Origin of the sequence: Pseudomonas sp. EL_65y_Pfl2_R95, from assembly GCF_963971045.1 — a bacterium.
In the GTDB taxonomy this organism is placed as follows: Bacteria; Pseudomonadota; Gammaproteobacteria; order Pseudomonadales; family Pseudomonadaceae; genus Aquipseudomonas.
In genome coordinates this window covers 1-50,866 of record NZ_CAXAOV010000009.1, presented here as the reverse complement: position 1 = coordinate 50,866, position 50,866 = coordinate 1, and the positions used below count along the sequence as shown (strand labels likewise).

Genomic DNA, 50,866 nt, shown 5'->3' with positions numbered 1-50,866 from the left:
TGGCCGGGGTGATTCCGGGTCTGCTGCTGGGCTTTGCCTTGATGCTGGCGATCTACATCGTCGCACGCAAGATGAACCTGCCAGCCCAACCACGCGCTACCTTCCGCGAATTTCTGACCGCTGCACGTAAAGCCGTTTGGGGCTTGCTGCTGATGGTGGTGATTCTGGGCGGTATTTACTCGGGCATGTTTACCCCGACTGAAGCAGCAGCCGTGGCGGCGGTCTATGCAGGTTTTGTCGCGCTGTTCGTCTACAAAGACCTGACGTTCCGCGATTGCCCGCAGGTGCTGCTCGACTCCGGCAAGCTGACCATCATGCTGATGTTCATCATTGCCAACGCCATGTTGTTCGCCCACGTGCTGACCACCGAGCAGATCCCGCAGACCATCACCGCCTGGGTGATCGAAGCGGGTTTGCAGCCTTGGCAGTTCTTGTTGGTAGTCAATATCGTGCTGCTGGTCGCCGGCGCCTTTATGGAGCCGTCGGCAATCATCCTGATTCTGGCACCGATCCTGTTCCCGATTGCCGTGCAACTGGGCATCGACCCGATCCACCTGGGCATCATCATGGTGGTCAACATGGAAATCGGCTTGATAACCCCGCCAGTGGGCCTGAACCTGTTCGTGACCTCGGCGGTCACCGGCATGCCACTGACGCAGGTTATTCGCGCAGCATGGCCTTGGCTGATGCTGCTACTGGGCTTCCTGATGGTGATTACCTACATCCCTGCGGTGTCCATGACCCTGCCAAACTGGCTGGGCATGAGCTAAGTAGCCTGCAGGCGAGGAGGGGATAGCTGCATCTGCTATGTTGGGTTAAGCAATGCAACTATCTCTTTTAAGTAGGCCACCTATGAAGTTGAGTCGGGTTTTAGCGGCCACTGCAGTGCTTATGACCATTAACCCCTGCGCCCACGCAGCCATGCGCTGCGCCAATGGCATTATCAGTGAGGGCGATAGCACCTCCATGGTGTCGGAAAAGTGCGGCGAACCTGATTCAAACCAACGAATATCCCCAGTGATCGGCGCCAATGGACGGCCACCAGATGGTTCAGTAACTGTCGAAAACTGGGTCTACGGCCCTGACAACGGCGCCTCCAGATACCTCAAGTTTATAGATGGAAAGCTAGTTAAAATCGAAACGCGTCGATGAGCAAGGTAGGAAGACTAAGGCCCACCCGATGCGATCTACCGTGCTTTGCGCGCCTCGCATTTTGAGGTGGGGACCTCAAAAATGCAGCTCGATGAAATTCGTCGAGCTAGCCGCTACCCCAAGCTTAAAGCCATTCTCCAGCCTGCCAGAGTAGGAGCAATGATCAACAACCTGCAGCGGGCTATAGTACTGGAGCGCCTGAACATCACGATCGAAGAGGATGATCCGGATGACTCGTTTCTGCTGGCCATAGTCTTGGCCAGCGACGCGGACTATCTGGTAACGGGTGATCGCCGCGCAGGCTTGTTGCAACGGGGACATATCGAATGCACGCGGATAGTCACGCCCGCCGTGTTCTGCGCCGAAGTGCAGGCTTGAACAGGCGGACCGAATAGTTGCCACCGCGACCGCATTTGTCCATAAAGGCTAGTCGAACATTTCTCGCTGATTTCAAAAACCATGCTCTCTCTTAGCCGCTCTGGCCAAATAACAGTGTTTGGCCAGCAAGTCGTTTTGTGTCAAAAACGCACGCCAACATAAAAGACTGGCGGACTCGCTAACGGATGGCGTAAAAAGCGTTCCTTACCAAGAGCGACTCATCGGTCACTTCTATTTTGCTGCTGTTGATAAAGCTTTAAGACAAGTACCTGTGCCTGCAGGCGCTTGAACTGGGTTATCTAAACCGAGCTTTATCAAAGCCCGCGGCAACTTCAGACCCGATGACATACAAACATAAGAACATGTGGTTGCCCGATGAAAATTAATCCATTGCCACCGTTGAACAGTCTGGTTGCGTTTGAAAGTGCTGCGCGCAATTTAAGCTTCACCCTCGCGGCACATGAACTGAATGTGACCCAGGGGGCCGTTAGCCGCCAAGTGCGACTGCTTGAGGATTATCTGGGTAAAGCCCTGTTTGAGCGTACAACCCGGGCCATGAACCTTACCCCGACGGGCAATCAGTATTACGAAGTCGTGCGTGAGACCTTGCTTGGGCTGGCCAGTGCTACCGGTGAAATTCGCCACTGGCGAGGTGCGCAGCAGGTAACTGTGGCGACCAGTACAGCGATGGCTTCGCTTTGGTTACTGCCGAAAGTGGCTGAGTTTCAGCGCGATAACGAAGACATCGACCTGCGCATCATCGCCTACGATCACGTTAAGGACTACTCACGGTTGGATTGCGATTTAGCGCTCTACTATTGCCGAACCTTGCCAAAAAACATGCAGGTAACGCCCTTGTTTGCCGAGGAAGTATTCCCCGTTTGCAGTCCGGGTTATCTGGCCAAGCACCCTGAACTTGAGACAGTTGAGCAGTTTTCATCCTCCACCTTGCTGTGGTTGGAAGATCCTCAACGCGACTGGATAGGGTGGTCGGAGTGGTTTACCCGGTTGGGCACCAAGATGGTTGAGCCACGGCATCGCATCAATATCAACAGCTACTCGATGTTGTTGCAGTCAGCCATTGGCGGGCAGGGCATCGCACTTGCCTGGTCGAATCTGGTCGACAATTATTTACAAACAGGGGCACTGGTCCGTCCTGTTGAATCGACCTTAATGACAGATGGCCAGTTTTGTTTGCTAGAACCGACTAATCGTAGCGCCACACGTCAGAGCGTTAAACAATTTCGCGCTTGGTTAATGTCGCAACTGCCAGTCGCGGTAACACCCACCGAAGCGGCAACATAGACCCAAGTGAGTAGCGTGCGCACAGGCTGCGTTCGCTCCGCTACCAAGTGGGTGTCGAGTTATAAGTTTTTCTCGCTAATTAATGATTTTTAATCATATATAAATACAGAGCCCTCTAATTGCTCTTATTACAGGACAGTAATAAGAGCATTGATGATAAAAAATCATAAAGCTCGCTGTAAAAAATCGTTTGTCGCTAATCCCTGTTTTTCTCGAAACTCGCGGTCAACGGAGTGGGGCTGATACGCCCGCCGAACATGACCTAACCGTGCCCAGCAGGGGAGAAAAACAATGAACAATTCCATCTCTCAACGTATTCCCGTCCAGCAATTGGAAAACGTCCTCAATCCAATTCATCAAGCCACCGGTCTCGGTAACGAGTTCTATACCGACCAGCGTTATTTCGAGCTGGAACGCGATGAGGTGATGGGCAAAACCTGGGCGTGTATTGGCTTCGCCAGCGACTTGGCGCAAAAAGGTTCGGTCAAGCCAATTGATTTCATGGGTTTGCCGCTGCTGCTGATGCGCAACCGTGAAAACGTTGTGCAGGTGTTTCATAACGTATGCAGTCACCGCGGCATGAAGTTGGTGCAGGAAGAAGGCGTGGTGCAGGGGGTTATCCGCTGCCCGTACCATTCCTGGACCTACGATCTGAACGGTGCGCTGCGTGGCACACCGCATGTCGGCGGCATCGACAAGCACAAGGATGATCGTTTTGCCTGCGAGAAGCATGGCCTCAAAGCGCTGCGCAGCTCAGTTTGGATGGACATGGTGTTTATCAACCTGTCGGGTGATGCACAGCCGCTTGAGGAAATGCTCGCGCCGCTGACCGAGCGTTGGACTCAGTTTATTGGTGACGACGGCATGAGCTTGCTGCGTCGTCGCCCAGGTTTTGATGCCACGACACTGGATATCAACTGCAACTGGAAACTGGCGGTTGAAAACTACTGCGAGGCGTACCACCTGCCCTGGGTTCACCCAAGCCTGAACACCTATTCGCGCCTTGAAGATCACTACAACATCATGTTCGGCGACAACTTCGCCGGGCAAGGCAGTTATGCCTACAACCTGTCTGATGTGGCAGGTACGCACATGCCGAAGTTTCCGAGCTGGCCGCAGGACCGTCTGCGCAACGCCGAATATGTTGCGTTTTTCCCTAACGTGCTGCTTGGCATTCAAGCCGACCATGCCTTTGCCATGCAATTGGAACCTATTGCTCCGGGCCGGACGGTGGAACATTTGCGGGTGTTTTATGTAGGCGATGAGGCGTTGAACGATGAGTACGCCGCGTGCCGCAACGCAGTGCTGGAATCATGGAAAGTGGTCTTTGCTGAAGACATCAGCTCGGTAGAAGGCATGCAGAAAGGTCGTCATTCGCCGGGTTACAAAGGCGGTGCGTTCTCCCCTGAAATGGATGTTCCGACCCACTTTTTCCATACCTGGGCCGCGCGCCAATTCCTAAACACCGACACGCCAGCCTGAGGAGACGGACATGACCAATATTGCAGCTCACTGGCTTAACTATATCGACGGTGAATGGGTCGACAGTTCGAATGCCTTGACCGTCAACCAACCGGCCAACGGCGAGCCCTTGGCTACCATCGCCCAGGCTTCGATTGCCGATGCTCAGCGCGCACTTGATGCGGCCAGGCGTTGCGCGGACAGCAATGAAATGAGTCGGGTTCGTCCCGCTCAACGGGTGACTTGGTTGTTGCAAATCGCTGCAGAAATTCGTGCGGTGGCCGAGGAGGGCGCCTGGGTGTTGTGTCAGGAAAACGGCAAAAGCCTTAACGATGCCCGCGACGAGTTCACTGAATCGGCCCGTTATTTTGAGTACTACGCCGGCATGGCCGACAAGATCGAAGGCACCTCGATCCCGTTGGGCGACGGCTATATGGATTTCACCCAGTACGACCCAATGGGCGTATCGGCGCAGATCGTCCCGTGGAACTTCCCGGTTTCGATCTGCGCGCGTTCATTGGCACCGGCGCTGGCAGCAGGCAATGCAGTGGTTATCAAATCGCCAGAACTGTCGCCACTGGGCATGTGTGTATTGATCCGTGCGATTGCCAAAGTCGGTTTGCCTAAAGGCGCGGTTAACCTGATCTGCGGCCGTGGACGTGAAGTGGGCTCATATCTGGTAAGCAGCAAGCAGGTGGATCAGATCGTGTTCACCGGTTCAGTGCCAACAGGCCAGTCAATTCTCCGTGCGGCGGCAGAAAACGCCATCCCGAGTGTGATGGAACTGGGCGGTAAATCAGCTGCGCTGGTGTTTGCCGATGCGGACCGTGAGCAAGTATTGGCCAGCGTCAAAAGCGGAATTTTCTTCAACGCCGGTCAAGTCTGCTCGGCGCTGTCGCGTCTGCTCGTGCAGCGTGAAATCTACGATGAAATCGTTGAGTCGGTGGTCAAACTGGCGGAAGGCATGAGTGTCGGGGTTGGCGAACACAATCCAGACCTGACGCCGGTTATCAGCGCCGGTCAACTTTCGGGTATCGAACAGCTATGTCGCCAAGCCACTGAAGAAGGGGCGGTGATTGCTACCGGCGGCGAGTCTTTTAGTGATCGTGCCGGGCACTTTATGCGCCCAACCGTGCTCCGTGATGTCACCCCGCAAATGAGCATTGCTCAGACCGAAGTGTTCGGCCCGGTATTGGCGGTTATCCCGTTTGACACTGAAGAAGAGGCTTTACGCATTGCCAATGGCACCGAATTTGGGCTGGTTGCCGGTGTATTCACTCAAGATATAAGCCGCGCCATGCGTTGTACACGGCGGCTGAAAGCCGGCCAGGTTTTCGTCAACGAATGGTACGCCGGCGGTATCGAAACACCCTTTGGTGGTGTTGGTCTCTCGGGCTTCGGTCGCGAGAAAGGTCAGGAAGCCTTGTACAGCTATGTGCGGACCAAAAACATAGCCATTCGTGTAGCGGGCGAGTAAGCGGAGACAATTATGAAAAAGTGGCTATGTGTGGTGTGCGGCCTGATCTACGACGAAGCTGAAGGCTGGCCCAAAGACGGTATTGCAGCAGGAACGCGCTGGGAAGATGTCCCTGAAGACTGGATATGCCCGGACTGTGGCGTGGGCAAAGGTGATTTTGAGATGCTCGAGATCGATGAGCCGATTATTGCGGTAGCAGCACCGGTGGCAGCACCGAAACCAGTGGTTAAACCAGGGGTCAATCAGCCCATCGTAATCATTGGCAGCGGTTATGCCGGTTATGGTTTGGCTCAAGCGCTGCGCCGTGCTGACGCCAAGGTTGAAATTCGCGTGCTCACGCAAGAGTCCGGGCATTTGTATTCAAAGCCTGGGCTGTCGATTGGTTTAGCCCAAGGTAAAACCGCTGAAGGGCTTGCAGGTGAAACGCCCATGGCGTTGGAAAAACGTCTGAATGTACGCATTTACCCCCATTGCCGGGTTGAGCGAATTGACAGTGCAAAACGCGTACTGCACACCAGCTTTGGGGAGATGGAGTACGGCCAATTAGTCTTGGCCAGTGGTGCTGCGCCCATTCGTTTGCCGATTGCCGGCGACAGCGATGAGTTGCTCAGCGTTAACAACCTGCAGGACTATCAAGCGTTTCGCCAGCGGCTCGAGGGTGTCAAGCGTGTGGCCATTGTTGGCGACGGTTTGATTGGCTGTGAGTTCGCCAATGATCTGGCGAGCAGTGGTTATGAAGTGAGTGTTATCGGGCTTGGACAGTGGCCCATGGAGCGTTTGTTACCCGCTGAAGCGGGGAAGCATCTGCAATCTGCCTTGAGTGAACACGGCGTCACGTGGTTTTTGAACAACTCACTGGCACAGGTAGAACGTCTTGAGCAGGGCTATCACCTGCAGCTAACCGATGGGCAAGTGGTGCAAACCGATTTAGTGTTATCAGCTGTCGGTCTACGCCCCAATTTAAGCCTGGCGCAAAGCGCGGGTATTGCCACAGATCGTGGCATTCAGGTCGATGCTCATCTGCAGACCTCGGTGCCGGGTATTTTTGCCTTGGGCGACTGCATCGAAATCGACGGCCAACTACGGCCCTATCTGGCGCCAATCAATCAGGGCATTCAAGCGCTGAGCAAAACCTTGCTCGGCCAACAATCCCCGGTTGATTACCCACTGATGCCCGTCATGGTGAAAACACCGGCAGCGCCGCTTTGTTTGCTACCTCCCGCAGTCGGTGCACAGGGTGAATGGCGCTGCACAGCAACGGAGGATGGCATCAGCGCGGGTTTTTATTGTGCCGCTGGGAAATTAAACGGCTTTGTCCTGCTTGGCCGCCAGGCACAGGTGCAACGCAACAGCTGGCTGCAATCCTGCCAAACCGCGCAACAAGCCGTAGCCTGAGGGCCGCTTTATGACTAACAATAAAATTAACTTGCCGTTGGACGACTCATCTTGCGGTTGGTACAGCGCTTTGCGGGATGTGCCTGCGGCCAAGCGATTGTCCGGTGAGCAGCGCGCTGACTACGCCATAATCGGCGCTGGCTTTGCTGGCTTGGCTGCCGCAAGGCGACTGGCAGAGCAACTGCCGGAGGCGCGCATTGTATTGGTGGATGCGCAGCGTGTCGGTTATGGCGCTTCCGGGCGCAACTCGGGTTTTGTGATTGACCTGCCGCACAAGTTCGCCCTTGAACATCCAGACCCCGCGCACAAACAACGTTTGTTGGCGCTCAATCGCGCCGCGATCAGCCAATTGCTGGGCTTGGTCAACCAGCATGGAATTGATTGCCAATGGTCCCACGCGGGTAAGTATCAAGGTGCCGTAGGCGCCCGTGGCCAAGCGTACCTTGAGCATTTCGCATCGCTTATGAAGGACCTCGGCGAGCCTTTTGAGTGGGTCAATCGTGAGTCCTTGGCCAAGGTGATTGGCAGCCAACATTACAGTCAGGCCATTTTCACACCGGGTTGCTACTTGATGCAGCCCGCTGCGTTGGTCAATGGACTGGCGCGTAGCCTGCCTGAGAATGTTGAGTTACTTGAAGAGTCACCGATTCAACGCCTGGAACGTGATGCTAATGGCGGCTGGATTCTGCACGGCACCCAAGGGCGCGTCAGCACGCCAAAGCTGCTGCTGGGCACCAGTATATTTACTCAGGAGTTCGGCTTTCTGCGCAATCGTTTGCTGCCGGTAATGACATTTGCCAGCTGGACGCGGCCACTCAGTGACGCAGAACTTGCAGCCTATGGCGGACAACTGGATTGGGGGCTGACCCCGGCTGATCATGCGGGCACTACAGTGCGCATGACCCAAGACCGCCGGTTGATTATCCGCAACACTTACAAACACGTCCCTAAATATGGTCGCAGCACCAGCGATGCAATGCGCCAGCAGGTCGCCGCGGACCACCGCAAGGCGTTTTTGGCCCGCTTCCCGCAGTTGGCCAGCGTCCCATTCACCCACACATGGGGCGGGGTCTACGCCATTTCACGCAACTTCACCAATTTCTTTGGCGAGTTGCAGGACGGTGTATTTGCCTCGGCCTGTGACAATGGTGTTGGGGCTGCCTGGGGCACTATTTCCGGGACCTTGCTCGCCGATCTGGCCATAGGCGCAGAGTCGAGTCAGCTGCGTGATATTCAAGCCGTGACCGGCATGCCATCACTCAACCCTCCAGAACCCTTTCTGGGGATCGGGGTGCGCTCACGCATTCGATTGGCTGCGTTCAACAGCCGGAGTGAAATATGAGCGATGCCAAGAACACATCGGGCAAAGGCCCAGTGCTGCTGGTTGATCACCACGACCTCGACTTTACCTTGCGCAGCAGTGCAGATAGCAACGGACAAGCCTTTGTCGCACGGGCAATCAGCAATGAAATCTCACCCAATATTGGTATCGGTTTCGCCCGCTGGGAAGGGGCTGAGGTGGCATGGACGCTGCTCTACGACGAAGTGGTTTTTGTCATCGAAGGCTGCTTCGAACTGCAAGCCAATAGCCAGCTGTATCGCGTCAGTCCAGGGCAAATGCTCTGGATTCCCGAAGGAACCGAGTTGGTGTATGGCGGCCATGCATTATTTGGCTATGTGGTGCATCCGGGCGATTGGAAACAGCGTCACGGCCTTGTCTGAGCCCTTGTCAAATAGCGTTGTTAAGGGCTCGATTATTAGATGCTTTCACAGGCCAAATCTGGCCTGTGAACAGGCGCTATGGATAGCAAAAGCATCAGTGATAAAAAGTCATAAATCAATGCAATAAAATGGTTTGTCGCGTTGTTTCAGGTGACTGAATATCGCAGCCAGCCGCAATTCTGGAAACCTGCCTTGTAGCGATTTCGCATTGACGAAACGCCCCCCGGAATTGACCTAACTACAAAAACAATAGCGAGGCCTGATATGAAAGACATAGCTGCTGAAGCTGGCCAGCCCGCCGCATTTAATATGCGCATCATGGGGCTTAACTTCCACCGGGTGATCTTTCCCGCATCATTTTTTATCGTTCTCGCGCTGGTTCTGGCCGCGCTGTATGACCCCGTTGCGTTTGGCCAAACCCTTGAAGCAACCAAGGGCTGGATTATCAAGAATTGTGACTGGTTCATTATGATCATGGGCAACCTGGCCGTACTGTTCTGTGCCGGGGTTGCCATATCGCCTTACGGCAAAATTCGCCTGGGTGGCGCGGATGCCAAACCTGAGTTCGGCATGCTGTCCTGGTTCTCCATGATGTTTGCCGCCGGCATGGGCGTTGGCTTGCTGTACTGGGGGGTTGCCGAACCGGTCGCGCAATACACTGAATGGTGGAAGACACCGCTAAATGTGATTAAAAACACACCTGAAGCGGCGCACGCTGCAATGGGCGCCACCATGTTCCATTGGGGGCTTCACCCTTGGGCGATCTACCTGACCAGCGCATTGGTAATTGGCTATTTTGCCTTTAATAAAGGCATGCCTTTCTCACTCAGCTCGGGATTGAAGCCGCTGATTGGCGATGCCTATAAAGGCTTGCCCGGTCAAATCGTCGATGTCTTCACTGTGGTGCTGACTGTCTTTGGCCTGGCAACATCCCTCGGCTTGGGCGCCATGCAAGCGACCGCGGGGATTACCCATGTACTGGGTATTGCCAACTCCTTCAGCTTTCAATTGCTGTTTATCTTCACCGTAACAGCACTCGCAGCACTGTCATTGTGGCGAGGCATGCATGCCGGAGTGAAGCTGCTCAGCAACATCAACATGCTTTTGGCGCTGGCCCTGTTCGTGCTGGTGGCGATTGCGGTTGGCGTTGGCACCTTCTTTACATCAGTAGCCACCACGGCAGTGGATTACGTCGAATATTTTGGACCGCTGGCGAACTGGATCGATCGTCCTGACCCGGACTGGTTTCAAGGTTGGACCGTGTTCTATTGGGCGTGGTGGTGCACCTGGGGACCGATTGTAGGGGTGTTTATCGCACGGGTTTCCCGGGGACGCACGCTGCGCCAATTGGTTTGTGTGGCGATGGTATTTCCCACCATTGCCACGGTTTTCTGGTTCGCCGCTTTTGGCCTAAGCGCGATTAATCAGGTCACAGCCGGGCAGGGCGCTTTGGCGGCGGGCTTGGCAGATATCAACATGGCGCTGTTCCAATTCCTTGAAGTGCTGCCAATGTCGACTATTACTTCGATGCTTGTCGTGGTGCTTCTGGTGATCTTTATGGTCACCTCAATGGACTCCGGCGCCTTGGTGGTGGATAACCTGGCGGCTGGAGGAGAGCCTGACACCCATGCAGGGCAGCGCATCCTGTGGCTGTTGATGGTTGCTCTGGTCACCATCACCTTGTTCGTGATCGGCGGTGATACAGCGCTCAAAGGCATTCAAGCCGGCGCTGTCGCGATGGGCTTGCCCTTTATGGCGATCATGTTGTTGTTGATGATCGGGTTTGTTAAATCGCTGGCAACCGAGGGCAGCAGCCAGGTCTTAGTGCCAAGTGAATAACGACCGCTGAATAAAGCCGCTGATGAGCAATCTTCAGCGGCTTTATTTTGTATTGGATTTGACCCGGATTGCCGAGCGCTACAGGTTCATCGGGCTGCAAGGCAATGATGTGGCCGCCAGCTGCGGGCGTATGGGCACTGCAAGGCAGGCAAGTACTGCGAAGGCGACCAGCGCCCAAACGGTGCCCAGTGCATCCAGTGTTGCGCCGAACAGGGGTGTGCCCACCGATTGGCCAAGTGCAATGACCAGAAAAGGTATTCCCAAACCTAGGTCCGGGCGATCGGGCAGAAGGTCGATCCCCTGGATCAGATAGGCCCCAGTCGAAATGATATAGGCGGTGCCGAAAATGATCATGGTGGCAAAGCCAATGATTGCTGAGTACGAGGTCGCAGCCAGTCCGATCATGGCCAATGCCATGCCCAATAGTGCGCTGCCATGGACCCAGCCGCTGCCGAACCGCGTGGTCAGCATGCCGGTAAGCGATCCGCTGATACCGGCGATTCCCAGAGCGACCCACGCCCACGCAATTTCGCTATCGTTGAAAGCAAAATCCTCGCGCAAAATGCTCGCGCCAAAAGTCCAGATAGCCGTGCTGGATGCCCCAGCAATAAAGGCGCTGATGCAAAGCGTGAGCAGGCCGGGGCGTTTGAGGATTGCCACGGACAATTTCTGCCTGTCGCTGCCATGATCGGTAGCGGGCACTGCATAGAAAATCCACAGGGTTACGCCAAAGCCAATCAGGGCAAACACCCCATAAAGCTCGCGCCACGCGCCGACGACTGCCAATGCGGCTAAGCCTGAAAATACAATCCCCGCTGCCGTGCCCGAATTGATGGTTGCATTTGCCTTAGGCCGATCCTGAGTCTCGAACATTTTCGCTACGGCTGTGGCCAGCGGAGGTGAGGTCAACCCTGTGCTCAAGCCCGCTAAGGCAATGCCAATGCCCATTGACCAAGCCGAGGAGGCGAAGGCAACCAGGGTCATACCCAATGTCGCCGCCGCTCCGGCACACAAAGCTATTGCTCTGGGGCCAAGTTTGCCACTGGCGATAAAGGTGAACAGGATACCCAGGCAGTAGGCCGCAAAAGCGCAGCCACCAATCCAGCCTGCAGCGATCACATCAAGCGCAAGATCCTCGCTGATCTGTGGCAAAAAAAGGCCGTAGGCAAATCGCGCCAGTCCGTAGGACACGGCTGTTAAGGCAAATGCTGCGGCAACTAGATTGATACTACCCTTCATTTTTTGCCTGCCTGTGCGCTGGCAATAAGAGACAGCGCTGCCTCCTTGGCGTCCTCGATCACGGAGACACCAACAACACTCGCCGATGCTGTGGCACCTTCAAACAGCAACCATACCTGTGTGGAAAGCTTTGCATCATGACGACCGAGTGCAGCCAAAATGCGTCTTTGTACTTCAGCAACAAACTCGCTTTTCTGCCGGCGGACAAGCTCGACGATTTCTTCGCTGGCCCCGGCATATTCACTGCGTGCTCGGAGCAACATGCAGCCCCTTGCGCCGTGGCTTGTCAGCCAAAGCTGCAAGCTGTCGAACATTGAACCCACGGGATCATCCTGCCAGGGCTCTGCTTCGAGCTGCTGCATAAATCCATGGTGCCGTGCTTCAAGCACCGCAGTGACCAAGCCGTCACGCGAGCCAAAATGTTTATAGAGGGTGCGTGTGGAGGCGCCGGAAGGCGCGATTACCCGATCAATGCCAATACCGCGAAAGCCTTCGGCCTCGAAAACGGGGGTGGCGCCAATGATTATTTCAGTACGTTTATCCATGCAATGCAGTGTAAAGCGATCGCTTTACATGTCAAGCTGAGTTAACGGGAACAAGGGGAGACGGGGCATTAGCGCCTGCACAAGCCTTTGTGTTGAACAACGTAGCGCAGGAACTGGCTCTGAACTCACATCGTCCCAAGGTCACTCAGAATGCGATGCGCCGCCTTGACGCGGGCGTCGTTGGGGTAGTTCTTGTTAGCCAGCATCACCAGTGCCGTTTGTTGCCCTGGCAGCATCACCAGATAGCCGCCAAAGCCATTGGTGGAGCCGGTTTTATTGATCCAGACATCATTGCGCGGCTCCTGCATCGGCTCGATCGCTTCGACGCGGTTCGGTTTGAGGATCATGTCATAGCCGTTTCCAGCCAAAAGCGTATCCACCCCGACCGGCAGCGAATACTGTTCCCAGATCATGTCTTGAGTCATTTGCCCGACTTGATAGCGGCCTTCACGTGTCGCGTCCAAGGCTGTTTTTAAAGCGTCATCGATCTCCAGCAGTCCGAGGTTGGCCTGAGCAAAGCTCGCCAGGTCGCCTGCCGTGGTTTTAATGCCGTAGGCTTCGTCGTCCAGAACACCTGGGGTCACGCGCGTGGGCTTGTCTTGCTTGTCCTCGCCCATGGCGTAATTCGCCATCTGCGCTTTGGGCACGTCGTACCATGTTTGAGTCAGGCCCAGCGGCGTAAGCACGTCTTGCTGCATCGCCGGAATGAAATCGCGGCCAAGGCTGGCAGCCGTCTCCAGGCCAAGCAGGCCAATACTCAAGTTAGAGTAAGTGCGAACCTCGCCAATGGCTTCAGTGGGCTGCCACTGGCGATACCACTTCATCAGCTGTTGTCGATTGGTGACCGCATCCGGTACGAAAAGTGGCAGGCCCCCGGAGGTATGCGTCGCAAGGTTGGCTCCAGTAATTTTGTCGAACGCAGTGCCTTTAAGCTCGGGCAGGTAATGGCTGACTTCAGTATCCAGATCGAGCTTGTCGTTGACCACAGCAAGCGAAGCCAAGGCAACAGTAAAGGTTTTACTCAGCGAACCAATCTCGAACAGGGTTTGATCATCAACCGGGGTATTCGCGTTGCGGTCGGCTGAACCATAGTTCAAAATCAGGGTGCCTTGCGGGCGCACCAAAGCCACCGCCATACCGGGGATTTTCTGCTGCTGCATTAACGCTGTGATGACCGGATCGATCACCTCTTTGGCGTCGCTGGCCTGCGCTAGCGCAACATTTGCGGTAGACAGCCACCCCAGTAATACCCCAGCGATCAATGATTTCATTGCAGTTCCTGTTTACCGATTTAAATTAATCCCACGGTAAGCATTGTCCTGCAAGTCACGTCCTTCGCCAATGGCGCGCGTTGCAGTAGGCGCCCTGCAATAGCTGCAGCGTAACGCTAGCCAGATTCATGCGGGTTGTTTCTCGCGTGAGTCCACACAGCAAAAACTGTTCGAACCTCAGTCTCGGTCTCAATGTCGAAATCTCTACATCTTCCCTGCACGGCTGCTGATGCAGCGGTATAGGGAGGCCATGCGCAATGGAAAAAGCGAGATTTCACATGACGGTAACAGTAGGAGACTTTCTGATTGAACGCCTCAGTGAATGGGGTGTAACGCGAATATTTGGTTATCCCGGTGACGGTATAAACGGCGTCTTCGGTGCTTTAAGCCGCGCTAAGGGCAAGATCGAATTCGTACAAGCCCGGCACGAGGAAATGGCCGCATTCATGGCCTCGGCGCATGCCAAATTCACTGGCGAGCTTGGTGTCTGTATCGCTACCTCCGGCCCCGGCGCGTCACATTTGATCACGGGGCTATACGATGCGCGACTTGATCATATGCCGGTGCTGGCGATTGTCGGGCAACAGGCTCGAACGGCATTGGGCAGTCATTATCAGCAAGAGCTGGATCTGGTCTCGATGTTCAAGGACGTAGCCGGTGCGTTTGTTCAGCAAGCGTCAGCACCGTCCCAAGTTCGCCATCTACTGGATCGCGCCGTGCGTACCGCCATCGGCGAAAGGCAAGTGACGGCGTTGATTCTGCCAAACGACCTGCAGGATGTTGAGTACAAGGCTCCTGCCAGAGCCCATGGCACGGCGCATTCCGGTGTGGGTTACAGCAAGCCAAAAGTGTTGCCTTACGAGGCGGATCTGCAACGGGCGGCCGATGTGCTGAACGCCGGCAAAAAAGTGGCAATTCTGGTCGGCGCTGGGGCACTGGGCGCAAGTGAGCATGTATTTGCCACGGCCGAAAAACTCGGGGCAGGGGTCGCTAAGGCGTTGCTCGGCAAAGCCGTCTTGCCAGACGAATTGCCTTGGGTTACAGGCAGTATCGGACTGCTTGGCACCGAGCCAAGCTACAAACTGATGAGCGAATGCGACACCTTATTGATGATCGGTTCTGGCTTCCCCTATGCCGAGTTCCTGCCCAAGGAAGGCCAGGCGCGTGGGGTGCAGATCGACCTGCAGGCGGATATGCTCGGTCTTCGCTACCCAATGGAAGTGAACCTGCAAGGTGATGCGGCCGAGACGTTGACTGCACTGCTGCCATTGTTGGCGCACAAGAAGAGTCGCAGCTGGCGCAAAAAAATTGAAGGTTGGCGCGGAACCTGGGAGAACACCCTGGAAAAACGCGCCATGGCCAAGGCCACTCCAATCAATCCCCAGCGCGTGGTCTTCGAGTTATCACCGCAGTTACCGGACCGCGCGATTATTACTTGCGACTCCGGCTCGTGCGCTAACTGGTACGCTCGCGACCTGAAAATCCGCCACGGCATGAAATGTTCATTGTCTGGCGGGTTGGCATCCATGGGGGCCGCCGTACCTTACGCAATAGCGGCTAAATTCGCCTTCCCTGACCGGTCAGTGATTGCCTTGGTGGGCGATGGTGCCATGCAAATGAACAACATGGCTGAGTTGATCACGATTGCTAAATACTGGCGGCAGTGGGAAAGCCCACACCTTATCTGCGCGGTCTTCAATAACGAGGATCTCAATCAGGTGACGTGGGAACAACGGGTGATGGAAGGTGATCCGAAATTCGAAGCGTCACAGAACATCCCTGATGTGCCGTATCACCAGTTCGCCAATTCTATCGGCTTGAAGGGTATCTATGTCGACCGGGAGGATGAAGTCGCCAACGCCTGGGAACAGGCATTAGCTTCGGATATACCGGTGGTCATCGAGTTCAAGACCGACCCGAATGTGCCGCCGCTACCACCCCACATCAAACTCGACCAAGCGAAGAAGTTCGCGACTACCTTGCTCAAGGGCGATCCTAATGAAGCCGGTGTTATTGTGCAAACGGCCAAGCAGGTGCTGGGCGCAGTGTTGCCGGGTGACTCGAAAAAGTGACTGCAGGGGCTAAGGGGCCAGCTCGAAGCAGTAGCCGGTCACTTACGGAGAGATAAGTCGCAGCTAATGGCTTAGGGCGGTTTATCTCTGCGCCACCGCGTGCATTGGCATATAGCCACAATTGCAGCGCAGCCCCCCAGCTGAATAATGCCAAAAAACGCATGCTACGCTTAGCCAGATGGCAGCGTTAGGTGTGACGATGTTTCTCGATACTACCTTGGGATCAACATGGAAGCATTTGAGTCGGCACTGATCGCGGCGCGGGTACAGTTTGCGATCACCATCAGTTTTCATATCGTGCTGGCCGCGTTCACCATGGGACTGGCTAATTTTCTGTTGGTGCTTGAGGCGCTTTGGCTGTACAGCGGTCGCCAGATCTACCTCGATGTCTACCGTTATTGGTTAAAGGTCTTTGCCCTCAACATCGCGATCGGCACGGCCACCGGCTTGATAATGGAATATCAGTTCGGACTCAATTGGTCACGCCTGTCCACGCAAGCAGGGGACATTCTTGGTCCCCTGATGTTCTACGAGGTGCTGGCGGCGTTTTTTCTCGAGGCGGGATTCATCGGCATCATGCTGTTTGGCATGAATAAGGTCGGTCCGCGCCTGCATTTCTTTGCCACTGCGGCGGTGGCTGTCGGCTCGTTGATCAGTGCGTTCTGGATCCTTTCGGCTAACTCCTGGATGCAAACTCCAGCCGGTTATGCGGTTGCTGGCGACGGACGTTTTATCGCACAAGACTGGTGGGCGATCATCTTTAACCCATCGTTTCCCTATCGATTTGTGCACATGACCTTGGCCACTATGTTAGGCAGTGCGACGCTTATCGCTGGCGCAAGCGCGTGGCAATTGCTACGCGCACCGGGCAACCCACGCGCGCGCCTGCAATACAGCATGGCGCTCTGGGTGATCGTGCTGCTGATGCCTGTGCAAATTATTGTGGGTGACCTGCATGGCGTGAACACCCTCGAGCACCAACCTCAAAAAGTGGCTGCCATTGAAGGTTCATGGACGCGGCCTGAGCCGGGTGCCGGGGAGCCGATGCGGCTGTTTGCATTGCCCGACAGTGATCAGCGGCGAAACCACTGGGAATTAGCAATACCGCGAATGGGGTCGTTATACCTGCGTCATGATTTGACCAGCACAATTGCCGCGTTAGACGAGTTTGCCGAGCGGGATATTCCTCCCGTCGCACCGGTGTTCTTTGCGTTTCGCATAATGGTCGGGCTCGGCTTGCTGATGCTTGCGCAGGGGGTGATTTGCGCATGGCTGCGTTGGCGGGGGCAGCTTTATAAGACACGTTGGATGCTGCGTATCAGTCTGTTCATGGCGCCGGCGGGGTTCTTAGCCATGCTAAGTGGTTGGATTGTGACTGAGATGGGCCGTCAACCCTTTACAGTCTATGGTTTGTTGCGCACAGCCGACAGCCTATCCTCGGTTTCGCGGGAACAGGTGGCCGGCGCTACTTGGGGAATTCTATGCTTCTACGTGCTGGTGTTCGGCATTGGCTTTTGGGTACTTAAACGCATTCTGCGTAAACCTCCCAGAGAGGGCGAGTTAGGCCCGCAGCCAACGCTGGCCGATGAAACGGGGCATTCATGAGGACGGCTGTTTATGTTCGATGAAAACTGGATTGTCCTGCTCTCAGCCGTGGCCGTGGCATTTTCAGTGTTGAGTTATGTGCTGCTCGACGGTACAGACCTGGGCGTCGGGATGCTGATGGGATTGACGCGAGACAGTGATCACCGCCGTGCCATGGCAGTCACTATTCTGCCGATATGGGATGCCAACGAAACCTGGCTGGTCTTGGGAGGAGGGGGCTTGCTGGCGTTGTTTCCACTGGCGTACGCCCTGATCCTACCGGCGCTTTATCTTCCTTTTATCGTCATGTTCCTGGCACTGATTCTACGCGCGCTTGCGCTGGAGTTTCGTGATTATTCAGCCAGTGTGAGCATCAAGCAGGGGGTGGATGCGGCACTGTTGTGCGGTTCATTGCTCGCGGCTGCCTGTCAGGGAATAGTGTTGGGCACGTTGGTCGCAGGCATTCCAGATAGCGCCGGCCAATATGTCGGCGATGGTTCGGAATGGCGAAGTACCTTCCCACTATTTTGTGGTGGGGTATTGGTGTTCGGTTATATCTGGCTTGGCGCCTGCTGGCTTTACTGGCGCACGGTCGATGAGCTGCAACGACGATCGGCGTGCCAGGCCCGAGTGTTCGCCATTATCACCATGATATTGCTGCTGATTCTGCTGAAATGGACCACGACCTTGAGCCCCCATTATGCGGCTCGGCTGTCTCAGCCTTTGCTCTGGGTGCCTCTGCTTTCAGCACTTGTCATCTTGCTGACGGTGTTTACATTCGGCTTTCGTCGCCAATTCTCGTACCTGCCATTGTTCGCCGCATTAGGCATCTTCGTATTGGCTTTCGCGACGATGGTCGTGGCGCTGTACCCGCTGATTGTTCCACCTAAGCTTACGCTCCAGGATGCAGCCTCCAGTCCCACCAGCCAAGTGTTCATGCTTGTCGGTTTTGCCGTGCTGATCCCAGTCACGCTGCTCTATAACACCTATGGATTTCGGGTATTCAGTGGCAAGGTCCGCACCTGAGGCAGTGCTGGCGAATATCTCGTCGCTGTTAGTGTGCAGAAGCCGTCCGGGCTTGCAGACTGTAGGCAAGGTTATCAAGCGCAAAGTCTCGTTGCAGCTGATCTACCCCTTTAGCTGGCATTCGTGCTCCACATCGCGCGATAGTGAAGTCCAGTCAAAAAAAGAAGCCCCAGACACCAGGTGTCGGGGGCTTCTTTAATCGGCGTCCCTAATGAGGGGAGGGCGATTACATTTTAGGACTTGGCACGGGCCGCGTCGCGCAGCGCCTTGATTTGGTCGTGGTTGCGCAAAACACCCTGTTGTTGGCGTAGCACTACTTCACGTACCGGCGCTGGCAAGTCCTCTTCAAGCGCTTCTTTATATTGTTTCTTGGCGACATCTTCGCCACGCTCGCATTCATTGAGGATAGCTGTTTCATCTTTTCCAGAGACGAGCGATTTGAGGTCAACCCAACGGCGATGAAGGTCGCCACTTACACTGGTGCTGTCTTCAGGATCACCACCCAGTTGCAGAACCAGAGCTTGTAGCTCTGCAGCTGCTTGACCGCACTCTTGAGCACGTTTCAGAAACATGCTTTTCAGATCATCTCGCTTGATGTCTTCGGCACAAACCTTGAAGCCCGCTTCGCCATCCTTGCTGGTTTCGATCAGGTTATTCAGAGTTTTAATGGTTTGCTTGTTATCCATTGGTCACGCTCCATTTCGGTAGGAATGCTCAAGGCACATAATCGTGCCGCTCCTAAAATCCGATGCGCTGGCCGTTAAATCGTTCAAGGTTTTTTCGCCTAGTCGTTTTGCCGAAGGTGTAATTCAGCCGCCCATTTCAGGCCGTAGCATTGGGCGCAGGGCGCGCCCCTGGGGCGAGAAATTGACTTCGACGAGCAAGTACTGGCGCAGGTTTGGAGTCAGTGAAAATTATATTGTCGGAGTCACTTCACTCAATTGGCTGTCAACTGGCAAGCTGTCAAATCCATTTAAAGAGGAAAGTTCATGCCTACTTTAAACAAGACCATCGCCCAGTTAAACCATCTGATCAGCGCGTGTTCCGAGGGTGAAATGATTTACCGCGACTGCGCACAACGGACTCAATCGGCAACTCATCGCTTCGTATTTGAGTCGCTTGCACTGCAATTGGCCGGCTTGGCCACTCAAGCAACCGAGCAGGTCAGCGAGTACGGCGGACGTGCGCACCCGCAAGCCAGTGTAGCGGGCAGTTTGCATTGTGGATGGCAACAGCTGAAGTCAAGCTTGGTTCAGATAAACGACAGCGATTTAGTTGATGCAGGGCTTAAGGTAGAGCCTTTGATTAGCAATCGGTTTCAGGCGCTTGTCGATGAGGACCTGGACCCCTTGTTCCGCCAGCAGCTAATCGACCTCTATGAAGCCTGGGCCATTGAGCAAAAACAGCTCTGTGCATTGGTCAATGGATGATCAGGGTCAGTGCTGTGTCTCGCGGACAAGGCGGCATACCCTGAAAAAATGGTCGAACTATTTTTAGCGCTGTTTGCTCATATTTTTTAGGCGCCATTGCCTGAGGCAGCCAATAAAAATGAGGAATGAACCATGAATGCAATCGAACTACTCAAGCGTGATCACGAGAAAGTTAAAAAGCTTCTAGCGCAACTCGAAAGCACCACTGAGCGCGGTGTGAAGACCCGCGAGGAACTCCTGCACAAGATCGAACAGGAGTTGCTGGTACACACCCAACTGGAAGAGAAAGTCTTCTACCCCGCGTACAAGGCGGCGGGAGGCAAAGAGGAAGCCACCATGGATGCCGAAGCACGTGAAGAGCACCGCACGGTTGAAGCCTTGGTTCTTCCTGACCTCAAGGCCACTGATCCTTCTAAAATCACCTTCTCCGGTCGAGCCAAGGTGCTTAAAGAGTTGCTTGAGCATCATATTGAAGAAGAGGAGACCGAGCTGTTTCCACAGGCCAAAAAATTGCTCGGAGCTAAAGCCTTGGAGGAGCTGGCGGTCGCGATGGAGCAACTGCGAAGTGAACTGAAGAAAGACTCGGTCAAAAATAAAGCAGCTTAATTTTACCAGCGTGCTTCAAACGCGGAGCACGCTGTCTTAACCTTTCCCCATTGCCAGCCACAATATGCAGACCCGCTACATTACCTAAGCGCCCAGCCTCCCGAGCAATCGCACCCTGGCAGTCCCACCGCACCATTCCCCGCTATGACTCGTGCATTTTGCAGCGCTTGAATAAGCCCGCCGTGCATTTTGCAACGCCTGGTTTTGCTTGTCGAAAATTAAGCCTTTAAAAACAACAGATTTTTTTATGAACAGGCTGATAAAGAGTTGGCATAAAGCGTGCTGATTGATCTCTGCGCAAGCGATAAAGACATTACCCATAAAAAGGAGGTTGCTCATGAATGCTATCAAGGAAACTCTCCATGCTTTGCCTGAATATTCAATCGTCATGGCCACACGCCCGGATGCAAGCATACTGCTGACTATCGAGTTTGAAGAGCAAGTCGTGACACGCAGGGTTATTGATAAAGACAATGTAAATTCGCTGCGTCACCTTGAGATGATCCTCTATGAAATTAAAAGGGAAATCGTGCTTAGCAAAGGTGAGGTAACGTGGAAGGGCAAGGGCAGCAAGTGGTTGGACGGCAACTTGCCGACTTATACCGGTTGCCCTGTGCAACGGACAGCTGCAAAAACCTTGTTCGAACGGCGCCGCGTAGGCCGCTAATAACACCGCTAGTGCAGTCACCTATCGCGCAGCATCTGACGGAATCCGTTAATTAGATTATTGGAACTTATGACGCACGGCAGGCTGTCTAACCCACGCAGAGCATTGGCTCAGAGGTCCCCTAGGTGTCAGGGGCCCAGATAGTCGAACTATCAGGCGTTGGGTTTTCTGTTATTTCGTCACACTGATGAGGAGCAAATAGCATGACCTCAACCTATCAAAATGTATTCGGTCTTGAACGTTTCGTTTCCATCGCCGCAGGGCTTATTACGGTGGCCCGTGGGGTGCATCAGGGCGGTAGCGCGGGTGTACTCAGAGCACTCGGAGGCGCAGCGATCCTGCAACGTGGCCTAAGTGGTCACTGTGTAATAAAAGGTCTGAGCTCGGATGCATATGCAGAACTTCACTACCTACGTGAACGCGTTGCAGAGCTACGCCTGAAATTGTCAGAGTTTGAGGCGCAAGCTGCGGCGTTACCGCGGGCGCTGCCAAAAGCACTGCCAGCGGCCAAGTCAACTCGCGCTACCAAGCCTTACGAACCGACAAGCGAGTGAGGGGTAACTGCGAACTGCCTCCGCCAAGGGAAGGGCGCTTAACGGCAGTGATTGGCACTTGCTTGAACGTGCTCTTGAAGGGCTGCTAAAAGAAGAGCGCAGCCCTGGCAGATGCAGATGGCTCCAACCTAGGCTTGAGGATTCAAGCTACGCCTGTAGCGCCTCTGCAAGCTCAGCTTTGCGCATGGTTGAACGGCCTTTGATTTCGCGTTTTCGCGCGAGACCCAGCAACTCCGTCTTTGTTAGATCATTGAAAGACTGACCGGGCCTGAGTTTTCCTTTGCGGGTGTTTGCGGCATTTTTTGCAGAGGATTTGCGTGCCGATTTCTTGGTCTCGTCACCGGTCTTTTGACCCGATCCACCCGCTTTGTTACCCCCACCGGACTGCTTATTAACCGTGGCCCATGCGCGGGCTTCGGCCTCACTTTCGCTTAAGCCCTTATCCATGTAACTGCTCTCGATATGTTCGGCTTTGCGTTTCTGTTTGTCGGTGTATTTAGCTTTGCTGCCAGCCGTCATGTTCTTGCTCCTCTGATCTTTACGCCCCGGCAACCGATCCTTGTGCTGCATGAGGCGTAGAACTGATCTCGAGGCAATCCCTCGCGCCTTCTCGTTGTTTACCACTAACCCTAAGGCGTTCGCGGATCTGCCCCGTCGGGGTTGGCGGGCATCATAGGCTTGTGGATCTCAGTGTCATGCTCAGGGCTGAGATCCTCGGAGTCTCTTTCATGATCCATATCATCGCTGTCGCTATTGGAGTCATGATCCTGATCTTTAATTTTCGGGTTGATCTCTGAAGGGGGCGTTTGACTCTGCTCACCCGGCTTCGGCGCCGGAACGGTGCCTTCGGTCTGATCACCCACCACAGCAGCGCTCGCTGGAACACTGGCTAGGAGCGCAACGGAAAACAACGCTGAGCTTAAAACTTTGATCTTGGTGTTCATGGTCTTCTCCTTGTGAATCGGGGTGCAACTAATAGTGTAGAACGACCGCGCGGACCGATAGTTCAAGGAGTTTCATCGACGCCCACAGGGCATATTCACGTGACTTAGATCACCGACGCCGGTGGATGGCTTCAACATCTCTTGAGCCGAACGACACCGAATATTGAGCGCCGCTCGCGCTAAAATACATTCTAAAACCATGTCTAAACCGGCTTGTTATGCCTTAAAGCTATTAGATCAACCGGGGCAAAAACTGCTTGAACTAGATTTGATCACCCTCAGTCAACTCCACTGTACTCAACGTAAATAGGAGATGGCTATGACGACCAAAACGCTTCCCGCACAGCATCAGAATCATCAACCTGGATCGGAACAAGAGATGCATCCGCATCCGATTTACTTGAGTGACAGTTATCGTCCCGCGGGAAAGCTGGAAGGCAAGGTGGCCATTGTGACGGGGGGCGACAGCGGCATCGGTCGTGCAGTGGCACTTCACTTTGCTGTGGAAGGTGCCAAGGTCGCCGTGCTCTATTTAAATGAACATGAAGACGCCGAGCTGACGCTGGATGAAATTAACAAACATAAGGGCCAAGCGCTCAGTTTTGCTGGCGATGTGGCTGATGAAGGTTTTTGTCGCGAGGTTGTGACTAAGCTGCTGGAACAGTGGGGCAGCATCGATATATTGGTGAACAATGCGGGCGAGCAGCACCCGCAAAAAAGCTTGGAAGACATCCCGCAGGCGCAGTGGGAAAAAACCTTCCAGACCAATATCTTTGGCATGTTTCAGCTCAGCAAGGCCGTGCTGCCTCATCTTAAAGACGGCGCTGCGATCATCAATACCACCTCCATTACCGCCTATAAGGGCAATCCCGAGCTAATTGATTACTCCTCTACAAAGGGTGCCATTACCTCATTTACCCGATCCCTTGCCATGAATCTTGCCGAGCGTGGCATTCGGGTTAATGGCGTGGCCCCTGGTCCAATCTGGACCCCGTTGATTCCCTCCACATTTTCTGCAGATACGGTAGAACATTTTGGCGCCAGCACGCCGATGGGCAGACCCGGTCAACCGGCGGAAGTTGCGCCTGCCTATGTCTATCTCGGTTCTACAGACTCCAGCTATGTCTCAGGTCAGATTATTCATGTTAACGGCGGCAGCATCGTTAACGGTTGAGCCGCCGTGCCTATCTCAGGCATGTAGCGTGAGCAGCGGATTGAGGATCAGCAAATGTCTACTGAAGCCGTTACATACCCACCTACAGTGGAGCAGGCGATAGCAGCCCCGCGCGTGGCAATTGAAGCTGTCGAGCCCACGGTAGAACAGGGCCGGTTTGCTGCGAAAGGCTTGGTGGGCAAGCCCTGTGTTGTCAGTGCCAACTTGTTTACCGATGGTCATGAACAACTGGCGGCGAATCTGCTGTGGCGTGCTCAGGGCGATACCCAGTGGCAGTGCGTACCGATGCAGTCTTTACCCAATGATCAATGGCGAGCGGAGTTCACCCCTCTAAGCGCAGGTCGGGCCGAGTTTGTGATTGAAGCATGGCGTGATGATGCTGCGACTTTTTGCGCGGAATTGGCCAAAAAAAATGAGGCCGGCCAACAGGTTAGCCTGGAGCTCGCAGAGGGTGAATTATTACTGTCGAAAGCGATCGACCTATGCGTCGGTGAAAGTCAAAAGCAGTTGCAGGGGCTTTTCCAGCAGCTTCAAGAGATGGACAGTGCGGAGCAGCGACTTGCTTTCTTTCTGGCACCGCCGACCCGGCAATTGCTGCGCGAGCATGGGCCTCAAGCGCATCTGCTTCGCAGTGTGACCTATCCCTTGGACGTTGAACGGATGCTGGCAAATTTTGCCAGCTGGTATGAGCTTTTTCCCCGTTCGGCGAGTAACTCACTGGAGCACGGCAGCTTCGCTGACGTCATTAGCCAGTTACCGCGCATACAAGCCTTGGGCTTTGATGTGCTGTATTTTCCACCTATCCATCCCATTGGAACGACCCATCGCAAAGGGCGCAATAATTCGCTGCAGCCAAGCCCGGATGACCCAGGCAGCCCCTATGCTATCGGCAATGCAGATGGCGGACACGAGGCAGTAAACCCGCAGTTAGGCACGCTGGAAGACTTCCGCCATTTGGTCACTGAAGCCAAACACTTTGGTATGGAGGTGGCACTTGATTTTGCTATCCAGTGCTCGCCTGATCACCCTTGGCTCAAGCAACATCCTGGCTGGTTTGAGTGGCGGCCCAATGGCAGCATTCGCCACGCCGAAAACCCGCCAAAAAAATATGAAGACATCGTCAATGTGGCGTTCTATAACGACGATGCCATGCCAGATTTGTGGCTTGCCCTTCGTGGTGTTGTGGCTTTCTGGATCGAGCAGGGCGTCACCTTGTTCCGCGTGGATAACCCGCATACCAAGCCATTGCCTTTCTGGGAATGGCTGATAGCAACTATCCGTCATACCTATCCCGACACCATTTTCTTGTCGGAGGCCTTTACCCGGCCGGCAATGATGGCACGGTTGGGCAAGATAGGCTTCAGCCAGAGCTACACCTATTTTACCTGGCGCAATACCAAGCCCGAGCTTGAACGCTTTTTCACTGAGCTCAATGAACCGCAATGGCGCGACTGTTACCGGCCTAACTTTTTCGTCAACACCCCGGATATCAACCCCTATTTCGTGCATAACTCCGGCCGGGCCGGCTTCCTTATTCGAACGGCTTTGGCTGCCACGGGGTCTGGCCTGTGGGGCATGTATTCTGGGTTTGAGATATGCGAATCCGAGCCTATTGAAGGCAAGGAAGAGTATTTGAACTCGGAGAAATATGAACTGCGCCCGCGGGACTATCAGCAGCCGGGCAACATCAACGCGGAAATAGCCCAGCTCAATCGGATCCGCCGGGAAAACCCGGCGCTGCAAACACACTTGGGCTATCAAAGCTTGGTGTGCTGGAACGAAAACATCTTTTATTTCGTTAAGCACACCGCCGATATGTCCAACGTAGTTCTGGTGGCAATCAGTCTGGATCCGCATCAAGCCCAAGAAGCACACTTCGAACTGCCGTTGTGGCTGTTCGGACTTTCTGACAATGAAAGTCTTCAAGGTGAGGACCTGATGACTGGCCACTCATGGTTGTGGCACGGCAAGGTTCAGTGGATGCGTATGGAGCCTTGGAACCGTCCATTTGGCATCTGGCGAGCACGTCGAATCAATGGAGATATCCAGCATGACTGAACCAGAATCTGGCTTTATGCGCGACCCTCAGTGGTACAAGGACGCGGTGATTTACCAGCTTCATGTTAAGTCGTTCTTTGACTCAAATGGCGATGGCGTGGGTGACTTTCCCGGGTTGATTCAAAAGCTCGACTACATTGCCAACCTTGGCGTGAATACCATCTGGCTGCTTCCGTTTTATCCGTCGCCTCGGCGCGATGACGGCTACGATATTGCCGCTTACCGTGGGGTGCACAGCGATTACGGTTCGTTGGCCGACGTCCGCCGCTTTATCAAGGCGGCGCACCAGCGTGGGCTTCGTGTCATCACCGAGCTGGTCATCAACCATACCTCCGACCAACACCCATGGTTCCAGCGCGCTCGGAACAGCCCTAAAGGATCGAAAGCCCGAGACTTCTATGTGTGGTCCGATACAGATGAGCGGTATCAGGGCACGCGCATCATCTTTCTTGACACAGAAACCTCCAACTGGACCTGGGATCCGGTCGCAAAGCAGTATTTCTGGCACCGCTTTTACTCCCATCAGCCCGACCTGAACTTTGATAACCCGCAAGTGCTCAAGGCTGTGTTGGGCGTAATGCGCTACTGGCTCGATATGGGCGTGGATGGTTTACGTTTAGACGCCATTCCTTATCTGGTTGAGCGCGAAGGCACCAACAACGAAAACCTGCCCGAAACCCATGAGGTGCTCAAGGCGATTCGTGCCGAGTTGGACGCGCATTATTCCGACCGCTTGTTATTGGCCGAAGCCAATCAATGGCCGGAAGACACCCAAATGTACTTTGGTGATGGCGATGAGTGCCATATGGCATTTCACTTCCCGCTAATGCCGCGGATGTATATGGCGCTGGCCCAGGAAGATCGTTTTCCCATCACCGATATTCTGCGTCAAACCCCGGAGATTCCTGAAGGGTGTCAGTGGGCGATTTTTCTGCGTAATCATGATGAGCTGACTCTGGAAATGGTCAGCGATCGCGAGCGCGACTATCTGTGGGATTACTACGCAGCGGACCGCAGGGCGCGTATCAACCTAGGCATAAGGCGACGCTTGGCGCCTTTGCTTGAACGTGATCGGCGGCGAATTGAACTGCTCAATAGCCTCCTATTATCCATGCCTGGCACCCCGACCCTGTACTACGGTGACGAAATCGGTATGGGCGATAACATCATTCTGGGTGACCGCGATGGCGTAAGAACGCCAATGCAATGGTCGATTGACCGCAACGGTGGTTTCTCAACCGCAGACCCTGAACGCATGGTACTGCCGCCCATCGTCAATCCACTCTACGGATTTCAGGCGGTCAACGTTGAAACCCAGGCCCGAGACCCCCATTCGCTACTCAACTGGACGCGGCGGATGCTCACCGTGCGCAGTGAGCAAAAAGCGTTTGGCCGCGGCACCTTGCGCATGCTTGCCCCGGCGAATCGGCGAATCCTGGCCTATCTGCGCCAATACACCGACGCCAGCGGCCATGAGGAGACAATTCTCTGCGTGGCCAACCTTTCCCGAGCGGCTCAAGCAGTCGAACTTGATTTAAGCGAGTTCAGCAGCAAAGTGCCGGTCGAAATGCTTGGCGGTAGCTCGTTTGCCCCTGTAGGTGATCAGGACTACACCCTGACGTTGCCCCCTTATGGCTTCTTTTGGTTTGTCTTGGCAGATGATAACCGGCTGCCAAGCTGGCATATTCCTGCGCCACAACCTATGCCTGAGTTGCGCACACTGGTGATAAAAAAGGATTTAGCAGAAATCGCTCAAGGCGCACTGCGTGACACCCTGACCCGGGAATTACTGCCAACCTACCTTGCACGGCGCCGCTGGTTTGCCGGCGACGGTCAGCCGTCGGCTACTGAGTTACGCCACCTCACTGTGTTTGGCGGTGATAAAGCCCGGCAATTGCTGGTTGAAATATCGGTAGACGACGGCTCGCAAACACCGGCCTGTTATCAACTGCCCCTGGCATTTCTCGCAGAGCAGAAACTCGAAGCAGAAACGGGGCGCTTGGCCACACTCCAGTCTGCCTTGGCGTTAGCGCGGGTACGCAAGGTTCGCGATGTGGGTTTACTAACCGACGCCACCACCGTGGTGCAATTTAGCCAGTTCGTGTTGCAACAGCTGCGCGCCTCCAAAGTGGATATAAGCGGTGGTGAGGTGTTGCACTATCTGCCTGCGGCGCGGCTTGCCCAATGGCCCGATGAGGACGGATCGACTATTGAAGTCAGCGCCACTGAGCAGAGCAATACCTCAATCCGCATTGGCCAAAGCATGATTTTGAAGGTGTTGCGGCGTGTGCAGCCGGGCATCCACCCGGAGGCGGAAATGAGCGCAATGCTCTGCGGTTCTGGCTTTACCCAAGTGGCGCCGTTTTTGGGGGAAATTCGACGCGAAGGTGCGGATGGATCAATCACCACGCTGATGATCTTGCAGGGCTTTATTGAGAACCAGGGCGATGCCTGGCAATGGACGCTGGACACTTTGCAGCGGGCGATTCGTGACGAGCTGATGGGCGGCATCTCTGCACTGGAGAACCAATTTACCGCGCTGGCTGAACTGCAGACGTTTTCCGGTTTACTGGGCGAGCATTTGGCCAAGATGCATGTGATTCTGTCGCAGCAAAGTAGAGATCCGGCGTTCGCGGTGCGTCAGATGACACCCGACGACGCAAATGACTGGGGCGCACGCATTGCCGCCGAGCTGGCGCAGCTGGTGAACGAGTTGCAGCAACAGCGGGGGCAACTGATCGAGCCGGCGTTAACCCTGTGCGACAGGTTGATCGATGCGCAAGAGGCGTTGCTTACACAGATCCAGACGTTGAGCAAAGACTCTGTGGGCGGTTTGCTCATGCGGGTTCATGGCGACTTGCATCTGGGTCAGGTGCTGGTTGCCCACGGCGATGCTGTATTTGTCGACTTTGAAGGCGAACCCAGCCGTACACTTGCCGAGAGACGTGACAAGCACAGCCCTTACAAAGACGTTGCCGGGCTGTTGCGATCGTTTTCCTACGCAGCCGCCATGGCAGCGCGACCGATCGACCCAAAGGAGCAATCGGAAGCCGTAGAGCAAACCAGCCAGGCATTGGCTGCCCGCTACCTGCAACAAGCCCGCGAAAGTTTCATAAACGCATACCAGGAAAACTCTGGCGAGATCGCTCACGCATGGGCGCAGGAGGAGGGCGCTGCCGCTGCCATGCGCCTGTGTTTACTGGAAAAAGCCATCTATGAAATCCGTTACGAGTTAGTTTATCGCCCCGAATGGATCGCCGTTCCGCTGCAGGGACTGCATGCGCTGCTTGATCAATTGACGCCTGAGAATCAGGACGATTTAACAGGAGGTAGAAGATGATCCCCACTCAACTGGACCCGTTGCTGGCTTCGCTCATGGCTGACCTATTGTGCGGCGAATGCGATATGCCTTTCGATATTTTAGGCCCCCATATCGAAAATGCGGCAGGGATCATCCGCACTTATCAGCCGGGCGCAGAGCGTGTGGCGGTTGTCCAGGCCGATAGCGGTGAATTGCTTGGCGAAATGGATCAACTTGCCCCTGGCTTGTTCGTCTACCAAGGGGATTTTCTTCACAGGTATCGGTTGCGCATCGAATGGCCTGACGCATCGCAGGAAATCTACGATCCTTACGCGTTTTCATCGCAATTGGGCGAGCTGGACATTCATCTGTTCAGTGAGGGCACACACCGTGAGTTGGGCAAGATTTTTGGTGCCCAACTGACTCACAATGACGACGTACCTGGGGTTCGCTTTATCGTTTGGGCGCCCAATGCGCAACGGGTGTCGGTGGTCGGCCAGTTCAATGGCTGGGATGGACGCCGTCACCCCATGCGTCGCCATTCTCCCGCCGGGGTTTGGGAGTTGTTTGTACCGGAACTGGAAGCCGGTGAACTGTATAAGTATGAGATTTTGGGACCCAATGGGGTACTGCCGCTCAAGGCAGACCCCTACGCACTGCGAACTGAACTACCCCCTGACACCGCCTCGGTGGTGTCTACATCGCTGCAGTTCGAATGGCACGATGAAACCTGGCTGAAGAAGCGCGAGCAGGTCGAGCCGGAACGCACTGCATTGTCTATATATGAACTCCATGCCACATCATGGCGACGCACCGGTGAGGGGGACAATGAGTTGCTCGGCTGGCGCGAGCTCGCCGCACAATTGATTCCCTACGTTCAAGCCCTAGGTTTCAGCCACGTAGAACTCATGCCGATTATGGAACATCCGTTCGGTGGCTCCTGGGGTTACCAGCCACTTTCGCAATTTGCGCCAACAGCTCGATTAGGCAGCCCCGCGGACTTTGCGGCGTTCGTTGATGCCTGCCATCAAGCCGATATTGGCGTCATTCTCGATTGGGTGCCGGCGCATTTCCCCAATGATGCACATGGCTTGGCGTTGTTTGATGGAACTGCGTTGTATGAATATGCCCATCCCTTTGAGGGTTATCACCAAGACTGGAATACCTGCATCTACAACCTGGGGCGCAACGAAGTACACGGCTTTATGCTGTCAGCGGCATTGCATTGGTTAGAGACCTACCATATCGATGGCTTGCGCGTAGATGCGGTGGCGTCAATGCTCTACCGGGACTACTCGCGCAAAGAGTCTGAATGGATTCCAAATCGCCATGGTGGGCGCGAAAACCTTGAGGTGATCGACTTTCTACGCCACCTTAATAGCGTCGTCAAAGAGCGGGTTCCCGGCGCGTTGATGATTGCCGAGGAGTCCACCGCCTGGCCGGGGGTGAGCCACGCGGTAGAAACTGGCGGACTGGGCTTCTCATTCAAATGGAACATGGGCTGGATGCATGACTCGCTGAGGTACATAAGCCAAATTCCCTTACACCGAAATTACCACCATCACGAGGTCACCTTCGGTTTGCACTATGCGTTCTCTGAGCATTTTGTTTTACCTATTTCCCATGATGAAGTGGTTCATGGCAAACGCTCGCTACTCGATAAAATGCCCGGTGATCGCTGGCAGAAATTCGCTAATTTGCGTCTGTACCTGAGTTATATGTGGACCCACCCGGGTAAGAAACTGTTGTTTATGGGCTGTGAGTTTGGTCAGTGGCGCGAGTGGGACCATGACCAGCAACTCGATTGGTATTTGCTGCAATATCCTGAACATCAGGGCGTACGGGCTTTGGTAGGGGAGTTGAACCAGCTCTACCGGAGGGAACCGGCGCTGCACGAGTTGGACAGTGAGGCCAAGGGGTTTGAATGGTTGATCGGCGACGATAACACCAACAGCATATTTGCCTGGTTGCGTTTCGCCGCCGACAGCCATGCACCGCTGTTGGTCGTACATAACTTCACCCCAGTGCCGCGCACGAACTATCGGGTCGGAGTTCCCTTGGGGGGTGCCTGGGAGGTGATTCTCAACAGTGACTGCGAACGCTTCTGCGGCTCGGATGCAGGGTCGCAGAACCGGGTATCAACCCACTCTGTTAACGCCCACGGCAAGGCGCAATCACTGGAATTGACCCTGCCGCCCTTAGCTACTCTGGTGCTCCGGCTCAGCACTGGCGTGTGAATCAGGACGGTTTCTTGCCCGCTGCTCAAGCACCAGGTAGATAATCAGTGCGACGCCCAACGGCATCAAATAGTAAATAACCCGGTAGCCGATGAGCGCAGCGAGGATCTCGCTTTTACTAAACTCATGTTGCAGCAGCGTAATAAACACCGTTTCCAATACGCCAAGCCCACCGGGTATGTGAGTGATCACACCGGCAACGCTGCTGATCAACAAAATACCCAATACGGCTGGATAGAAGGCTTCCTCGGGCATCAACAGATAAATAACCAGGCCCATCAATGCCCAGTTCAATCCCCCTAGCACCATCTGCAACAAAGCAAGCTGAATAGGCGGTAATTCAATTTCATGGTCGCGCACCGTCCAGCTTCTGCGCTTGGAAAATGCACAGGCTGCCAGGTAGCCTAAACCCACCAGCAGCATGACGCCGCCCAAGACTTGCAACCCCGTGTCGCCAATTTTCCAGCTTTTGGGCAGGTCCAACAGGCCTAGGGAAAAGATCGACCCCGCCAGGAGCAAGTAGCCACCCCAATTGGTGATCAGGCTAAAGCTCAAGATCCGGGTGATGGTAGCGGTTGATAATCCGTAACGGGAATAGAGCCGGTAGCGCAGCGCTATACCGCCGACAAATGCGCTCAGGTTAATGGTAAATATATAACAGACGAAGGTCGTGACCATGACCTTGAAGGTAGCAAGCGAGTGGCCCGTGTACTGCCGGCCCAAAAGATCAAACGCTGAATAGGTGATGAAACTGGCAATTGCAGCTGCCACGCAGTACACCAGGGTGGTGGCTGAATAGCCTTCCAGTGCACCCACCAACTCATCCCACTTCAGGTCCTTGGTTTGGATATATAACAAGGTAGGTATCAAAATAATAAAGGCCACTGTCAGCAGGCGGCGTATCAGTTTCCAATGCTTGTTCGGGCGTTTTTTATCGCCTTTCGCGCGCGTATCCTGATTTTTTTCGGTGCTCATCGTCGGCTCTCTTCATCCAGTGACAATGTCGACAGCGGTGTGTCCGCGCTTTGCGCTTGTTCCAATGTCTGTTCTGACTGCAAACCTGACTGGCTCGCGGGCTTTAAACGCGGGGTATGGGCGGGCAACAACCCGGTCATGGCTGGAAAGTGGCGGGTGAAGTGATAGCCAATAAAGGCGAGGGGAGCGCGCCACCAGTAGCCGCGGAGGACCGTTTCCTGGGTTATTTCCTGGCACTGATCAGCCGCCAAGGTGGTTAAATGCTGGTACAAGTCTTGAGTGAATTGGCGATCACGAATATTCACATTGGCTTCCAAGTTCAGCGACAAGCTGAGAGGGTCCAAATTGCTAGAACCCACGCTGGCCCAGTCGTCGTCCACCAGTGCGACTTTGCCATGCAGCGGCCGGCGACAGTATTCATGAATTACCACACCGTCCTTGATCAAGTAACCGTAGAGCAATTGCCCTAAAGCTCTGACCCACGGCATATCGGGCTCACCTTGCAGAATCAAGGTAACCTTGACTCCACGCCGCGCCGCCCGCCGCAGTTCGCGCAATAGGTGGTAGCCGGGATAGAAATACGCATTAGCAATACTCAGACGCTGTGAAGCGCCGCGTATAACGTCAATATATTGCTGTTCAATGTCACGCTTATGCTGATCGTTGTCGCGGATTGCGATTTGAATCGCAGCATCGCCAGCATGGGGTTGTTCACTGGCCGGTATGGGCGCCATACGCTGCGCGGCACCCGGTACCAGGTTGAATAAATCCAAGCTGGCTTGATGGATGTCGCTGACCCCGGGACCGACCACACGAACCGCATAGTCTTGCTTGGTTTTCGGGCCATAGGCCGCCAAGTGATCGTTGCCGAAGTTTATGCCGCCGACATAAGCCTCTTTGCCGTCCACCACCACGATTTTACGGTGCAAGCGACGGAATATATTAGTGCGATAACCCATAACCCGTGGACGCGGGTCATACATGTGCACGTTAATTCCGGCGTCTGTGAGTCCGGCTATGTAATCGCTGCCGAGCTCGGCTGTGCCGTAACCGTCGACCATTATCTCAACCTGAGCGCCGTTGTTTGCCGCCTGGATTAACGCATCCCGCAACTGCTTGCCAACGTCATCGTCGAAAATGATGAAGGTCTCGAGCAGCACCTGTTGCTTGGCCTGACGAATGCTGTCAAACACGGCAGGGTAAAAGCCCTCGCCGTTGATTAGCAGTTGTACCTGATTGCCTTCTCGCCAGGCTGAATTCATAGCAGTATCTCGACAGACAATGGAATGTGGTCTGACAAATGCGACCACGGGCGGCGGGTATGGGCTTGCGCCTTTGCACAGCGCGCATTACGCAAGTAAACACGGTCCAGACAGAGCACAGGCAAACGCGCGGGAAATGTGCGCGCAGGTTGCCCTGTGGTTTGAACAAACACTTCATGCAAGCCGCACTGGTTTAATTGCACATCGGCTTTGCGCCGCCAGTCATTAAAGTCACCGGCAACGATGACCGGGTCATCAGGCGGCAGCGTCGCAAGCAAGTCACAGAGGAGTTCAAGCTGCAGCTTACGATGGCTTTCATGCAGTCCCAGGTGCACGCAAATAGCATGAACATCGGGCTTTCCGGGCACGTCGAGGACTGAATGAAGTAAGCCGCGCTCTTCGTGGCCGCTTACCGAGATGTCTAAATTTTCATGGCGTAGAATTGGAAACTTGGAGAGCAACGCATTGCCGTGATGGCCTTCGGGATACACCGCGTTGCGGCCGTAGGCGTACTCATGCCACATGGTATCGGCCAAGAATTCGTACTGCGGGGCGTTGGCCCAGCTCGTGAAGCGTGAGGCATGGCCATGGTGCACGCCCAGCACTTCTTGCAGAAACACGACATCGGTGGACAACGTACGCACAGCGTCGCGTAATTCAGGGAGGATGTAGCGGCGGTTCAACCAATTAAAACCCTTATGGGTATTAACCGTGAGAATCCGCAGGGAGGTAAGGTTGGTGGAGGGTCGCGGCTGTTCCGTAAATGGCTTAGGCGTGGAACTGCCGGGGGCTGTTTCACCCGTTGGCGAAGCGCTCACAGTTTGCGCCATACCTGCAGCTGTTTTAGCACCTGATTGCTTGCCGAGACTCAACATTTACCCTCCCCATGTGCGGATTAAGTTCGATAGCGCCCCCTTGGCGTGCCACGGTGTGATTTGCCTTTACGTATTAAATTGCTGGTCTCACGCCCGGTTGATTACCTGGGCACGTGAGAATAGTGACTCGCGCGGGGCGCGCAGAGTTCAGCCTTTTTCTCCGGTTAAATTGCCCTGCGGCCTTAGCTCATCAACTCAAACAACATCATGCAGCGGCCTTCCAATGTGAACGTGGTTGCCACGGGGTGCGACTGACCATTACCCAGCTCGGGCTGAGCCGTGTCGAGTAAACAGCGCCATTGTTTGCCGCCGTTGACGTCCGGCAGGTGGAAATCAACCGATTGATCGTGGGCATTGAATAACAACAGTACCGTTGTATCTTCACCGCCGCGATGAACGCCTGTGGGCTGCGCTCGTCCATCAAACAACACGCCTAAGGTCCGGGCGTGTGGGTCGTCCCAGTTGTCGTCCTCCATCATTTGTCCATCGGGGCGCAGCCAGGTGACGTCTCGAAGGCCAAGCTCTTCGTTGTACTCACCGACTAAAAAACGCCCTCTGCGCAAAATCGGGTAGGCGCGGCGCAGGCTCAGTAGGCGCCGGCTAAATGCTAAGAAGCTGGCCGACTGTTCAGACAATTTCCAGTTCAGCCAACTGATCTCGTTATCTTGGCAGTAGGCGTTATTACTGCCGCGCTGGGTACGCCCGAATTCATCTCCGGCGAGCAGCATAGGTGTGCCTTGTGACAGCACCAGAGAACTCATCAGATTGCGCATCTGGCGCAGCCTCAAGGCTTCTATCTGCTCATCGTCACTGTCGCCTTCAACGCCGTAGTTGCAGCTGAGATTATGATCGTGACCGTCTGCATTGTTTTCGCCGTTGGCTTCGTTGTGCTTTTGCTCATAACAGACAAGATCGCGCAAGGTGTAGCCATCGTGGGAAGTAATGAAGTTAATCGAGGCATAGGGCCTGCGGCCGCGCTCATCGAACAGATCGCCTGAGGCGGTCAGGCGTCTGGCGAATTCGGCGAGCTGGCCTTCGTCGCCTCGCCAATAGGCACGCATGTTGTTGCGAAAGCGATCATTCCATTCAGCCCAGCCAGGCGGAAAGCCACCGACCTGATAACCGCCCAGCCCGCAGTCCCATGGCTCGGCGATCAGTTTCAGCTGACTCAATATAGGGTCTTGCCGGCAGGAAACCAGAAAGGCGTGACGTTCATCAAATCCTTGTTCATCACGGCCCAGGATCGTAGCCAGGTCAAATCGAAAGCCATCGACCTGCATCTCAGTCGCCCAGTAGCGCAGCGAATCGGTGACCATCTGCAATACGCAAGGGTGGGCCATGTCCAGGGTGTTACCGGTACCGGAATCATTAACGTAATAACGGGGTTCGTCAGGCATAAGGCGGTAATAGCTGGCGTTATCAATGCCGCGCATGGAGATAGTCGGGCCGAGCTGATTGCCCTCGGCGGTGTGGTTATAAACCACATCGAGAATGACTTCGAGGTCGGCGTCGTGAAGGCGAGCGACCATTTCCTTGAATTCATTGACTTTGCCACTGGCCAGATACGCCGGCTGAGGGGCAAAGAAGGCAATGCTGTTGTATCCCCAGTAATTGCTCAACTCTCGTTCGAGCAGGTGCTGATCATCGAGGAACGCGTGGGTGGGCAACAGTTCCACGGCAGAGATGCCGAGGGTGCGGATATGCTGCAACAATGCCGGGCTGGTAAACCCTGCACAGGTGCCACGAAGTGCCGGAGGGACATCGGGATGCAGCATGCTGGCACCGCGCAAATGGGTCTCGTAGATGACGGTGTCGCTCCACGGCGTTTTCGGGCGATTGTGTTCGGGCCAGGTGAATGCGGGGTCAATCACTTTGGCTTTGGGAACAAAAGCGGCACTGTCGCGTTCATCGAAACTGAGGTCGCCGTCCTCGGCACCGATGGTGTAACCAAACAGCGCCGGGTCCCAGCGCAGCTCGCCGACCAATTGCTTGGCATAGGGATCTATCAACAGCTTGTTATGGTTGAACCTATGACCCTCTTCAGGCGCATAAGGGCCATATACGCGATACCCGTACACCAGCCCTGGATGTGCATCGGGCAAGTAGCCGTGCCAAATTTCATTGGTGTGTTCAGGCAAGGTAATCCGTTCCAGTTCTTGCTTGCCTTCACTGTCAAACAAGCACAGTTCAACCCTTGTGGCATGGGCGGAAAACAGGGCGAAATTGACCCCCAGACCATCCCAGGTTGCGCCAAGGGGAAAGCGGTTTCCTTCGGTAACCCGGCTCGCAACTTCTGTCTCTTGATCTGGTAATTGAGCGCTCATGGTCGGTCGCTTCCTGCTGGGGTTTTGGGTTTGCGCGCTTTCGCAGCAGGCTTGGCGCCCGCCACTGATCGAGGCTTAGAGGCAGGCGCTTTAGCCCCAGGTTTTTTCGCCGCCGGCGGCTGTCCCAAAACGCCAGGTTGTGTCAGCTGAGTTTCGTCGGCTTGAACGGAGGCACGCTTTTTTTTAGTGCCCGGTCCAGTGGCGGGCGCCGGCACGCTGGACGTCTCTGCCAGCGAGGTATCTATTTGCTCCCGGGCCATCTGCCAATGGCGCTCATGTTGCCCGTCAGGCTGGCCCTCACTCTTCCAGATTTGATAGGCCAATTGCCGAATGCTTTCTTCATAAAGGCTCATTGCACGCGCTCCCTTGGTTAGTTCTTAGGCACAACACCTGCACTGGAAAGTCGGCAAGCAGCGCCTGGACCGGTAATCGATTGTTGCTGGCGGAAAAGACCTTGTTGCAGAACAAGCCCTGTAGTTGGGCATTGGCGGCAATGGACCCAGGCAGTTGCAACCAGGTGTCCTGCCACGCAGAGGTGTGAATAAGCGGTGTGCTGGCAGCACCCAGCAAGCCTTGAACCAGACGAGGTGCAACGATGATATCCAGCGCTTCCTTGTCTGCACGGGCGAAGGCGATCAAGTGATTGGCGTGGCGCCCCTGTATGTTCAATGGCAGGTATTCACCCTGGCTGTACAAGGCATGGCCGCTCAGACGGTGATTTAGCACCTTGGCGATTAGCCATTGTTTAACCCGCCCATCACGCCAGCTTTCCAGAAGTGCAGAGGGGCTAACAGCCAGGTTAAGTGCGGTGCTACGCCGGTTAAAATCCACCGGCTGGCGGTTGTCTGGATCGACAAAGGTGAAGTCCCATAGATCACAGCCTTGATACAAATCAGGGACGCCCGGTGTGGTCATTTTCAACAGCGCTTGCGTTAGCGCGTTGATCGCTCCGGCTGGCGCTAACGTCATGGCCGCTTGCTCAATGGAGGCAAGCAATGCCGCGTACTTGGATGAGGTAAACAGATCGTTGAGCAGTGCCGCACACGCGGCCTCGTAGGCCTCATCAGGTTGTCCCCAACTGCTTCGCAGTTTTGCTTCGCGCAGTGCCTTTAGCCACCATTGCTGCAAGCGTGGCAGAAAATCATCAAGCTGCTGGGGTTGTAACGGCCAGCCTCCCAACAGCATTTGATAAAGCATCAGCAGGTCGTGAGGCTCGACGCTTGAGCCCTGTAACTGTTTGATCTGGTTCAACCAATTTTGCGCCCCGCGGGCGTAGCGCTGAGGATTTTCACTGACCACGGCCAGGCGAGCGCGGAGGTCTTCGCCGCGTTTGTTATCGTGCGTAGCGGTGGTGAGCATGGCAAACGGATGCTGTTTGCTACGCTGCGAACAGCGCTGGTGAAACTGCTCCACCGGCAGCGCCAGGTGCTCGGGGTCAAACCCGACATCATTACGTGACAGCAGAACCCCATGCCGGTAGCAAGCAGTGTCTTCTACAGATTTAGCCGCCAGTGGTGCAGTTAGCTGGTTGAACTGGGCAACCACCTTGCGCGCTAACTGACGAGTGCCATTCGCTGGCCACTCACGCAAAGGTGTTGCGCCTAACCAGTGGTCGATTTGTAGCAACAGAGCCCGGTCACCGTCGGCAAGGTGCTCGCCGGCAGTCGTCAGTACCTTGCGCATAATCGCCTGGTCTTGTGCTGAACGTCCACATGGGCCTGGGTAGAGCCGGTAAACAGGAAAGTGCAGGAGTATTTCGCGCAGCACTCGGCGGATTGCCGAGGGGCTCTGGTCATGATCGCTAGGATGCAGTTTGGTGAGTGCAAGGAGGCCGCGCACCTGCCGTTCAAAGTCAGCTTTCAGAGAGGTCTCCAACAGCAATGCCCTGGCGACCCTTACTTCCTCAATAAAGTCGGCTGTTCTGCCGGTTTGTTGTTGCCACAGTGTGCGTAACGGCTCGGCTGCTTGGGGATCATGCAGAACCGCCGATATATCGTTCATGAAGTCATAGCCAGTGGTCCCTTGCACGGGCCAATCGACCGGGAGCTGCTGCTCGGCGCCCTGAATTTTCTCGACATAGATCGCAATCGCAGTGGTCTGGAGATGTGCCGGGCGTTGGCTCTGCAAACCGTCTAGCCTGCGCCGAAGGCGACGACAGTAGTGCGAGGGATCGGCCAAACCATCGATGTGATCAATGCGCAGCCCGTCCACCCATCCACGCGCTATCAGCTCGAATACTTTGGCGTGGACTGTTTCAAATACATCGCCGCGCTCCATGCGCAGACTGCCCAATTGATTGATATCGAAAAAACGTCGCCAGTTGATGATGTCCTGAGCAGAACGCCAATCACTCAAGTAAAAATGCTGGCATGTCAGCAGCTGTTTAAGGCGCTGTTTGCCGTCATCGGTAGCTGGATTGAACCGCTGCAGTTGAGCCTGCAAAATCGAAGCATTGCCCGCTTGCCGGTAAAAATCAGCCAGCGATTTGCGCAGGGCTGCGTTCTTCGCGGTTGGAACGGCTGCGCCAAAAGCACTGGCCAATGTATTCAGTTCAGGGGCGTCGGTCGGGTTAAGAATTTGCGCATAGCTCGATGGACACAGCGGAAAACGTTGATCGAAGTACTCAATATAAAAACGCCTGCGGGTGGTGCAAAAGATTAGCTGCAAGGCTTGATTATCAAGATTGGCGTCTAGATCGCCATCGAGCACCGGCGCTAACACCTTGCCGCGCAACCCCGGCACCGGGCTGAGCCAGTCAATATCAAAAAAATCGGCATAGGGGCTCAGTTGCCCCCATTCAAGCACGCTTTGCCACCAGCTATTGGCGTTATCAGCGACCTGCATATGATTGGGCACAATGTCGAGAATCAGGCCCATCTTGCGGGCGCGTAGGGCCGCAACCAGCCGCTCTAAAGCCGGCTCGCCGCCCAAGTCGCTATTGACCTGGCTCGGGTCAACGCCGTCATAGCCGTGCACAGAACCTGCAACGGCTTGGAAGATGGGGGAAAGGTAAACATGGCTGATACCAAGCCGGGCAAAGTAGTCCAGCTGAGCACTGACGTCATCCAGGGTGAAGTCTGCATGACACTGCAACCGCACGGTCGCGCTGAGCTCATTCATTAATGACCTCGCCCTTCGTCTATGGGGACAGGATTGGTTTTGGCTTCACTGTTCCCCATCTGCTGGCCGCTGTGCCTGGACAGATTCAAACGCTGCAGCCGGCGTTGTACATCCGCCCCCTTGAACATCTCACTCGCCTGTTCAGGCCATCTTCTGCGCCAGTTAGGATGCTGCGCTTGGGGACCAGGGAAATTAGGTTGCTCTTCAGAACCCATGGCATCTTCCAGCGGTAGCAGCACCAACGGGGCAGGGCAGGAGCCTAGAAATCCAATACAGGCATCCAACTGGTTTTCAGCTGAGGTGAGATCCGCCGTGCTCTGGCCGGCATGTTTCAGGGCTGTATTTAGCGCATTACGCTCTGAGCAGCGCAGGCGAAAATCCTCTATGGCCTGTTCGTCGCTGCGTTGGCCTAAGTGGTGACGCCAATGAATATCTTTGCCCTGTATCCAGCCCAGTATGCTGGGCAAGTCATGGGTAGTGGTGGTGGCCAATGCGTTATCGGGCCACAGATCTGCGGGAATAAACTGACCGCTGTGATCCTGCTCAAACAGTAATACCCGCATGCCCAGCACCGAACTCTCAGCCAGCGATTCGCGCAACCCCTCGGGGACCGTGCCCAGGTCCTCACCGATTATCAAGGCGTTGTTGCGCCATGATTCCAAGGCCATTAAACGCATCAGGTCCTCGAAAGGGTAGTTGATATAAGCCCCTTCACTGGGGTGACTGCCTTCGGGAATAATCCATAGGCGCTGCAGCCCCATGACATGATCGATTCGCAGGCCGCCGGCATACGCCAAGTTGGCTTGCAGCGTCTCGATAAAAGCTCGGTAACCATGGCTCCGTAGACCGCTCGGAGAAAAGGCGGTCACGCCCCAGTTCTGACCCGAAGAATTGAAAATATCGGGGGGTGCGCCGACCGTTACTGAGGGTAATAACTCGTTTTGCCGGGCCCATGAAAAACTGCCCTGAGGCTGAACCCCAACCGCCAGGTCATTGATCAAGCCTATACGCATGCCTGCGTCGATGCAGTCTGTTTGAGTCTGTTGCAAGCAGCGGGCGACCAGCCATTGATTGAACAGATGAAAACCAACTTCATCCTCATGCTCCGCCATAAACGCAGCGACTTCCGGGCTCTTGGGTTCTCTGTAGCCCTCTGGCCATAATCGCCAGTCGGTGACGTTCAACTCGAGGTTGAAATGCGCGTGCAGTGCCTCGAAGCAGGCATGCTGGTGAAGCTCGCTTGCCCCCTGCGCACAAAACTGTCGGAAATCAGTAAGCAGCAGGCTCTGTTCTTCCAGCAAGGTTTCATAAAGGTGGCGCAGCAGTTGCTGGCGTGAAACGCTAACCCCTTGCCAGTCGACCAGTTCCTCGGATTCTAGCCTCGTCAACTGAGGGCTTAAGTTGCAAGCTTCGATGGCCTGGTCTACGGCTTTGCGGCCAAATACCTGCTCGGGCGCTGCATAAAGGATATTGAAAAACGATCGATTAGACGGTGAATAAGGGCTGTAGATGTCTGGCATATCGCTGAACATTGCATGCACCGGACTAATGGCCAGAACGTCCGCACCCGCATGGGCTGCTTCAATGGCCAAGTTCTGCAACGCCAGTGAATCACCCACGCCGCCGTCCCCGCTGCGGCGCAACGCATACAGCTGCGCACTGAGCCCCCAAATACGGGGGGCAGGCTCTGCGACAAGGCTCTCCACGCTTTGGCAGGCAGGGGGCGTAACCGCCAAAGTAATCTGCTGATCGCCGATAAATAGCTGATGATAGCCATAACCCAAGGGGTGATTCAGACAGGCCTCTTGATCCAGCTGGGTTTCTATTTGCTCGCCGCCTTCGGTAATGATTGTGCACAAGCTCAGACCCGCAAAACGTGCACCGAGCGGGCACGGTTGCCCACCAATATGGGTTATTAAGGGGCCTCTGTGTGCCGCAGCGTGATCTTGCCGCGCGTGATCAAGGCTGCTGAGCATTTCCTCGTCGGAATGAGACGGGTAACCGAGCGCCGTCAAGAGTTTGATTAGCGTCTGATCTGAGACCGTTTGAGGTCGACCATAGGCATCGGTCCATTCGACGCTGAGCCCGACGAGGGTGGCCAAGTTGACCAGTGGGTTGCCATTCATAGCGGCGCATCCAAGGTCACTAAGCAACTAAAAGCTGGCAGTTGCTGATGGGTTAAGGATTCAAGCCCCGCGCCGACGGCAAAGACGGTTTGCGCATTGGTCGCAACCGCGACAAGCGCGCAGGGTTGATCACTTAGATTCAAATCTATTCGTAATAAAGCACCATCGCCCATTCGCCATCGAGCACAAACAGCTTTATCGGCGAGCACCTCTACACCGACTGATCTAGCACCCTTTAAACGCGGCACAATAAAATGCTGGCGCAACGCTAATAGTCGTTGGTAGTAGCCCTGCCAAGCTTGCTGCTCAGGGTTGTCTGCTTGCGGCTCAAGAGGTTGCGAGCGGGTAAAAGAGGAGAGGGCGTTTGGATCTGGAATACGTTCGCGTTGCGCTTCATCGGCGAATGCTGGGAACTCACGGAACTCGTGGCGGCGGCCCTCACGCACGGCTTGGGCCAGTTCATTGTTATGGTCGGTAAAGAAGAGAAAGGGTGCTGTACAGCCCCATTCTTCGCCCATAAATAGCAGCGGCACCATAGGGCAAAGCAGCAAGAGCGCGGTCGCAGCCTTGAGTTGTGCCTCGCCGGTAAGATGAATTAACCGCTCGCCCAGCGCGCGATTACCAATTTGGTCATGGTTTTGTAAAAACAGCACAAACCGATTTGCATCGAGATGCCCGCTGGGTTTGCCCCGCGCGTTGCCGTGGCGGCTGTTCTCGCCTTGGAATACAAAGCCGGATTCGAGGAAACGCGCGAGTTTTTCGGTGGTATTCGCAGCAAACTCTGCGTAGTAACTGTCACGCTCATCCGTAAGCAATGCGTGCAATACATTGTGGCCGTCATCATTCCACTGCGCGGTGTAATGCTCTTCAAGCAGTTGAGCATCATTGTGCTCATTCTCAAGAATCAGATGCAGGTGGCGCCCGTCCACGATGCTGCTGTTCAGGCGATCACTCAGTTCATTCAAGAACAGCTGATCACTGATTGCGTGTACGGCATCCAGCCGCAGGCCATCAATGCGGTAATCATGGACCCACATCAGCGCATTTTCGATAAAGAAATCGCGCACAGGTTGCCGGCTGAAATCAATGCCTGCGCCCCACAGCGTTGGAATTTCATCGTTAAAAAAACAACCCGCATACTGAGCGAGAAAGTTGCCGTCTGGTCCGAAATGGTTATATACCACGTCAACGAAAACCATGATGCCCTGCGCATGGGCGCTGTCTATAAGGTGCTTAAGTTCGTCCGGCGTGCCATAGCTGGATTGAGGCGCAAAGGGCAGTACGCCGTCATATCCCCAATTGCGGGCCCCGGGAAACTCATTCAATGGCATCAACTCAAGGGCAGTGATACCCAGTTTATGCAGGCGCGGTAACCAGGCTTCTACCTGCTTAAAGCCACCAATTGCACCCACATGCAGCTCATAGATGACCACCTGTTCCCAAGGGCGTCCAGACCAGTTCTGCGTCGTCCATTGATAGGCACTGTGATCGACTACCACGCTAGGCCCGTGCGGCCCGTGGAGTTGCTGCCTGGAAGCCGGGTCAGGAACCTCAAGCTCAGCATTAATCAAATAGCGATAGAGGGCCCCAGCCCCGACCGAAACATCGGCTTCAAACCAACCCTGCGCACAGCGAGTTAGCTGATGTTTGTCAGCGTCCACAATCCGCACTTCAACCTGATCGGCATCCGGTGCCCACAGGCGAAACCGAGTTTGCTCCGGCGTCAGTAAGCGGCTGCCGTGGGTAGGCTTCAGAGCCGACATTCTTCGATCACTTCAAAGCTGCCATATTGCTCTGGCTTGTCGTGAATCAAGGTCTGATACAGGCTGACATAGGGTTTTACCGCTTGATGCCAGTAGTTGGGCGCGACCATTGCTTTACCGCGCATTGCAGCAATTAGTGGCGGATCGGCATATATGTCGAAAGCTCTATCCAGCGCCGCTCGGTATGCCTCGGCACAGGGTCTGTCAAAGAGAATCCCGGTTACGCCGTCTTCAATCGTATCCGCCAGGCCGCCTGTGCGGTGGGCAATGGGGAGAGCGCCAAAACATTGCGCGTACATCTGGCTGAGGCCGCAGGGCTCGTAAATCGATGGCATCAGCAGAAAATCGCTTCCGGCAAATATCCTGCGCGCCACCGTTTCATTGAAGTCGATATGCACGCCGACTCGCCGGGGGTAGCGTGATTCGAGTGCCTTAACCCGCTCTTCCAACTCCGGCTCACCACGCCCGAATACAATCAGCCGGCCGCCTTTGCTCACCAGGTGGTCCGCCACCTCAAGGGTCAGGTCGATACCTTTTTGCTGAACCAGACGTGAGACGATGCCAAACAGCGGACCGCTATCTTGTTCAATTGCAAAGTACTGCTCCAGATACCGCGCGTTGTCTGCTCTGTTTTTCCAATTCCTATAACTGAATTTGCTCACCAGATGGTGATCAGCAGAAGGGTCAAAATCGCTGTCAATGCCATTGGCTATTCCGCTGAGAAGTGCTTGATGGCTCTTTTGCCGAAGTACACCCTCAAGCCCGCAGCCACGCTCGGGAGTGGTGATTTCACGGGCATAAGACTGGCTGACCGTGGTGATGTGGCTGGCATAATTAATACCTGCCTTTAGAAATGACAGTTGGCCGTAGTACTCGAAGCCTTCAGGGTTGGCAAACCGCTGCGGCAAACCCAGTTCACACAGGCAGCGCTGCTCAAACAAACCCATATAGGCCAGGTTGTGAATGGTGAAGATGCTTGGCAAATTCAGCCCCATCAATTGCATGTAGCAGGGCGTCAGACCTGTTGGCCAGTCGTTGGCATGCACCAGGTCAGGTTGCCAGTCTAGGTGCGGAGCGCCGGCAGCCATTTGTGCGGCCGCCAATGCTAAGCGGGCGAAACGGATATGGTTATCGGGCCAGTCGCGACCGCTGCTGTCGCAGTAGGGGTTGCCCGTGCGGTCATACAGCGTGTCACAGAGGACAACATAGACGATCAAGCCGTCGCGCATCTCCATCTGGCCAATCTGGCAACTGGGCAATGCGGCATGGCCCTCCAGTGTCGCGACCACTTCAAGCGGGTAGCCGCTGTTTAGCACTTGGCGGTAGCCAGGAATCAACACCCGCATATCGTAGTAACGGCTTAAGGCGCGCGGTAGTGATGCGGCAACATCACCCAAACCACCGACCTTGATCAGATCGTTCAATTCTGGGCTGACAAACAGGCCTCTTTGCCGGGCAGGCGTTCTGAAAAACAGCTCCTGCGCGCGTTGGGGCCTTAAGTCTTGTGTATCAACCGCTGCTACCGCATTGCCCATGTCATTCTCCTAAGTGCCAAACTTCATCAAGCCGAGCGCGTACTCTCCCGAAGGACGAGTTGTAGAAATCTGATTACATGATGGGTGCAACTTATCGGGCGAAACCCGTATAAATGATCGACATAAAGCCTGAGAAAAAGGTTCGACCTATTTTTTGCGTATGTCAGTTACAGGCCTAGACCAACAGCGCGAAGCGAGATGACGCATCTCATGGCTAGGCCCGCGCTACGCATCAAGCATTTGGCTTTAATATGACTTTGGTCCAGCCTTTGTCGCGGGAGTCGAAATGCTTGTAAGCTTCGGGCCCCTCAGCGAGTTTCAGACGGTGGGAAATGATCTGCGAAGGCTTGGCACGATCATTGTGAATTAGCGCGGCGAGCCGGCGGTTGTAAGCTTTGACATTGGCTTGACCGGTGCGGATCTGCTGGCCTTTAAACCAGAAGGCACCAAAATCGAATGCCATTTTACCTTCTTTGGCCAATTCATTTTCTGCACCTGGGTCCTCAGGCACGAACACGCCGACCACACCAATTCCGCCCGTGGCTTTCGTCGAGGCCACCAAGTTGTTCATCGTCAGATGGTTTACCTCATGCCCATGGTGATCACAGCATTGGTAACCCACGCACTCACAACCCCGGTCTGTGCCTTGACCGTCGGTGAGATTGAGGATTTTATCCACTGCATCTTGCTCGACGGAGTTGATCGGAGTGGCACCGATCTGTTCGGCGAGTTTTAGTCGATCAGCTTGATCATCTACTACAAAGACCTGAGCCGCGCCTTTAATTAAAGCGGAGTGAGCCGCCATTAATCCAACCGGCCCGGCGCCATAAATGGCGATGCTTTCACCCGCCTGCAATCCAGCTAGCTCAGTTGCGTGCCAGCCGGTCGGGAAGATGTCAGAAAGCATCACATAATCCTCTTCACGCTCCTGTGCGTCTTCCGGTAGGACCAAGCAGTTGAACTCGGCAAAGGGCACTCGTAGCAACTCAGCTTGGCCACCTTCATAGGGGCCCATGTCAGCAAAGCCATACGCGGCGCCGGCCGAGCCCGGGTTTGCAGTCAGGCAGAATCCGGTCAATCCTTTCTCGCAATTAGCGCAAAAACCACAGCCAACATTGAACGGCAGACAAACTCTGTCGCCGACTTTTAAATACTGAACCGCTTTGCCAACTTCGATCACTTCACCCAGGTTTTCATGGCCGATGATCCGCCCCGACTCAAAACTGGTGCGCCCCTCATACATATGCAGATCGGAGCCGCAAATATTGGTTGTTGTAATGCGTATCAATGCATCGGTGTGCTGTTCGATTTTGGCATCGGGTACGTTTTGCACGCTGACGTCATAGGGGCCGTTATAAACAATGGCTTTCATGCTGTTCTCCAAGAGTCCATGTCGCGCTGAGGGGTATTTACTTACCGTTCGCTACTAATTTGGTCCTCTTCGAAAAGCTCGGGGTTCAAGTTATTTGTACGAGCGCGTAGTCGCCAACAGCGCAATAACGAAGCTGCTGGGGTGGCGCAGTCGCTAATAAGCGTTCATTGGTAGCCCCGCGGGCTAGGGGAGAGCGGCCATCGATCAGCCCGTAGAAAAAAGGCATGAACTATTGCACCGAGGGCTCAATCAAATTCGCTGAATCCCAGTCTTCCTAACACGAGCCAGAGGAGCACTTCTATGAAAGGTAAAAGTGAAAAAAGCGGCACTAAAAGCCAGCTAGCGGGTGTCGATGCACTCGACCGCAAAAACACTAATGCCAAGCTTGAGCAACTCGAGCAATTTCGCGAAGACGCAACTGACCAGGCATTGACCACCAACACGGGTACCCGAATCGCCGACAATCAAAACAGCTTAACCGCAGGTGAACGCGGCCCGACGTTGATGGAAGATTTCATCATGCGGGAGAAAATCACTCATTTTGACCATGAAAGAATTCCAGAACGCGTGGTTCATGCCCGAGGCACTGCGGCCCATGGCTATTTCGAAGTGACCGATTCGCTTGAAGACCTCACCCATGCGAACTTTTTACGTCAGCCTGGCAAGCGAACCCCAGTATTTGCACGTTTTTCGACTGTACAAGGCCCCCGTGGTTCGGCAGATACCGTGCGCGATGTGCGTGGATTTGCCGTGAAGTTCTACACCGACGAAGGCAACTACGACCTGGTGGGCAATAATATGCCGGTGTTCTTTATTCAGGACGCCATCAAATTCCCAGACTTTGTACATGCGGTAAAACCTGAACCGCATAACGAGATACCGACTGGCGCATCTGCTCACGACACCTTCTGGGACTTCGTTTCCTTGACCCCAGAGTCGGCTCATATGGTGCTCTGGACCATGTCGGATCGGGCGATCCCTGTAGCCTTGCGTGCGATGCAAGGGTTCGGCGTGCATACCTTTCGCCTGGTTAACGCCGAGGGTAAGAGTCAACTGGTGAAGTTTCACTGGCGGCCGAAGGCGGGCGTTTGCTCCCTGGTTTGGGATGAAGCACAAAAGCTGGCGGGCAAAGACCCAGACTTCCACCGTCGCGGCCTTTGGGAAGATATCGAAAGCGGTAACTTCCCCGAATGGGAACTCGGCGTTCAGGTCATGGAGGAGGGGGATCAAGAGCGTTACGGCTTCGACCTGTTAGACCCTACCAAGCTGGTTCCTGAAGAGTTAGTCCCAGTGCGAATCATCGGCCGTATGGTGCTTAACCGTAATCCGGATAACTACTTCGCTGAGACTGAGCAAGTGGCTTTCCACGTGGGCAATCTGGTGCCAGGCATTGATTTCAGCAACGATCCCTTGCTGCAAGGCCGGCTGTTTTCGTACACAGATACACAGCTGCTGCGCCTGGGCGGGCCGAACTTCAATGAAATACCGATCAACCGTCCGGTATGTCCTTTCCATAACAACCAGCGCGACGCGCCGCACCGCCAGCAAATCAATAAAGGTCGGGCGTCCTACGAGCCAAATTCCATTGACGGAAACTGGCCACGAGAAACGCCGCCTGCCGATACCGCTGGCGGTTTTAAATCCTATCCCGAGCCAATGCAAGGCAATAAGATCCGTGTGCGTTCAGCCAGCTTCTCTGATCATTTCTCTCAAGCCACTTTGTTCTGGCAGAGCATGAGTGCTGTGGAGCAGGATCATATTGTGGCGGCGTATACCTTCGAGCTTTCGAAGGTGGAGCGTGAGTTCATCCGCGAGCGGCAGGTAAAGGAAATCCTGATCAATATCGATCCCGAGCTTGCCCAGCGCGTGGCGGACAATCTGGGCATCAGCTTGACCCCGAACAAAGGCAAACAGAAAGCCACTAAAGCAAAAACTGAAAAGTCTCCAGCATTGAGCCAGACCAATCTGCTGCCAACGGATATTAACGGCCGCAGGATAGCCATCCTGTTGTTTCCTGGCTGCCAGGCTGCCGACGTGAAAGCGGCGCAAAAGATGTTCGACGATCAAGGTGCAATGACTAAACTCATCGCAGCGTCACTCGCAGCCGTTAGCACTGCAGAGGGCAAAAGCCTCCAGCCTGATGCCACGTTTGACGGCGCACCCTCAATCACTGTGGACGGCGTATTTGTGCCTGGCGGTGATCCTGAAGCGCTGAGCAAAAGTGGTGTCGCCAAGCACTATCTGCTGGAAGCCTACAAGCATTTGAAGCCAATGGCGCTGTGCAACAAGTCAGAAACATTGGCGAAGGCGCTGGGGCTTGAAGCGGATGACGGTCTGCTACTCGGCAAAGATGCAAAATCATCTTTGGAAAAGATGGTAACGGCATTGCAGCAGCACCGTGTCTGGGAGCGTGAGGATAAAGCTGCACACATTCCAGCCTAAGCAAATTGCAGGGCGAGGTTGAAAATCTTCGTCCTGCATTGGCTCATCAATGTTCATTTACAGAGGCTAACTGATGCTTCGAGTGTCCGCAGTTGCTTTTATATATGCTTTATCCAGCCAAAGTGGTTTCGCCCAAGACGTTGATTGCGCGAACGCTCAAGATCAAACGTCGATGAATGATTGTGCAGCGCAGTCATACCGAGCCTCAGATGCTGCACTGAATAAAACGTACGCAGCCCTTGGCAAGACAGTCAGCAAAACTGGCCTGGCCAAGTTGAAAACAGCGCAGCGCGCCTGGATCAGTTATCGCGATGCTCAATGTGAGTTCGAGTCAGCTGCAACTGCCAATGGCAGCGTGCACCCCATGATTGTATCTGCCTGCCTAGATAATCTAACGCAAGCGCAAACCGCACGATTGGATCTGCAGCTGAATTGCGTCGAAGGTGATTTATCGTGCGGCAATCAATAATGCCGTCGTTGTAAGCACTAGACGCAAAAGCTGGTGTAGCAGCCCATTGATAACCAGCAGAATTGATCCACATGGAAATACCTAATACTTCGCATAATGTATATTATGTTAAATTGTGTATTGGATGGTTTGAGTACTGTGCTGTTGTAATTTCTGTCCAAACGGAAATAGCTGCCAACTAAGACGACTGTTCTACAGAACTGAAATTGTCTCGAATCTCTTACGACCGGCCTGCTTTCGGCTTAAGTCCAAAAAGCATCTTTGCTTTTTACTCAAAGGTATTGGCCGAATTGGGGCTAACGTTGAAGTTTTGAGAAGCCAGCAAGCCGTGGGCAGGCTGGGTCTGCGAAACCTCACCTTGCCCGCTCTTGGTGATAGCAAGACCATTTGACGGCCACCCGAACCAACCTGGCAACGGACAAATGGTCGCCCTCCTCGCGCCCAGTCGACAGGCTGTCAGAAGTAGTCACGCAATAGCGTTGTCACAAGGCGGACTGATGGCGTATGTACCGAATAAGTAAAACATCGTGCCTGCCGTCAGTGTGAACTAGCGCCTATCGGCCAAAACACAGCGATGAGCTGTCTAGTCCTGAAATAGGTTTACACCTATTTCATCCTAACGCCCGATGCACCGCGTCGGGCGTTCTGTATTTTAATGACAAGTGTGGACGCTCGTAGTTATAGATCGCTACTGACTCGTCCACCATCTTTTTTGCTTGCATCAGGTTTTGCGGGCGATGCAGCAAAAACTCCGTTTTCAATATTCCATTCACTCGCTCTGCCAAGGCATTTTGGTAGCAGTCATACCCATCTGTCATTGAGCAACTGATGCCGTATATGGCATGTAGTTTCTGGTACATCCCCGAACAATACTGGCTGCCTCTATCGGAGTGATGCACCAGTTTTTGCTGAGTTTCACGGTGTCTTACTGCTTGCCGAAGCGCGTTGGCGACAGACTCAGTGTGCAGGCTTTCATGGACGTGATAGCCCACGATCTTTCGCGAAAACGCATCCGTCACAAGGCTCAGATAGGCCGTATCATCATGAGTTGGCAAATAGGTGATGTCAGCCACCCAGACTTGTTCTGGGCCACTTGCAACAATTTGATCAGGCCCTGGCTTGAGCAGGTTTGGATGACGTCGAAAGTGATGATGACTGTCGGTCGT

The 50,866-nt window shown here is 54.6% G+C and carries 38 protein-coding genes and 3 pseudogenes; 24 read left to right on the top strand and 17 right to left on the bottom strand.

Features of this window, described 5'->3' with window-relative positions:
• The 11 genes and pseudogenes from AACY09_RS21680 to AACY09_RS21630 form a co-directional block, all read left to right on the top strand.
• Nucleotides 1-770: TRAP transporter large permease (locus tag AACY09_RS21680; RefSeq protein WP_339490981.1), on the top strand; the 770-nt coding region annotated here is incomplete at its 5' end.
• A gap of 52 nt (nt 771-822) precedes the next feature.
• The gene (locus tag AACY09_RS21675) at nt 823-1,152 is read left to right on the top strand and encodes a DUF2845 domain-containing protein (RefSeq protein ID WP_339490979.1); all 330 of its coding nucleotides are present in this window, start codon (nt 823-825) and stop codon (nt 1,150-1,152) included.
• 18 nt (nt 1,153-1,170) lie between these two features.
• Nucleotides 1,171-1,530: pseudogene (locus AACY09_RS21670) on the top strand (putative toxin-antitoxin system toxin component, PIN family); the annotation flags it as partial.
• Nucleotides 1,531-1,905: 375 nt separating this feature from the next.
• Nucleotides 1,906-2,835: a LysR substrate-binding domain-containing protein gene (locus AACY09_RS21665; protein ID WP_339490978.1), complete on the top strand. Its 930-nt coding sequence runs from the start codon at nt 1,906-1,908 to the stop codon at nt 2,833-2,835.
• 291 nt (nt 2,836-3,126) lie between these two features.
• Complete coding sequence (locus AACY09_RS21660; protein ID WP_339490977.1) at nt 3,127-4,317, top strand: aromatic ring-hydroxylating oxygenase subunit alpha; 1,191 nt, start codon at nt 3,127-3,129, stop codon at nt 4,315-4,317.
• 10 nt (nt 4,318-4,327) lie between these two features.
• On the top strand, nt 4,328-5,773 hold the full coding sequence (locus AACY09_RS21655) for an aldehyde dehydrogenase family protein (RefSeq protein WP_339490976.1): 1,446 nt from the start codon (nt 4,328-4,330) through the stop codon (nt 5,771-5,773).
• A gap of 12 nt (nt 5,774-5,785) precedes the next feature.
• Nucleotides 5,786-5,947: pseudogene (locus AACY09_RS21650) on the top strand (rubredoxin); the annotation flags it as partial.
• On the top strand, nt 5,936-7,168 hold the full coding sequence (locus AACY09_RS21645; protein ID WP_339490986.1) for an FAD-dependent oxidoreductase: 1,233 nt from the start codon (nt 5,936-5,938) through the stop codon (nt 7,166-7,168). The pseudogene AACY09_RS21650 and the gene AACY09_RS21645, both read left to right, overlap by 12 nt.
• Before the next feature lie 10 nt (nt 7,169-7,178).
• The gene (locus tag AACY09_RS21640; protein WP_339490975.1) at nt 7,179-8,510 is read left to right on the top strand and encodes an NAD(P)/FAD-dependent oxidoreductase; all 1,332 of its coding nucleotides are present in this window, start codon (nt 7,179-7,181) and stop codon (nt 8,508-8,510) included.
• Nucleotides 8,507-8,890 carry an ethanolamine utilization protein EutQ gene (locus AACY09_RS21635; protein ID WP_339490973.1) on the top strand — a complete coding sequence of 128 codons (384 nt, stop codon included), beginning with the start codon at nt 8,507-8,509 and terminating at the stop codon, nt 8,888-8,890. The genes AACY09_RS21640 and AACY09_RS21635 overlap by 4 nt, the downstream gene beginning before the upstream one ends.
• 264 nt (nt 8,891-9,154) lie before the next feature.
• Complete coding sequence (locus tag AACY09_RS21630) at nt 9,155-10,729, top strand: BCCT family transporter (protein ID WP_339490972.1); 1,575 nt, start codon at nt 9,155-9,157, stop codon at nt 10,727-10,729.
• A 78-nt stretch (nt 10,730-10,807) separates the two neighbouring features.
• Here AACY09_RS21630 and AACY09_RS21625 read toward each other — a convergent pair whose 3' ends face one another.
• From AACY09_RS21625 to ampC, 3 genes are all read right to left on the bottom strand, one after another.
• Nucleotides 10,808-11,968 carry an MFS transporter gene (locus AACY09_RS21625; RefSeq protein WP_339490971.1) on the bottom strand — a complete coding sequence of 387 codons (1,161 nt, stop codon included), beginning with the start codon at nt 11,966-11,968 and terminating at the stop codon, nt 10,808-10,810.
• The gene (locus AACY09_RS21620; RefSeq protein ID WP_339490969.1) at nt 11,965-12,513 is read right to left on the bottom strand and encodes a TetR/AcrR family transcriptional regulator; all 549 of its coding nucleotides are present in this window, start codon (nt 12,511-12,513) and stop codon (nt 11,965-11,967) included. Before AACY09_RS21620 ends, AACY09_RS21625 begins: the two co-directional genes overlap by 4 nt.
• A gap of 125 nt (nt 12,514-12,638) precedes the next feature.
• The gene (ampC, locus tag AACY09_RS21615) at nt 12,639-13,784 is read right to left on the bottom strand and encodes a class C beta-lactamase (protein WP_339490968.1); all 1,146 of its coding nucleotides are present in this window, start codon (nt 13,782-13,784) and stop codon (nt 12,639-12,641) included.
• A gap of 278 nt (nt 13,785-14,062) precedes the next feature.
• On the opposite strand from ampC, the gene AACY09_RS21610 reads away from it, so the two are divergent.
• From AACY09_RS21610 to cydB, 3 genes are all read left to right on the top strand, one after another.
• Nucleotides 14,063-15,856, top strand: a complete 1,794-nt coding sequence (locus tag AACY09_RS21610; RefSeq protein ID WP_339490967.1) for a thiamine pyrophosphate-requiring protein — start codon at nt 14,063-14,065, stop codon at nt 15,854-15,856.
• 228 nt (nt 15,857-16,084) lie between these two features.
• Entirely contained in the window at nt 16,085-17,461 is a 1,377-nt protein-coding gene (locus AACY09_RS21605) for a cytochrome ubiquinol oxidase subunit I (protein WP_339490966.1), read from the top strand.
• A 12-nt stretch (nt 17,462-17,473) separates the two neighbouring features.
• Nucleotides 17,474-18,466 (top strand): cytochrome d ubiquinol oxidase subunit II, encoded by a 993-nt coding sequence (gene cydB, locus AACY09_RS21600; protein ID WP_339490964.1) that lies wholly within the window; start codon nt 17,474-17,476, stop codon nt 18,464-18,466.
• A 233-nt stretch (nt 18,467-18,699) separates the two neighbouring features.
• Here cydB and AACY09_RS21595 read toward each other — a convergent pair whose 3' ends face one another.
• Nucleotides 18,700-19,152, bottom strand: a complete 453-nt coding sequence (locus AACY09_RS21595; RefSeq protein ID WP_339490962.1) for a ferritin-like domain-containing protein — start codon at nt 19,150-19,152, stop codon at nt 18,700-18,702.
• Nucleotides 19,153-19,455: 303 nt separating this feature from the next.
• On the opposite strand from AACY09_RS21595, the gene AACY09_RS21590 reads away from it, so the two are divergent.
• The 4 genes from AACY09_RS21590 (at nt 19,456) to AACY09_RS21575 (ending at nt 21,723) form a co-directional block, all read left to right on the top strand.
• The gene (locus AACY09_RS21590) at nt 19,456-19,896 is read left to right on the top strand and encodes a DUF2383 domain-containing protein (protein ID WP_339490961.1); all 441 of its coding nucleotides are present in this window, start codon (nt 19,456-19,458) and stop codon (nt 19,894-19,896) included.
• A 132-nt stretch (nt 19,897-20,028) separates the two neighbouring features.
• The gene (locus tag AACY09_RS21585) at nt 20,029-20,502 is read left to right on the top strand and encodes a hemerythrin domain-containing protein (protein WP_339490960.1); all 474 of its coding nucleotides are present in this window, start codon (nt 20,029-20,031) and stop codon (nt 20,500-20,502) included.
• A 337-nt stretch (nt 20,503-20,839) separates the two neighbouring features.
• A complete protein-coding gene (locus AACY09_RS21580) occupies nt 20,840-21,169 on the top strand; it encodes a DUF3509 domain-containing protein (protein ID WP_339490959.1) in 330 nt (109 codons plus the stop codon).
• A gap of 203 nt (nt 21,170-21,372) precedes the next feature.
• Nucleotides 21,373-21,723 (top strand): YgaP family membrane protein, encoded by a 351-nt coding sequence (locus AACY09_RS21575; RefSeq protein WP_339490958.1) that lies wholly within the window; start codon nt 21,373-21,375, stop codon nt 21,721-21,723.
• A 147-nt stretch (nt 21,724-21,870) separates the two neighbouring features.
• Here the strand turns inward: AACY09_RS21575 and AACY09_RS21570 are convergent, their stop codons facing one another.
• Both AACY09_RS21570 and AACY09_RS21565 read right to left on the bottom strand, forming a co-directional pair.
• Entirely contained in the window at nt 21,871-22,242 is a 372-nt protein-coding gene (locus AACY09_RS21570) for a termination factor Rho (protein WP_339490957.1), read from the bottom strand.
• A gap of 110 nt (nt 22,243-22,352) precedes the next feature.
• Nucleotides 22,353-22,667 carry a hypothetical protein gene (locus AACY09_RS21565; RefSeq protein WP_339490956.1) on the bottom strand — a complete coding sequence of 105 codons (315 nt, stop codon included), beginning with the start codon at nt 22,665-22,667 and terminating at the stop codon, nt 22,353-22,355.
• A 313-nt stretch (nt 22,668-22,980) separates the two neighbouring features.
• Here AACY09_RS21565 and AACY09_RS21560 point away from each other — a divergent pair, with 313 nt between their 5' ends.
• The 4 genes from AACY09_RS21560 to glgB are packed head-to-tail and all read left to right on the top strand — an operon-like array spanning nt 22,981 to nt 31,437.
• Nucleotides 22,981-23,841, top strand: coding sequence for an SDR family oxidoreductase (locus AACY09_RS21560; protein ID WP_339490954.1), 861 nt, complete (start codon nt 22,981-22,983; stop codon nt 23,839-23,841).
• A gap of 54 nt (nt 23,842-23,895) precedes the next feature.
• Nucleotides 23,896-25,899, top strand: coding sequence for an alpha-1,4-glucan--maltose-1-phosphate maltosyltransferase (locus tag AACY09_RS21555; protein WP_339490953.1), 2,004 nt, complete (start codon nt 23,896-23,898; stop codon nt 25,897-25,899).
• Complete coding sequence (gene treS / locus AACY09_RS21550) at nt 25,892-29,239, top strand: maltose alpha-D-glucosyltransferase (protein ID WP_339490952.1); 3,348 nt, start codon at nt 25,892-25,894, stop codon at nt 29,237-29,239. Before AACY09_RS21555 ends, treS begins: the two co-directional genes overlap by 8 nt.
• Before the next feature lie 35 nt (nt 29,240-29,274).
• Entirely contained in the window at nt 29,275-31,437 is a 2,163-nt protein-coding gene (gene glgB / locus AACY09_RS21545; RefSeq protein WP_445323906.1) for a 1,4-alpha-glucan branching protein GlgB, read from the top strand.
• Here glgB and AACY09_RS21540 read toward each other — a convergent pair.
• The 10 genes from AACY09_RS21540 to AACY09_RS21495 all read right to left on the bottom strand — a co-directional run bounded on the left by AACY09_RS21540 (nt 31,399) and on the right by AACY09_RS21495 (nt 46,789).
• Nucleotides 31,399-32,412: a UPF0104 family protein gene (locus tag AACY09_RS21540; RefSeq protein ID WP_339490951.1), complete on the bottom strand. Its 1,014-nt coding sequence runs from the start codon at nt 32,410-32,412 to the stop codon at nt 31,399-31,401. The genes glgB and AACY09_RS21540 overlap by 39 nt on opposite strands.
• The gene (clsB, locus tag AACY09_RS21535; protein WP_339490950.1) at nt 32,409-33,674 is read right to left on the bottom strand and encodes a cardiolipin synthase ClsB; all 1,266 of its coding nucleotides are present in this window, start codon (nt 33,672-33,674) and stop codon (nt 32,409-32,411) included. The genes AACY09_RS21540 and clsB overlap by 4 nt, the downstream gene beginning before the upstream one ends.
• A complete protein-coding gene (locus AACY09_RS21530; protein ID WP_339490948.1) occupies nt 33,671-34,549 on the bottom strand; it encodes an endonuclease/exonuclease/phosphatase family protein in 879 nt (292 codons plus the stop codon). The genes clsB and AACY09_RS21530 overlap by 4 nt, the downstream gene beginning before the upstream one ends.
• A gap of 182 nt (nt 34,550-34,731) precedes the next feature.
• Nucleotides 34,732-36,873 (bottom strand): glycogen debranching protein GlgX, encoded by a 2,142-nt coding sequence (gene glgX, locus AACY09_RS21525; RefSeq protein ID WP_339490946.1) that lies wholly within the window; start codon nt 36,871-36,873, stop codon nt 34,732-34,734.
• Nucleotides 36,870-37,226 (bottom strand): DUF2934 domain-containing protein, encoded by a 357-nt coding sequence (locus AACY09_RS21520; RefSeq protein ID WP_339490945.1) that lies wholly within the window; start codon nt 37,224-37,226, stop codon nt 36,870-36,872. Before AACY09_RS21520 ends, glgX begins: the two co-directional genes overlap by 4 nt.
• Nucleotides 37,213-39,993, bottom strand: a complete 2,781-nt coding sequence (treY, locus tag AACY09_RS21515) for a malto-oligosyltrehalose synthase (protein ID WP_339490944.1) — start codon at nt 39,991-39,993, stop codon at nt 37,213-37,215. Before treY ends, AACY09_RS21520 begins: the two co-directional genes overlap by 14 nt.
• Nucleotides 39,993-42,119 (bottom strand): 4-alpha-glucanotransferase, encoded by a 2,127-nt coding sequence (gene malQ, locus AACY09_RS21510; protein WP_339490943.1) that lies wholly within the window; start codon nt 42,117-42,119, stop codon nt 39,993-39,995. Before malQ ends, treY begins: the two co-directional genes overlap by 1 nt.
• A complete protein-coding gene (gene treZ, locus AACY09_RS21505) occupies nt 42,116-43,882 on the bottom strand; it encodes a malto-oligosyltrehalose trehalohydrolase (protein WP_339490942.1) in 1,767 nt (588 codons plus the stop codon). Before treZ ends, malQ begins: the two co-directional genes overlap by 4 nt.
• Entirely contained in the window at nt 43,870-45,417 is a 1,548-nt protein-coding gene (gene glgA, locus AACY09_RS21500; protein ID WP_339490941.1) for a glycogen synthase GlgA, read from the bottom strand. Before glgA ends, treZ begins: the two co-directional genes overlap by 13 nt.
• A gap of 232 nt (nt 45,418-45,649) precedes the next feature.
• Nucleotides 45,650-46,789, bottom strand: coding sequence for a glutathione-independent formaldehyde dehydrogenase (locus tag AACY09_RS21495; protein WP_339490940.1), 1,140 nt, complete (start codon nt 46,787-46,789; stop codon nt 45,650-45,652).
• Between the two features lie 258 nt (nt 46,790-47,047).
• On the opposite strand from AACY09_RS21495, the gene katE reads away from it, so the two are divergent.
• Nucleotides 47,048-49,231 carry a catalase HPII gene (gene katE, locus AACY09_RS21490; RefSeq protein WP_445323905.1) on the top strand — a complete coding sequence of 728 codons (2,184 nt, stop codon included), beginning with the start codon at nt 47,048-47,050 and terminating at the stop codon, nt 49,229-49,231.
• 73 nt (nt 49,232-49,304) lie between these two features.
• Nucleotides 49,305-49,700, top strand: a complete 396-nt coding sequence (locus AACY09_RS22110; protein WP_445323904.1) for a lysozyme inhibitor LprI family protein — start codon at nt 49,305-49,307, stop codon at nt 49,698-49,700.
• A gap of 583 nt (nt 49,701-50,283) precedes the next feature.
• Here the strand turns inward: AACY09_RS22110 and AACY09_RS21485 are convergent.
• A pseudogene (locus tag AACY09_RS21485) lies at nt 50,284-50,866 on the bottom strand (IS3 family transposase); the annotation flags it as partial.

What these genes read in the sequence shown, in the direction of transcription:
- AACY09_RS21675 (WP_339490979.1), top strand. Translation starts at nt 823, where the DNA reads ATGCAACTATCTCTTTTAAGTAGGCCACCTATGAAGTTGAGTCGGGTT.
- AACY09_RS21665 (WP_339490978.1), top strand. Translation starts at nt 1,906, where the DNA reads ATGAAAATTAATCCATTGCCACCGTTGAACAGTCTGGTTGCGTTTGAA.
- AACY09_RS21660 (WP_339490977.1), top strand. Translation starts at nt 3,127, where the DNA reads ATGAACAATTCCATCTCTCAACGTATTCCCGTCCAGCAATTGGAAAAC.
- AACY09_RS21655 (WP_339490976.1), top strand. Translation starts at nt 4,328, where the DNA reads ATGACCAATATTGCAGCTCACTGGCTTAACTATATCGACGGTGAATGG.
- AACY09_RS21645 (WP_339490986.1), top strand. Translation starts at nt 5,936, where the DNA reads ATGCTCGAGATCGATGAGCCGATTATTGCGGTAGCAGCACCGGTGGCA.
- AACY09_RS21640 (WP_339490975.1), top strand. Translation starts at nt 7,179, where the DNA reads ATGACTAACAATAAAATTAACTTGCCGTTGGACGACTCATCTTGCGGT.
- AACY09_RS21635 (WP_339490973.1), top strand. Translation starts at nt 8,507, where the DNA reads ATGAGCGATGCCAAGAACACATCGGGCAAAGGCCCAGTGCTGCTGGTT.
- AACY09_RS21630 (WP_339490972.1), top strand. Translation starts at nt 9,155, where the DNA reads ATGAAAGACATAGCTGCTGAAGCTGGCCAGCCCGCCGCATTTAATATG.
- AACY09_RS21625 (WP_339490971.1), bottom strand. Translation starts at nt 11,968, where the DNA reads ATGAAGGGTAGTATCAATCTAGTTGCCGCAGCATTTGCCTTAACAGCC.
- AACY09_RS21620 (WP_339490969.1), bottom strand. Translation starts at nt 12,513, where the DNA reads ATGGATAAACGTACTGAAATAATCATTGGCGCCACCCCCGTTTTCGAG.
- ampC (WP_339490968.1), bottom strand. Translation starts at nt 13,784, where the DNA reads ATGAAATCATTGATCGCTGGGGTATTACTGGGGTGGCTGTCTACCGCA.
- AACY09_RS21610 (WP_339490967.1), top strand. Translation starts at nt 14,063, where the DNA reads ATGACGGTAACAGTAGGAGACTTTCTGATTGAACGCCTCAGTGAATGG.
- AACY09_RS21605 (WP_339490966.1), top strand. Translation starts at nt 16,085, where the DNA reads ATGGAAGCATTTGAGTCGGCACTGATCGCGGCGCGGGTACAGTTTGCG.
- cydB (WP_339490964.1), top strand. Translation starts at nt 17,474, where the DNA reads ATGTTCGATGAAAACTGGATTGTCCTGCTCTCAGCCGTGGCCGTGGCA.
- AACY09_RS21595 (WP_339490962.1), bottom strand. Translation starts at nt 19,152, where the DNA reads ATGGATAACAAGCAAACCATTAAAACTCTGAATAACCTGATCGAAACC.
- AACY09_RS21590 (WP_339490961.1), top strand. Translation starts at nt 19,456, where the DNA reads ATGCCTACTTTAAACAAGACCATCGCCCAGTTAAACCATCTGATCAGC.
- AACY09_RS21585 (WP_339490960.1), top strand. Translation starts at nt 20,029, where the DNA reads ATGAATGCAATCGAACTACTCAAGCGTGATCACGAGAAAGTTAAAAAG.
- AACY09_RS21580 (WP_339490959.1), top strand. Translation starts at nt 20,840, where the DNA reads ATGAATGCTATCAAGGAAACTCTCCATGCTTTGCCTGAATATTCAATC.
- AACY09_RS21575 (WP_339490958.1), top strand. Translation starts at nt 21,373, where the DNA reads ATGACCTCAACCTATCAAAATGTATTCGGTCTTGAACGTTTCGTTTCC.
- AACY09_RS21570 (WP_339490957.1), bottom strand. Translation starts at nt 22,242, where the DNA reads ATGACGGCTGGCAGCAAAGCTAAATACACCGACAAACAGAAACGCAAA.
- AACY09_RS21565 (WP_339490956.1), bottom strand. Translation starts at nt 22,667, where the DNA reads ATGAACACCAAGATCAAAGTTTTAAGCTCAGCGTTGTTTTCCGTTGCG.
- AACY09_RS21560 (WP_339490954.1), top strand. Translation starts at nt 22,981, where the DNA reads ATGGCTATGACGACCAAAACGCTTCCCGCACAGCATCAGAATCATCAA.
- AACY09_RS21555 (WP_339490953.1), top strand. Translation starts at nt 23,896, where the DNA reads ATGTCTACTGAAGCCGTTACATACCCACCTACAGTGGAGCAGGCGATA.
- treS (WP_339490952.1), top strand. Translation starts at nt 25,892, where the DNA reads ATGACTGAACCAGAATCTGGCTTTATGCGCGACCCTCAGTGGTACAAG.
- glgB (WP_445323906.1), top strand. Translation starts at nt 29,275, where the DNA reads ATGGCTGACCTATTGTGCGGCGAATGCGATATGCCTTTCGATATTTTA.
- AACY09_RS21540 (WP_339490951.1), bottom strand. Translation starts at nt 32,412, where the DNA reads ATGAGCACCGAAAAAAATCAGGATACGCGCGCGAAAGGCGATAAAAAA.
- clsB (WP_339490950.1), bottom strand. Translation starts at nt 33,674, where the DNA reads ATGAATTCAGCCTGGCGAGAAGGCAATCAGGTACAACTGCTAATCAAC.
- AACY09_RS21530 (WP_339490948.1), bottom strand. Translation starts at nt 34,549, where the DNA reads ATGTTGAGTCTCGGCAAGCAATCAGGTGCTAAAACAGCTGCAGGTATG.
- glgX (WP_339490946.1), bottom strand. Translation starts at nt 36,873, where the DNA reads ATGAGCGCTCAATTACCAGATCAAGAGACAGAAGTTGCGAGCCGGGTT.
- AACY09_RS21520 (WP_339490945.1), bottom strand. Translation starts at nt 37,226, where the DNA reads ATGAGCCTTTATGAAGAAAGCATTCGGCAATTGGCCTATCAAATCTGG.
- treY (WP_339490944.1), bottom strand. Translation starts at nt 39,993, where the DNA reads ATGAATGAGCTCAGCGCGACCGTGCGGTTGCAGTGTCATGCAGACTTC.
- malQ (WP_339490943.1), bottom strand. Translation starts at nt 42,119, where the DNA reads ATGAATGGCAACCCACTGGTCAACTTGGCCACCCTCGTCGGGCTCAGC.
- treZ (WP_339490942.1), bottom strand. Translation starts at nt 43,882, where the DNA reads ATGTCGGCTCTGAAGCCTACCCACGGCAGCCGCTTACTGACGCCGGAG.
- glgA (WP_339490941.1), bottom strand. Translation starts at nt 45,417, where the DNA reads ATGGGCAATGCGGTAGCAGCGGTTGATACACAAGACTTAAGGCCCCAA.
- AACY09_RS21495 (WP_339490940.1), bottom strand. Translation starts at nt 46,789, where the DNA reads ATGAAAGCCATTGTTTATAACGGCCCCTATGACGTCAGCGTGCAAAAC.
- AACY09_RS22110 (WP_445323904.1), top strand. Translation starts at nt 49,305, where the DNA reads ATGCTTCGAGTGTCCGCAGTTGCTTTTATATATGCTTTATCCAGCCAA.